Here is a 56,744-nt window from a genome sequence, read left to right on the forward strand (position 1 = left end):
CCGCGAAATTGATCACCATCAGGGCGATCAGCATCGCGGTGACCGCCCAGCCGCGCATGCTGCTCGCCATGGTCGGTGCTGTGTCACGCACGTCGGATCTTCCGACCAACTCCGGCGCCGTCATCGTCACTCGCCTCCCGGCCCTTCGAGGGATCCGCGCATACCGCTTGGTATGTCCCGGCGTGACGATGAAACCGTCCCTTTAGCGTTCCGTCAACGGTGGGCGAGGCACCTCTTTAGCGAAACGCTAAACCCGGACAGGCTTGCCACGGACGGATATTGGGTGGTTGACCTGCACAGACTCTCGCCGCAGGGTCGGCCGACTCAGCCCTTGGAGGAGTTGGCGGAGTTACCGTACGAGTCCCGCGAGGGACCGTCCACGGCGGTGCCGAGTCGTTCGGCGAGGGCCACGACCCGGTCGTCGAGCTCCCGCACGCCTACGCCGAACTCCTTGGCCAGACGTGAGCGGTTCAGGACGTAGCCGACCGTGAGGGACTGGAGTGTGGCGTGCAGGGCGACGAGGTCGACATCATCGTCGATCAAGCCCTCCTCGCGATCCCGCCGGAACAGCTCCTGGGTGCGTTCCAGATCGGGCATCAGCCTCAACTGCGTATCTCCGTCGAGGAGCAGAAGCATCGCGAGCCGGAACGCCGAGGCGTACCGGATGCTGCTCTTCAGTACGTGCCGGACCCGTTCGGCGAAGGGCGTGGGGCCGTCCTGGAGGCGGATGGCGGCGATGCGCTCCCGCACGTTGCGGCGCAGCGCCGAGCGCAAGAGGTCCCGGCGGGAGCCGAAGTAGTGATACACCAACCCGCGGTTGACCCCGGCGTGATCGGCCACTTCCCGGAGGTTCAACCCGCCGAGGACGCCGTCCCGTTCCAGCAGTTCGCGTGCGGCGCGTTCGAGTGTCTGGGCGGTGAGTTCGCTGTCCATCGACGGGCCGGAGGCCTTCTCGTTCTTGCCCATGACCTCACCCTACGACGCGGCGTCAGTACGACGTCCTCATCGTAGGGTGCCCATCAACCGTCGCACCGGGCTGTCAGCCGACCGCAGGAACCGCGAGCCCGGATCCGCCGCGGGCCAGGCGGGAGCGCCGCCGCGTCACGATCGCAATGGCCGTACCGATGCCCGCGATCAGCAGCCCGATCCCGCAGAAGATCAGCGGAATCAGCCACAGCGAGACAAACCCGTTGATCTTGGCGTCCTCGGGGTCGTCGGCGCGGTACAGGACCTCGACCCTCTCGCCCTCCTCGTACGCCGGGGGGTTGGAGCCCATGGAGCTCCGGAACGTCGTCGGCGCACCGCCCGACGGCGTGAACTCGACGACCGGATGTGCCGTGGGCCCGCTGCTCTGCCGCGACTTGCTGCTCGAACTGACGCTGCCGCCCTGCCACTCCAGGGACACCACGGTCCCCTCGGCGCGCTCCGCACCCGTCACGAACGAGATCGACACCCCTCCCACGATCGCCCCGATGACGAAGAACAGCGTCCCGAACGCGATGACCCCGAACGTGATCCACCAGCCGGCACTCCGCCGCCCACGTACCTGAACCTGCACAACGTTCCTCTCACTTGTCCGGAGTGAGAGGACGCTATCCCAAGTGCAAAGACCGCCGCGCACCCGCCCCCACGTCGTTCACGACGCGGGGAACGCCGGGGATTTGGTCCGGCCTGATCCGCACGCAAGGCCCCGAGCCAGCGACGACGTGACGAACTGACCGACGGATCCGCGCGCATGACCACCGGTGATGTCGACGGCTCCCCGGCCGCCGGCGCCGACATCCGCGCGGCCGGCGGTACGGGCATCGGCCGAGCGCACGCAGGGACGCCATGGTCGGGCGCGGTCAGCCGTTCCCGCCGTAAGCCGCCGCGATCTCCTGCGACTGCGCCCACCGACTGCCCGTCGGCTGCTGCGGCCAGCCCTCCGGCGAGTCCTGCCACTCCTCCTGGCGGCCGTACGGCAGCAGGTCGACCAGGCCGAACAGATAGCTCAACTGCTCGACGCCGCGGCCGTCGGTGTGCCAGGTCCGGTACACCTTGTCGCCGTCGCGCAGAAACACGTTGACCCCGAATCCGGCGTTGGGCGGGGCGCCTACGTCGCTGCCGAACGAGCTGTTCGCCGTCGAGTACCACGTCATCTCGTTCCCGACCTTGCGTTTGTAGGCGAGCGCCTCGCCGATCAGGCCCTGGGTGACGATCACGAACCTGGCGTCGAACTTCTCCAGGCCCATGAGCCGGGTGAACTGGGTCGTGAAGCCGGTGCAGCCGCTGCACTGCCACTGCGCGTCCTCGAACCACATGTGGTGGTAGACGATCAGCTGCGGGCGGTCTCCGAAGATCTCCGCGAGGCGGACCGGGCCGTTCTCTCCCTCCAGCACGTAGTCGGGCATCTCGACCATCGGCAGCCGACGGCGCTGGGCGGCGACGGCGTCGAGCTCCCGGGTGACGGCCTTCTCCCGGACACGCAGCGCCGCCAGCTCCTTGTGCCAGGTGGCCGCGTCGACGACGGACGGCAGGGCGTTTTCGGTGGTGGACATGGTGCCTCCGGACGGATCTGGTGCCTGTCGGGGAGTACTGACTCCCGGGGCGGCCGAAAGTCATCGGTCGCCCCTCAGCAAGATCGCACCGGCGACGGCCACCGGCATCCTCAGGAGTGATCGGCTTCAAGAGCCGCTTGGTCGGCATCGACGCCCGCATGATCAGCCGACTGGCCGGACCACTGCCCGGCCGTCACCTCCAGGACGTCGGCACCCTCTCATCGTTCGGGCTACTTGTTCGGACCCCGGAAGCGGCCGAACGCCTTCGTGAGGGCGGTCAGGGGAGAACCGTCCAGTCTGACCGAACCCGGATCGGCCGGCCGCGGCACACCCGCGCCGCCGGTCGCCTCCGCCAGCGCGGCCTGCGCCGCCTCGGCCGCCTCCCGGTACAGGTCACAGGACTTCGTCATGGCCTCCAGCGCCTCGGCGTACCTGGCGACCATGCCTTGGGCGTGGACCAGCTCCTCGTCCGGTGTGAGCAGGTGCCAGCCCTGGCGCAGCCGCGTCAGGGCCCGCTCGGCGTCGGCGGGCAGCGGCCTCGGCAGCGCGGCGAACTCCTTGATCCTGTCGAGGAGTTCGGTCGGCTCGGAACCGTCCAGGAAGACGCTGCGCACCGTGAGGCGCTCCGCCTCGTAACCCGGGACGGGCGGCACCGCGGGCAGGACGACGGCGCCACCGCGCGGCATCCGCACGCTCAGCTCCCGCTTCATCGCGAAGTCGGCGATCTGCGCCTGGTCCGGCGTGCCCCGGTGCTCGACCACCCGGTGCCGCAGACTCGGCGGAAGGAACGCCGAGACCGGCTTCTGCCCCATCGCGTCGGGCGTCATCGCCTCGTGCACCACGACATGGATGTACCAGCTGTTGCGGGTGCAGTCGCGCAGCCGGTGGCGCAGCTCGTCGTCGTCCTTGGGCAGATGGTTCGCCGCCCGCAGGCGCACGCCGGGCACCGTGTCGTGGTCCCAGTCGACCCGGTCGCTGTCGGGCCAGAACATGGTGGCGGGCGAGGGCCAGAGCGCGTCCCACGCCCGTTCCGCCTCGGCGGCGAGGACCCAGGTGACGCCCTCGCCCTCCTTGCGGCGGGCCTCGGGGTCGTACGTCGTCAGCTGTGCGCGCACGGTGACATCGTCGGCCACGTGCCAGCGGGCTTCGAAGAGGCGGCGGGCCGCGGGGCCGGGGTCGGCGGATCCGTCCCGAGGGTGCAGGGTGGTGGAGCGGGCCGCCTCGACGGGGTCGAGGTCCAGGAAGTCGTCGAGCACCCCGGCCGCCTTGAGGGCGATCAGGTTGCGCCGGACGTCCTGCTCGGGCTCGGGCCCGAGATGGCGCCCGCGCCCCAGCCACGCGGTATCGGGGGCGATGGTCGAGGAGCTGCTGTTCTTGGCCATGGAATCGTTCTGTGGGTGATCGGGGGCTCGACCAGTATGGTCCCTACATCTGTCGAGGGAAGGGGAACCCCGTCCTCGACTTGCGTGAATCATGGCGGAGCGGCCCGAACCCCGACGTCAGGCGCGAGGTGGCGGCCGCTGAGCGTGGCCCGTGGGCGCGTCGTCCGTCGGCGCCTGGAGCACCAGTACGGACAGGTCGTCCTCGACCGGGCCCGTTCCGAAGTCGTGTGCCGCTCGCCGTACATGCTCCGCGAGCGCCTTGGCGCCCAGGCCCATGCCCTGGCGGAGCACGTCCGCGAGGCCGTCGTTGTCGTCCAACTGCCAGTTGCCGCGGCGACGTTCGGTGACGCCGTCGGTCACACACAGCAGCGTTTCGCCGGGCGCGAGATCGAAGGCGGTCGCCCGGAATTCGGCGCCCTCGTCGATGCCGAGCAGCATCCGGGGTTCGCAGGCCGGCTCCACCCGGCCGTCGGTGAACAGGTGGAGGGGCAGGGGGTGGCCGGCGCTGGCGACCCGGCAGCGCGCTCCCGCCACGCCCGGTTCGACGGCCAGCTCCCCGTACAGCAGGCTGAGGAAGCGGGTGGCTGCCTGCTCCCCGTCGGCCGTGAGCGCTTCGGCGCTGTCCTCCGCCATGGCGGTGTTCAGCCGGTCGAGCACCGATTCGACGCCGTGGCCCTCGCGCGCCAGGAGCCGCACCAGGTGACGGGCCAGGCCCGTGACGGACATCGCCTCCGGGTCCTTCCCCTGCACGTCGCCGAGCAAGAAGCACCAGCGGCCCTCGCCCTTCGGGAAGATGTCGTAGAAGTCGCCGCCGACGGTCTGCCCCTCGCCGTGCGGCTCGTAGACGATCGCGCTGTCGATCCCCGCGATGCGGGCCAGGGTCGTCGGCAGCTGCCTGCGCTGGAGGGCGACGCTGATGGACGTCTGTCGCGCGTACTGGCGGGCGGTGTACACGGCCTGCGCGACGCGCCGGGCCACGTCGTCCACCATCCGCACCACCGCGTCGGTCATCTGCAGCTGGCCTGTCCGGCCCAGCAGGAGTACCCCCACGTCGGTGTCACGGACCGTGAGCGGGAAGGCGAACGCCGACCCGCCGGCGCGGTCGGCCCCGGCGCTCTCCGGCCAGGGCCAGGGCGTGCCCCCGGCACGGATTCCGGCGGACGGCGGCATCCGCTCCAGCTCGTCTCGCAGCGGCACGATGCGCCGTTCGTCGACGTGCCAGACCCGGGAGAGCTGCAGGCCCCGCCCCTGGGTCCGCAGCCAGATGCCGCACCAGTCCGCGAGCCGGGGCACGAGCAGCTGGGCCGCGAGCGCGGCGACCATGCCCTGGTCGAGCTGCCCGGCCAGGAGCTCACTGGTCTCGGCGAGGAACGACGGGCCGCTGCGGTCGACCCATTCGGCGGCGTAGCCATGACTGCGCGCCAGGGGTTCCCGCGGCCTCACGTCACTGTGTGCGGCCCGCACGGTCCCGGGTGCGGCGGTCTCGCCGGCAGGGGCGGGTGGGGCCTCGTCCTGGGGACCCGCCTCCGCCGACGAGGACTCCAGCCGGAACCACACCCGCTTCTCCGACCGACGGTAGGTCACGCCCCAGGCCTGGGAGAGCGCGCTCACCAGCTGGAGGCCGTAGCCGGGCTCACCGTGCCGGGCGTCCGCCGCGCCGCGAACGCCTCTGGAGGGGTGACGGTCCGCGACCTCCACGACGACGGCCACTGCGGCATTCGGGTGCCGCTCCAGGCGGCAGACGACGTCGATGTCGGTGCCGGCGTACACGACGGCGTTGGTGACCAGCTCGCTGACCAGCAGAACGGCGTTGTCCACGAGCCCCTGCGGGACCGTTCCGGGAGCGGGGATCGGGTCCTGGCCGGGAGGCGTCGCGGTGGCCGACATCCGGCCCGTGAGCACCGCACGCACGAATCTTCGCGCCTGTGCGGACGCGAGCTGGTTCGCCGGCAACTCCTTGCTGCACACGAAATCTGCCGAGTGTGCGGGCAACGGGATCACGACGCCCCCTGTGTGCGCCAACAGCGGCGGGAGAAGTATTTTCGCGCCCCTTATAATATGACAAACATGAGTAAACAGGCCGCTGGTGTGCATGACGAACTCCGGGCGGAGGGTGGTTCATGACCACGGACACAACCCGGCCCGACGCGGCCGGCCGTACCACGGCGGACTCCGGACAGTGGGTCCGTGCGAGTGAGCTGCGCCCGCTTCTGGCCGCGCTGAAGGACCTCCGCGACGGTGACTTCACGGCGTGCGCGGACGGTTCGCCGGATGATGGCGAGGCCGCCCCGCGAGACCCGGTCGTCGCGGAGATGAGCGCTGTCCTCAGTCAGATCACCGCGCGGAACGCGCACCTCGCCACGGAGCTCCAGCGCGTCCGGCACGAGATCATCCGGCGCGGCCGGCTGGACGAGCGCATCTCGGCGAGTCCGGGCTCGGGCACCTGGACGACGAACGTGGAGGCCGCCAACACGGCGATCGAGGCGCTGGTGGGGCCCGTCGCCAAGGCCACCCGCGTCCTCGACGCCGTCGCGGACGGCGATCTGACCCAGCACGTCGATCTGCACGACGGAAGCCGCCAGCTCCGCGGCGACCTGCGCCGCCTGGGCATCGGCGTGAACCGCATGGTGGACCAGCTCTCCCTGTTCACCGGAGAGGTGACCCGGGTCGCCCGCGAGGTCGGTACCGAGGGACGTCTGGGGGGTCGTGCGAAGGCGCAGGGGCTGTCCGGCGACTGGCTCCACGTGACCGAGGCGGTCAACACGATGGCGTCGCGACTGACGGCGCAGGTGCGGGACATCGCGGTGGTGACGACCGCCGTGGCCCGCGGCGACCTGACACAGCAGGTGACCGTCGAGGCCACCGGCGAGCTGCTGGAGCTGAAGCTCACCGTCAACACGATGGTGGACCAGCTGCGGGCGTTCGCCGACGAGGTCACCCGGGTGGCCCGCGAGGTCGGCACCGAAGGCCAGCTCGGCGGCCGCGCCCAGGTCAGGGGCGTGTCCGGGGTCTGGAAGGACCTCACCGACAGCGTCAACTTCATGGCCGACAACCTGACTTCCCAGGTCCGCAACATCGCCCAGGTCGCCACCGCCGTCGCCGAGGGCGACCTCGGGAAGACGATCACCGTGGAGGCCAAGGGAGAGATTCTCGAGCTGAAGTCGACGATCAACACGATGGTCGACCAGCTGTCCGCCTTCGCCGACGAGGTCACCCGGGTGGCCCGCGAGGTGGGCACCGAGGGCAACCTGGGTGGTCAGGCCCAGGTCAGGGGCGCGTCCGGGGTCTGGAAGGACCTCACCGACAACGTGAACTTCATGGCGCGCAACCTCACCTCCCAGGTCCGCAACATCGCCCTGGTCACCACCGCCGTCGCCAACGGAGACCTGTCGAAGAAGATCGACGTCGACGCCCGCGGCGAGATCCTGGAGCTGAAGGACACCGTCAACACGATGGTCCAGCAGCTGAGGGCGTTCGCGGACGAGGTGACCCGTGTGGCCCGTGAGGTCGGCACCGAGGGACGGCTCGGCGGCCGCGCCCAGGTCCACGGCGCCTCCGGGGTCTGGGAGAACCTCACGGACAACGTCAACTTCATGGCCGACAACCTGACCTCGCAGGTCCGCAACATCGCCCAGGTCGCCACCGCCGTCGCGCGCGGCGACCTGTCGAAGAAGATCGACGTCGACGCCCGCGGCGAGATCCTGGAGCTCAAGACCACGATCAACACCATGGTCGACACCCTGTCCGCGTTCGCCTCCGAGGTCACGCGTGTGGCCCGCGAGGTCGGCTCCGAGGGGCAGCTGGGCGGCCAGGCCCGTGTGGAAGGCGTCTACGGGACGTGGAAGCGCCTGACGACCAGCGTGAACGAGCTGGCTCTGAACCTCACCACCCAGGTGCGCGCGATCGCCGAGGTCGCCAGCGCGGTCACGCAGGGCGACATGTCGGGCTCCATCTCGGTGGAGGCCCAGGGCGAGGTCGCCACGCTGAAGGACAACATCAACCTCATGGTGGCGAACCTCCGTGAGACGACCCGCGCCAAGGACTGGCTGGAGTCCAACCTGGCCCGTATCGCCGGGCTCATGCAGGGGCACCGCGACCTGGTCGAGGTCGCCGACCTGATCCTCCGCGAGCTGACCCCGCTGGTGAACGCCCAGTACGGTGCGTTCTTCCTGGCCGAGGCCGCCGCGGAACCCGGAGAGAACCTCGAGCTCCTGGCCGGTTACGGCACCGGCCAGGAAGAAGGCCACAGGCCACGCCCCCGGCTCAGCCTCGGCGCGCCCGGCTGGGGTCTCATCTCCCAGGCCGTCGCCGAGAAGCGGCGGATCCTCGTCGACGCGGTCCCCGCGGACTACATCACCATCAGCTCCGGCCTCGGCGCCGCGCCGCCGGCCAGCGTCGTCATCCTGCCGATCCTTTTCGAGGACCGGGTGCTCGGCGTCATCGAGCTCGCCTCGTTCAGTCGCTTCAGCGAGGTCCACCTCGCCTTCGTCGACCAGTTCGTGAACACCATCGGCGTTTCCATCAACACCATCATCGCCAACTCCCGTACCGAGTCGCTCCTTTCCGAATCGCAGCGCCTCACCGCCGAACTGCGCCAGCGCTCCGACGAGTTGCAGACCACCAACGCCGAACTGGAGGAGAAGGCGGCGCTGCTGGCCACGTCCTCCCAGTACAAGTCCGAGTTCCTGGCGAACATGTCGCACGAGTTGCGCACGCCTCTCAACTCTCTCCTCGTGCTGTCCCGGCTTCTCGCCGACAATCCCTCCGGCCGGCTCTCCTCGGAGGAGGTGGAGTTCGCCGTCACCATCCACCAGGCGGGCTCCGACCTGCTGCAACTGATCAACGACATCCTCGACCTGTCGAAGATCGAGGCGGGCCGGATGGACGTTCACCCCAAGACGCTGCCGCTGGACAAACTGCTCGACTACGTACGGGCCACGTTCCAGCCGCTCTCCGGGGACCGCGGCCTGTCCTTCGACATCACCGTCGGCGAGAACGTCCCCCGCGAGCTCTACTCCGACGAGCAGCGCCTCCAGCAGATCCTGCGCAACCTCCTGTCGAACGCGGTGAAGTTCACCTCGTCCGGCGGGGTGGAACTGCGCGTCGAACGCGCGACGCCCGCGGACTTCGAGGAGGAGACACTGCGCGACGCGGACGAGATCATCGCCCTCGCCGTCAAGGACACCGGAATCGGCATCCAGCCGGAGATGCTCAACGGGATCTTCGAGGCGTTCCAGCAGTCCGACGGCGCCACCAACCGCAAGTACGGAGGCACCGGTCTCGGCCTCTCCATCAGCCGGGACATGGCGGCCCTGCTCGGCGGCAGGATCACGGCCGAGAGCGAGCCGGGCGTCGGTTCCACCTTCACCCTCTACGTCCCCGTGCACTACACATCCCGCGCGCTGGAACTCCTCCCCACAGACGGCTCGATGCCGGCCGTCACCGGACCGGACCGACCGGCCGTCCCGCTCAAGGCCCGCGCGACAACCCCCGCGGAACTCGACGTGTTCACCGACCCGGCGTCCGTGCCGCGCACGGGAACCCGGACCGCCGACGACCTCGCCGACATCATGGACGAACACACGAGCTGGCCGGAGACGACCCGGCTCAAGGACTGGCTGACCGGCGGCGCCGCTGGGGTGCTGGCCAACCGCCGCATCCTGATCGTCGACGACGACATCCGGAACGTCTTCGCGCTCACCCATGTGCTGGGGCGCGTCGGAATCACCGTCAAGTACGCCGAGAACGGCCGCGAGGGCCTGGAGGTCCTCGACCGGACACCTGATGTGTCCCTGGTCCTGATGGACATCATGATGCCCGAGATGGACGGTTACGAGATGATCGCGGCGATGCGGCGCACACCCCGTTTCGCGAATCTGCCGGTCATCGCGCTCACCGCCAAGGCCATGCCCGGCGACCGCGAAAAGGCCATCGAGAGCGGCGCGAACGACTACATCCCCAAGCCGGTGGACGTCGACCGGCTGCTGTCGGTGATCTGCCGGCTGCTCGAACCACAGACCTCTTCGCAACCGCCCCCGGACGCGTCCGGTGACGACAGCCAGGGGCGGGCGCCATGACGGCGCCGCAGGGAGCGGCGGCGGACACCTCCAGCATCCTCATCGTGGACGACATGGAGGAGAACCTGGTCGCACTCGAAGCCGTGCTCGGCTCACTCGCCCGCGTGGTCCGCGCGCACTCGGGCGAGGCGGCGCTCAAGGCGATGCTGCGGCAGGAGTTCGCCGTCGCGCTCATCGACGTACTGATGCCGGGCATGAACGGCTTCGAGACCGCCGCCAACATCAAGGGGCTCGACCAGACCAAGGACATCCCGATCATTCTGCTGACCGGGGCCGCGGTCGACCCGAACTACGCGTATCGCGGCTACACGGTCGGCGCGGCGGACTTCCTGATCAAGCCGTTCGACCCCTGGCTGTTGCGGACCAAGGTCAACGTCTTCCTCGAACTGCATCGAAAGAACCGCCAACTCGCCGATCAAGCGGAGCAGTTGACGCGCCTTCTGGCGGTCGACGTGCCCACGACGCCCCCCGAGGAACAGCACCGTCTTGCCGACGTGGAACGTCAGCTGGCCCAGTTGCAGATCACGCTGCGCGAAAGGGAGGGCACGGACGAGTCCGACGCGGCGGCCCTCGCCGACCGGATCTCCGTACTCGAAAGGGCTGTCGGACGGCTGGTGGAAGGCCAGGAACAGTAGGCGCGGGCCCGGCTCGCCCTGCCGGCCGGTGGCGAACCCGCCCGGCAGGGCCTCGTGTCGGCTCAGGGCGCGGCCGGCGCCTGCTCGGCGGCTTCCAGCTCTTCCTGCGGGTCCAGCATCCGGGACAGCACGTCCAGATCATCCGCGTCGTATCGGGACCTGACGTCCTCCCACCACCGCTCGGCGGCCACGCGCAGCAGGTCGACCGCTTCCGCGTGGCGCCCGGTCCGGTTGAGTACGAGGCCGTAGTAGCCGGCCGTCTCGGTGCCGAACACCTCGTCCCGGCCCTCTTCCCAGGCCTTGCGCAGGTACGGCTCGGCTTCCTCGTACCCGCCGCGCTGGGCGATGGCCTTGCCCGCCAGCAGCGCGCTCAGCGCGCTGTTGTCGGCGGCCGCGCGGACGTACCACCGCTCGGCCTCCTGGTAGTCCTTGTGGTGGTCGGAGAGCCGGGCCATGGCACCGCAGGCGTCGTGGTCCCCGGCCTCCGCCGCGATCCGCTTCCAGTGGTCGCGGCGCACGGGCTCGCCCAGGTCGTCGTAGAGCCACCTGAGGTCGGCCGCCGCCGCCATGTCGCCCGCCAGCGCCGCGGGTTCGTGCCAGGGGAGCATCCAGCGTGCCGCCGCCCCGCCCCACTCGTAGAGCATCTTCCCGTACGCGTACGAAGCCTGGACGTCCCCCGCTTCGGCCCGCTCACGCAGTTCCGGGAGCCGGCGCAGATCCTGCTCGGGCGATACCTCGCCCTCCGCGCGGAGCTGGGCGATCCTGGCGAGCCGGTCGGGGACGACCTCGTCGTCCGGATCGACCTCCCTCAGCCGGGCCTCCGCCTCGTCGAGGCGGCGCAGACGCCGGAACAGGTCGGAGAGCCTCACCCGCGCGGCGCGGTGCCCCGCGTCGGCGGCGAGGGCATACCAGCGCTCCGCCTGGGCGAGATCGCCGCGCTCCTCGTGGAACAGGCCCAGGACGAAGGCCGCGCCGTCGTACCCCTCGGCGTGCGAGCGCAGAAGGAGTTCACGGACCTCGGGCCACCGGTCGTCGGTGTGGTACCGCTCCAGGAAGATCGCGTGCTCCACGAGAGCCACCGGACTGAGGTGTCCGGCTCTGCGGAAGTGGTTTCCGGCCTCGTTGGTCAGCCCGGGAAAGTCCTTGAACTCGCCGCCCAGTTCCTCCAGCGGTTCCACCGCCTCGCCCGCGGCCTCGCCGTCCTCGGCGTCCTCCGCCGCATCGAGGGCATCGGCAACCCGGTCGAAGGTCTCGCGCAGGTGCTCGAAGAGCTGCACCCACCGGAAGACGGCGATGTCCCCGATGTCGACACCCTTCATCAGGAACTCGGCCGCCTCGTCGAGCTTTCCCTCGGCCGCGAGGAGCTTACCCAGTTCGATCTTGCAGTCGAGACGCCCCATGTCCCAGCCCGCCCGGAACCATGTGGCGGCCTCCGGATCGCCGTTCTCCTTGAGCAGCACGGCGAGACCGTACGCGCAGCCCGAGTGCCGGTCGGCGGCGAGACGGTAGAGCCTCTCGGCCTCCCGGCGGTCACCACGGATCTTCCGGTAGCGGGCGAGGGTGTACGCCGAGAAGGCGTCGCCCGCCTCGACCGCCCGCTCCCAGTAGGGAATTCCCTCGTCGACCCGGCGGCCGAGCACAAAGAAGTCGGTGTGACGACAGGCGGTGTCCTCGTCACGCGCGAGCGCGGCGTCGACGAGACCCTCACCTCGTTCCTCGATGGTCTGCGCTTCGTTCTGTAGTGCCATGCGAGAGATCGTTTCATCCTGCCGCGCGACCACCAACGGCGGTACACCGGTGCGGAGTTCGCGATCTCCGGGCCGCGGCGCCCTGGCTGCCTTCCCCTTACGTGTGGTCATTGTCATTCAGTAGCCGTCGGCGGACACCAGACAGCCGTCATGACGACCCGCGACGGGTCAACCGGGGTCGCCGAAGGGGTCCGGGCTGCGGGCAGGTCATGCCTGCCACGCCCCCGACGAGGCGGTCGGCCTTTCACCCGAGCGGCCGCCGGGCTCGTCGGTCGGCGCCTGTGTCACACTCCCCCGCATGGCACATGATCAGACCGGTGAGGCCCTGAGCGTCGGGCAGCGCGACTCCGAGCTCGACGAACGCTTGTCCCAAGGCTTGGACGAGGTCAACTTCCCCGCCACCGGAACCACTGCCGCAGATCAGAGTTCGCTGTCGGTGAAGGTGGTCGACGACACCGGTGAGCTGCTCGGGGGCCTTTCCGGCTGGACGTGGGGTGGGCTGCTCGGCATCGAGAGGCTCTGGATCCGTGAGAAGAGCCGCGGGGACGGGTGGGGATCGAAGATCCTCCTGGCAGCGGAGGAGGAAGCACGCCGGCGGGGCTGCGACCGTGCCTGCGTATCGTCCTTCACCTTCCAGGCACCGGAGTTCTACCAGCGCCACGGATACGCCGAGACCGGCCGGACCCTGGGAATCCCGGGCGGCGCCGAGGACGTCCACATGTTCAAGAAACTGGAATAGGCCCTCCGGCGAGGCACGTCCGTGCCTCACCGGTGCCATGGACGCTCAGGCAGGGAAGTCCATCAGGGCCACCGGCGCGGAGGTGGGCCTGGGAGATCCACCCGCCGGTTCGACGGTGATGCCCATGCCGGACGCCTGGTCGACGGGTCCGTCCAGGAGAACGGCCTGCGCCCGCGAGGCGGGGTCGAGCAGGCCGGCCGGACGCATCGTGTCACCGTCGGCGAACCACAGTTGGTAGACCTTGCCGGACGGCGGCGTGGCCAGCCCGGACGACACGAACGCCGCCTTGTCACGGCTCTTGGAGACGACCACCGTGGCGCTCGCGCCGTTTCCGAGACGCGCGGTGTCGGCCTTGGCGTCGGGCGCCCCCAGGACTGCCGCGAGCTCCGCCGACCGCCGTTGCTCCGCACCAGCCACGGCCCGCGCGTCCCGTGCCTCCTCGTGCTGCCACACCGCGACCCCGCCGAGACCGGCGGCGGCCACCAGGCACGCGGCGAGTGCCCAGCGCGACGCGCGGCGGCCCCACGCCGGGTTACCGCCGCCCCGCGAGGGGGGCTTCGGGAGCGGGGACTCCTGGCGGACATGGGGGATCCGTCCCATCACCCGGACCTTGAGCTGGGGCGGCGGACTCTCACTGGCGGCGAGGCCCAACCTGCCTGCCGTCGCCGTCAGTTCAGCGACTTCCTGAGGGCATGCCTCGCAGGCCCCGAGGTGGCGCTCGAACACAGCCCGCTCGTCCTCGGACAGCGCGTGGAGCACATAGGCACCGGTCAGCGTGTGGACATCGGCGTTCGTCATGCGTTCACCCCCAGGCAGTCACGCAGGCGGATCAGACCGTCCCGCAGGCGCGTCTTGACCGTGCCGAGAGGCAGCGCGAGCAGCTCGGCCACTTCCCGGTACGTGAGGCCGCGGTAGTAGGCCAGCGTCACGGACTGGCGCTGGAGCTCCGTGAGGCCGCCCAGACAGCGGCGTACCTGTTCGCGTTCGAGGCGGTGCTCCACCTGCTCGGTCACCTCGTCGAACTCGGGGGTGCGCTCCAGGAAGGCGGCCTGCCGCTCCCTGGCGGCGGAGGCCTCGACCGATCGGACCCGGTCGACGGCACGCCGGTGGGCGAGCGTGAGCACCCAGTTCATGGCCGTACCGCGGTCGGGACGGTAGCGGGCTGCGCTGCGCCACACCTCGATCAGGACCTCCTGGGCCACCTCCTCGGACTGCGCGTGGTCACGCAGCACGCTGCGCACCACTCCGAAGACCGGCCCGGCCACCCGGTCGTACACGGCGGCGAATGCCTCCTGGCTGCCCTTGGCGGTCCGGCCCATGAGCTCCTGGAGATCGGGCTCCGGCGCGGGCGACGCCCCAAGGGGCGCGGTTCGGTTCACGTGGCGATCTTCCGGCAGGGGACGGCGGGACATCGGTAATGCGTAGCCGGGACGCGGACGGATTGGTGCTGACGCGGACGAGTTTTCCCCGCGGCACGCGCTCCGCGGCCAGGTCCAGTGGCACCGGTGCCACGGCGAACATCCGGGCCAATCCGTCCGCGCCCCGGCTCCGGATTACCGATGAGGCCTTCGAAACGGCAGTCGATCGGAGGCGCGGAGCATGAGGAGTGGATCGTGACGCGTGCGGCACTGGGCATACGGACGGCTGTCGTGGGGAGCGGCGTGGCGGGTCTCACCGCCGCACACATCCTCGCGCGCCACCACGACGTGGTGATGTACGAGGCCGACGACAGAACCGGCGGTCACGCGCACACCCACGACGTGCCCTCGGCCGACGGCCGCCTGCACCGGATCGACTCGGGATTCATCGTCCACAACCGCCGCACCTACCCGCACCTGCTGCGGCTCTTCTCCGAACTCGGCGTCACCACACAGGAGTCGGAGATGAGCATGTCCGTACGGTGCGAAGGGTGCGGCCTCGAGTACGCCGGGGCCCGGGGGCCGTCGGGCCTGTTCGCCCAGCCGCGCAACGTGGCTCGCGGGCGCTATCTGCGCATGCTGGCCGAGGTGCCCGCCTTCCACCGTGCCGCTCGCCGGCTGCTGGCCGAGAGTGACGACGACACGCTCACTCTCGGCGAGTTCCTGACCCGGGGCCGCTTCTCCGCGTACTTCGTCGCCCACTTCATGACGCCGCTCGTCGCCGCCGTATGGTCCTGCGACGCCGCCACTGCCCGGCGCGCTCCGGCGCGATACCTGTTCCGGTTCCTCGCGCACCACGGATTGCTGTCGGTCACCGGATCGCCGGTGTGGCGCACGGTGACCGGCGGCTCACGCAGCTACGTCGACCGCGTCGTGAAGCAGCTGGGCACCGTCCACACCGCCACGCCCGTGCGGTCCGTACGCCGGCACCCCGACGGCGTCGAGCTCACGACCGAGGACGGGCTGACGACGACGTACGACTCCGTCGTCATCGCCACCCACCCCGACCAGGCGCTGCGACTCCTCGCCGACCCGACGCCCGAGGAGAGCCAGGTCCTCGGAGCCTTCCGGTACTCGCGCAACAGCACCGTCCTCCACACCGACACCGGCGTCCTGCCCAAGGCCGCGGGGGCGCGCGCCGCCTGGAACTACCTCATGCCGACCTGCCGCGTCGCGGCCGACCGGGTCCGCGTCAGCTACGACATGAACCGTCTGCAGCGCCTCACCGCACCCGAGACCTTCGTCGTCACCCTCGGCGGCGAGGACCGCGTCGACCCCGGACGGGTGCTGGCCCGCATGACGTACGAACACCCGGTCCTCACCCCGGAGTCGGTGGCCGCCCAACGGCGGCTCCCCGCCCTCGGCGGGCCACGCACCGCCTATGCGGGGGCTTATCACGGCTGGGGTTTCCACGAGGACGGCTGCCGCTCGGGCGCGGCGGCGGCCGCGGCGCTGGGGGTGCTCTGGTGATCCCCGCCCCCCGCTCATCCCCCGCCCCGGTACGTGATCTCCCGCCCGGCCACGTACCCGCGCTGTACCCGTGTCTGGTCACCCATGTGCGCACCACACCCAGGCGCCACCTGCTGCGGCACCGCACCTACCTGTGGCTGATCGACGTGGACCGCCCGCCCCGTCTCCCCGCCCCGCTGCGTCCCCTGGCCCGGTTCGAGGCGCGGGACCACTTCGGCGGAGCAGGACCCACGATCCGGGCCGGCCTGGAGAAGTTCCTGGCCGCGCGGGGTGTCCCGCCCCCGACCGGGCCCGTCGTCATGCTCGCGCAGGCCCGCGTCCTGGGTCACGTCTTCAACCCGCTCAGCCTCTACTGGTGCCACGACCGGGACGGGGAACTGCGCCACGTGGTCGCCGAGGTCCACAACACGTACGGCGAACGGCACTGCTACCTGCTGCGCCCGGACGAGGCGCCCCACGAAGGGCTCGGCGAGGAGTTCCGAGTGGACAAAGAGTTCTACGTCTCGCCGTTCTTCCCTGTCGACGGGCAGTACCGGATGCGTCTGCCCCTGCCCGGGGAGCGGCTCGATCTCGCCGTGCATCTGGAGCGGGCGGGTGGCAGACCGTTCACGGCGACCGTCCGGGGCCTTCGGCAACGGGCCACCTCGGGAGCGCTGGTCCGCGCCGCGCTGCGGCACCCGTGGCCCACGCTCGCCGTATCGGCCGCGATCCGCGCGCACGGCATCCGCCTGTATCTGAAGGGGCTCCCCCTGCGACCCCGCCCCCGACACCGAGTACAGAAGGGCATGGATTGACTCCTCCCCCAAATGAGGGGGATTCCTAGCTCACGTCGCCTGCCCCCCGGCGGGGGTGCAGGTCTTACACGATCAGCACTAGCCGGGTTGAAGACCAGCCCGGACCAGCATCACGCGGGCGGAGTTCTTGTCTCTCGGCGAGACGACTCCGCAGACGGTGCAGGCATACGTTCGTTCGGAAAGAGGTAGTGCGTGCTTGGTTCTCGCTCCGCACTGCGCGCAGTCCATCGTGGTGTGCGCGGGGTGTACCAGATGGATGGTCCGGCCGTGCTTCCTGGCCATCTCGACAAGCGCCGCCTTGGTGGCGCCGATCGCGGCATCTGCTGCTTTCCTGGCCATGGTCGACTTCGCGAGGAACTGCGGCTTGAAGTCCTCGACGGCCAAGGCGTCGTGGTCGCGGACGACCTTCTTGGCCCACTTGCGGCCGGTGTCCTGCCGCTGGGCCGCGACCTTGCGGTGCAGTTTCGCCCTCTGCCGCTTTGCCTCGCGGTATCCCTTCGATCCGGCCTGTCCCTTCGCAGGGCGGCGCCGGGCCATCATCCGCTCATAGCGGGCAAGTTTCTGCGCGGCTGTCCGCCCGTGCTGGGGATGGGGAAGGTCGTGGTCGTCGGATGTGGTGGTCGCGGTCTCCTTGACGCCCCAGTCGATGCCGATCACGCGACCGGTTGCAGGCAGCTTCTCGGTCTGTGCGGGGACGACGAAGGACGCCCACCAGTGCCCCACCGCATCTCGGTACACGCGCACCGACGAGGGCGGCTTGGGCAGCTCGCGCGACCACACCGGCCGCACCACGATGTGGCCGGCGAGATGCAGACGGCCGTCCTTGAGGCGGAACCCTCGCTTGGTGTATTCGAGGGTGGGCAGCGCTTCTCGCTTCTTCTTGTACTTCGGCATCCCGGCCCGCTGCCGCATCGGCAACCGCGCCTTGATGTCCTTGAGGGCCTTCGCGCGCGACTTGCCGAAGTCGCGTATCAGCTGCTGCTGAGGAACACAGGCACCATCGGCCAGCCACGGCGTGCGCGATCGGGCCTCGGTCAGCATTGCCGCGAGCTGGACCGGCCCACACGTCGTCTTCTCGCCGGTCGCCCGGTTGTACGCGTGGACGGCCTTGGACTTGGCGACGCACTCATTCCACACCCAACGCGCCCGGTCCCACTCCGCTTCGAGCGCAGTGCGGGCCGACGCCGACAGACGCACGCGGTAGGTGTACCGGCAATGGCCGGCCGCCTGTGGGGTCGCTTCTGTCGTCATGCATCGGAACCTACCTGGGAGGACTGACAGTTGAGCCCCCGTTTGCTCTTTGCGGTGCCCCTCGCCAGCGGTTTCGGTGTACGCCGATCCGCCCTGGCGGCGAACCTGCTTTCCCTGCCCCGCTCACGCGGGAGCTTCATTTCCACCCCCGGCTAAAGCCGGGCGTATCCACGAAGGAGAAACAATGAACGTCCCGGTGACCCACCGCAGCCACGCCGAGCAGCGGGCCGACACCACGGCCGTGGACGCGACCAGATGGCCGGACGTCGCGTCGCCGCCTCCGTCCTCGCGCGCGAGAACCGCCGTCTCCCAGGCCGTCGTACGCGGCGCGCTGGACCGCCTCCCGATGCATGTGCGACTCGCGGACGGCAGTCAACTGGGCAGGGGCGGGCCCCTGTTGAGGATCCACGACCCGGAGGCCTTCTACCGCCGCATCGGCGTGAACGGCCTCGTCGGCTTCGGGGAGTCCTACATGGCCGGGGAGTGGGACGCTCCCGACCTCGTGGCCGCCCTGACCGTGTTCGCCGACCACGCCGCCGAACTGATCCCCCGCCCCCTGCAGCGGCTGCGCGGGCTCTGGGCACCACGGCAGCCGGCCTCCCAGCGCAACACCCCGGTCGGTGCCCGCGACAACATCAGCCGCCACTACGACCTGTCCAACGACCTGTTCGCCCTGTTCCTGGACGGATCGCTCAGCTACTCGTCCGCCGTCTTCCGCGGTTTCCCCGCGACCTGGCGGCACCTCGAAACGGCACAGCACGCCAAGATCGACCGGCTGCTCGACCTCGCCGACGTCACCTCCGGCACCGACCTGTTGGAGATCGGTACCGGCTGGGGCGAACTGGCGATCAGAGCCGCCGGGCGTGGCGCCCGCGTCACCACGCTCACTCTCTCCGCGGAACAGCGCGACCTGGCGCGTGAGCGCATCCGCGCCGCGGGGGTGGCCGACCGGGTCAGCGTGGAGCTGTGCGACTACCGGGAGGCCCGGGGAACGTACGACGCCGTGGTGAGCGTCGAGATGATCGAGGCGGTGGGCGAGGAGTTCTGGCCCGTCTACTTCAGGACGCTCGACGAACGGCTCGCTCGCGGCGGCCGCGCCGCCCTCCAGGCCATCACCATGCCGCACGACCGGATGCTCGCGAGCCGGGGCACGTTCACCTGGATCCACAAGTACATCTTCCCCGGCGGTCAACTGCCCTCCGTCGATGCGATCGAGGATACGGTCCGCGATCGCACCGGGCTGCGCACCGCCCGCCGCGACGGCTTCGGCGCCCACTACGCCGAGACGCTGCGGCTGTGGCGCGAACGGTTCACGGAACGCGCCGACGAGGTCGAACGGCTGGGCTTCGACGACACGTTCCGCCGCATGTGGACCTTCTACCTCGCATACTCCGAGGCGGGGTTCCGTGCGGGTTACCTGGACGTCCAGCAGTACCTGTTCACCAAGGACGGCCCGCGCGGAGGTTCGGCGACCGTTCCGCGGCCGGGCGGGGCCGCGCGGTGAACGGGTTCGACTGGGCCGCCTTCGCCCGGAACCTCGCACCGGCCGCGGGCGCAGCGCTCCTCGTCATGGCGGTCACCTTCGCCGTCGCCCTGCGCACGGGTCTGCACCGGATCGTCGACGTGGCATGGGGCATCGGTTTCACGGCCGTCGCTCTCGTGTCCTACGTGATGTCGGCCGGCGACGGCGACCCGGGGCGGCGCCTGCTGGTCACCCTGCTCACCGCGGTGTGGGGCCTGCGGCTCGCGCTGCACATCGCACGGCGAGGGCGCGGCCACGGCGAGGACCCGCGCTACGAGGCGCTGCTCGCCAAAGCCCCCGGCAACCGAGACCTGTACGCCCTGCGCATGGTCTATGTGCTGCAGGGCGCCCTGGTCTGGCTGGTGTCGCTGCCGGTCCAGGCAGCGCAGTACGGCACACGATCCCTGTCCGGCTTCGCGGTGGCCGGAGCCGCGCTGTGGGCGGTGGGACTCTTCTTCGAGGCGGTCGGCGATCACCAGCTCGCCCGCTTCAAGTCCGACCCTGCCCACCGGGGACGGGTCATGGACCAGGGTCTGTGGAGCCTCACACGTCACCCCAACTACTTCGGTGACTTCTGCGTGTGGTGGGGCATCTTCCTCGTCGCCTGCGACGCGGGAGCGGTCGCGGCCGCCGTCGCCGTTGTCTCCCCGCTCACGATGAGCTACCTGCTGGTCAAGGGCAGCGGAAAACCGTTGCTCGAGCGGCACATGGCCGAGCGCCCGGGATACGCCGCGTACGCGGCCCGCACGAGCGGATTCTTCCCTCGCCCGCCGAAACGGGGCCCGTGACACGGACCTCGCATCGAGAGGGCTCAGTCCAGCCCGCGCGCCCGCCGGAACCGCTCGAGTCCTTCGGCGAGTTCGACGATCGGTTCCGGGTACGCGTACTTCGCGCGTTCGGGTCCGGGCTGCTTCCACGGCTCGTGCACGGCGGACCCGGCGAGACCTTCGAGTTCCGGCACCCAGCGGCGCACGTACGCGCCGTCCGGGTCGTATCGCTTCGCCTGCGTCACGGGGTTGAGGACGCGGTTGGGGCGCGAGTCGGTGCCGGTCCCCGCCATCCACTGCCAGTTGAGCTGGTTGTTCGCGATGTCGCCGTCGACCAGGAGGTCCAGGAAGTGACGGGCGCCGACCCGCCAGTCGACGTACAGCGTCTTCGTGAGGAAGCTCGCGGTCAGGAGGCGGCCGCGGTTGTGCATCCAGCCCTCGTGGCTCAGCTGCCGCATGGCCGCGTCGATCACCGGATAGCCCGTGCGTCCCTCGCGCCACGCCTCGATGTCCCGGGCGGCCTCTCGTCCGGAGCGCCAGTGGTCGTGGCGGGTGCGGTAGTCGTGCGCCGCCGCGGCCGGGCGCGCGGCGAGGACCTGGTGGTGGAAGTCGCGCCAGGCGAGCTGCCGTACGAAGGCGTCGGCGCCCGGACCACCGGCGCCGCGCGCCCGTTGGACGATCTCGACCGGGGAGAGGGTGCCGAAGTGCAGGTGGGGCGACAGGCGTGACGTCGCGTCACCGGGCAGGTCGTCGTGCCCGTCCTCGTAGCCTCCGACACCGCGCCGTAGCCACGCGGTCAGCTGTTTGCGGCCCGCCTTCTCCCCGCCTGCCGCGAGGCCCGGCGAGGTTCCGGAGACCCGCGCGCGTGACGGCGTCCCCTCCGTGGCCACACCGTCCGGGACCCGGATCGCGCGCGGCGCCGCGAGGACGTCGCGCAGACGCTGCTGCGACCAGTGCCGGAAGTACGGGGTGAACACGGCGAAGTGGTCCGACGACGCCGGGGTGACGGCGCCCGGCGCCACCGTGGTCACGACCGTGTCATGGACGATCAGCTGCCGCCCCTGCGCCTCCAGGACGTTCCTCAGCCGCTCCTCACGCCGCTGTGCGTACGCGCTGACGCCGCCCGCCATGTGCACCGCGTCGGCGCCGGTCTCGGCCGCGACGCCGGCCACGGCACCGGCCACGTCCCCCGATCGCACCACGAGGCGCCCGCCGCACGCGCGCAGCGCCGCGTCGAGATCACCGAGGCAGTCCGCGAGGAACGCTTCCCGGTTGGGCGACGCGTACCCGGCCGACGCGATCCCCGTGTCCCGTACGAACAGCGGCACCACCTCGCTCGACGCGCGGAGCGCCGCCCGTAGCGGCGGGTGGTCGTGCACGCGGAGGTCGGACGTGAACATCACGATCGAGGCGCTCACGAAGCGACTCCGGGCCGGACCGGACCGAAATCACCGTCGACTGTGCACCTCGACGCCGCCCGGGCGATGTGACGAACCATGGCCCCGGACTCTACGACGTGGAACGGCGGAACTCCTCGACGCGGAGGGTGTCGCCGCGGCGGCCCCCGTGATCGGCAATCGTCACCCTGTGAAATCAACGCAGGTGAGGGCGCTCTCGATGCCCACGCCACGCTCCGAGGGTGCACAGTGGATGACGTGGGCCTACGGCGGCGCTCGGGCGGTCTGTGGCAGCGGTGGCAGCCGAGTCACGCGCTGGTGATGCTTCCACTCGCGCTCATCGTGGTGATCACGGTCGTCGACTTCCTGGTTCCGGCCGACGTGCATCTGGGGCCGCTGCTGGTCGTGGCTCCCGCGCTCACCGCCTCCTTCGCCGGGCCTCGCCTGACAGCGTTCGTCGGGGCTCTGGCCATCGGGGCCCAGACGTTGATCGGCATCCATTTCGGCGTCCTGTACACACGCAATGTGATGGTGCAGATCTTCTCCCTCGCCGTCCTCACCGGCCTGATCGTGTTCTTCTGCCGCGTGCGCGAGCACCGGAGAAAGGAACTGGCCAAAGTGCGGTCCGTGGCCGAGGCAGCGCAGAAGGCCCTGCTGCGGCCGCTCCCCCACCGCATCGGCCCGTTGCGGATCTCCTCGCTGTACCTGGCGGCGGAGGACGAGGCGGAGATCGGCGGCGACCTCTACGCGGCGACCGGCACCGACGACGGCGTACGGATGATCATCGGTGACGTACGGGGACACGGGCTGTCCGCCGTCGGCGAGTCGGCACTGCTGCTCGGTGCGTTCCGCGTGGCGTCCGAACAGCACGCCACGCTGCCCGCGCTCGCCGGCGCCCTGGACCGGAGTGTGTCGCGCTACCTCGCCGATATCGTCGAGGCGGAGGACGCGATCGACGAGCACTTCATCACCGCCCTGCTGCTGGAAATCCCCCGTCACGGGCACACGACCCGCATGACCTGCTGCGGGCATCCCCCGCCGTTACTGCTGCACGGGCACCACGTCAGCACCCTCACCAGCCCTCACCCGGCCCCGCCCCTCGGTGTGGCCGGGCTGCCGGGCACACCGTTCCCCGTCGACGAGTTCGCCTTCGAAGCCGGTGACACCCTGGTCCTCTACACGGACGGGGTGACCGAGGCCCGCGATGACGGCGGGGCCTTCTATCCGTTCGCGCAGCGAGTCGAGCAATGGACCACGAGCGGCCCGGAAGCACTCCTGGATCACATCCGCCGGGACCTCCTCGCCCACTGCCGAGGACACCTCGGCGACGACGCCGCCATCATCGCCATCCAGCGCAATCCGGCCCCTCGACCGGGCGGCTCCGACCGCTAGGCCCTAGAGTCGGCCGGTCCGTGGCAGTACGGCCGGGCGCCGCGCGCACAGGGCCTCCAACGCCGGCAGGGCTTCGCGCAGGGCGTGCTGGTGGTCGGCGGTGAGCTGGTCGATCCGCTCGGCGAGACGCGCGGCTGCCTGGCGGCGCGTGGAGTCGAGAAGCGCCTGGCCGGTGTCGTTGAGGGCGATCAGGGTGGCCCGCTGGTCCTTCGGGTCCGCCTCACGTTCGATCCATCCGCAGCCGTCGAGCAGGTCCACCATGCGGGAGACGGTCGACAGGGCGATGCCCATGCGTGTGGCGAGGTCGCTGATGCGCAGTGGTCCGTGCGCGGAGAGCGCCGCGAGCGCGGCCAGCCGACTGGGGGTGAGCCGGCTCTGCATGCCTTGGGCGCGCAGTTCGGGGAGGAGCTGCTGAATCGCGGCACGGAGCCGTTCGGCGAGCTCCGCCGACTGCTCGGCGTCGAAGGCATCAGATGCGGCGGCATCGAAGTCGACGGCATCGGAGTACGAGGAGGAAGTCATCACGGCTCCTCGGGTCGGGGCGTCGACGGGGGCGCCGGGGGCGAGGGCGCCTGTACGGGTGGGGCCGTCTGGGCAGGCGAGGCCGTTTGTACGGGCGGGGCCGTCTGCGGGACCGGTGCCGGCGCGAGAAGCGGGGCGGACTGGGGCAGGACCCGGTCGTCGTGGATGTAGCGGCCGCCGCGCAGCATGGATGCGATGGCGGCGACGACGCACGCGGCGATCGCGAAGTCGAAGGCCACGGACAGGCCGTCGGCGAACGGCTGGGAGATCAGCGCGGGGAAGAAGCCGCGCCCGGTGAGGTAGTGGGCGTGGCCCGGGGGCAGTTGAGCGAGGACGTGCGGGCCGAGCAGGGTCTGGATCGGGTTGTAGCCGAGGAGCGAGGCGAACAGCACGCCGACCGGCGGGAGGGCGGCGACCTTGGCGGCGTCGGCGGCGGGGACCCCTTGCGCGGTCAGGCCGTGGTTGAGGGCGGCGGGTAGGGCGACGGACAGGCCCGCGATCATCAGGGAGAAGAAGATGCCGATGGAGAGCACCGTGGCCGAGTTCTGGAACGTGGTGCTGATCCCGGCGCCCACCCCACGCTGGTCGGGCGGCAGGCTGTTCATGATGGCCGCCCGGTTGGGTGCCGCGAAGAGGCCCATGCCGAGGCCGTTCAACAGCAGGACGAGGGCGAACGCCGGGTAGCTGAAGTCGACCGGCAGCGCCTGAAGGGCCAGGAACGTGGCGGCGGCCAGCAGCATTCCTCCGGTGGCGAAGGCCCTGGCCCCGAACCGGTCCGAGGCCCAGCCGGAGAAGGGCCCCGCGACCAGGAACCCGACCGTCAGCGGAAGCATGTAGATGCCGGCCCACAGCGGGGTCTGCTCGAAGCCGTAGCCGTGGCGGGGCAGCCAGATGCCCTGGAGCCAGATGATCAGGATGAACATCAGGCCGCCGCGCCCGAGCGCCGCCAGCAGACTGGCCACGTTCCCGGCGGTGAACGCGCGGATCCTGAACAGCGACAGGTGGAACATCGGCTCGGGGACCCTGGTCTCCACCACGCAGAAGACGGCCAGCATCGCCATGCCGCCGACGATCGCGGCGATCACCCATGGGTCGGCCCAGCCCATGATGTCGCCGCCGTAGGGCTGGATGCCGTAGGTGATGCCGGCCAGTACGGCGATCAGGCCCACGGCGAAGGTGAGATTGCCCCACCAGTCCAGCCGGGCTCCCGCGCGTACGCCCGTGTCGTGCAGCTTCAGATAGGCCCACACGGTGCCGAACAGGCCGAACGGCACGGACACCAGGAAGACCAGATGCCAGTTGAGGGGACCGAGCAGTCCGCCGAGGACGAGGCCGATGAAGGATCCGGTGATGCCGGCCACCTGGTTCAGACCCAGTGCGAGTCCGCGCTGACGGGCGGGGAAGGCGTCGGTGAGGATGGCGTTGGAGTTCGCCATCAGCATCGCCCCGCCGACGCCTTGCAGGACCCGCATGCCGATCAGCCACAGGGCGCCCGCCGTGCCGTGCATCCAGGTCACCGACAGCAGCACCGAGAACACGGTGAACACCGCGAACCCCATGTTGTACATCCGGACCCTGCCGTACATGTCACCGAGGCGGCCGAAGCTGACCACCAGCACGGCGGTGACCACCATGTAGCTCATGATCAGCCACAGCAGCAGGCTCGTGTTGCCGGGCTGCAGCGGGTCCACACCGATCCCCCGGAAGATGTCCGGCAACGCGATGAGCATGATCGACATGTTGATCGTCGCGATCAGCACACCCAGCGTGGTGTTGGAGAGCGCGATCCACTTGTAGCGCGGTCCTGGCTCGCGGCGACCGCCCCGACGTGTGGCGGTCGACTCAGCGGTTGTCCTTGCCACAGAGCATCACTCCCGCCGGAGTCAGTTGCTTGACATCAACCAATCTACTCCCGGCACCCTGGTGCGGCCACGGCACCTGACCTGCGCAAACAGAACCCTGTCGAGGGTGCGCCATCGCTGCGGCTCGCCGCCCGGACAGCGTGCCCCCGACGCCGTCGACCGCTCGTTCCCGGATGCGGTGCCGTCCTCGCGGCAGACGATGCGGGTGATGCCCGCCGCGGCGACGGCCCCGAAGGAGCAGCCGAAGACCCGAACAGCTCTGCGCCGATGCGGAGTTGATCGCGAGGTGCCTGACCCTCACGCCACTAGAACGCCCGCTCGGCTGACGGATCCGTACGGAGATGGGCCGCGCCCGAGCGCACCGCCCACACGAAGACCGCGAGGGCCAGGACGGCGACCACGACAGTGTCGTACGGGGCCGGCAGACGTCCGGAGCCACCGAACGTGCCGAGCCACGACAGCACGGTCAGCGCCGCCAGGTGGAAGACGATCCAGGCCCCCTGACGCAGTTCCTCGCGTACGGGCCGTCCCGCCGTCCGGCCCTGTTGGAGCAGGTACAGCGGCACACCCGCCAGGACCAGGGGCAGGGCGAGCCGCAGGTGTTCCCAGCCGGACCAGTAGATGAACTCGGTGGCCACGGCGAAGCTGACCGGCGCGATCCAGCGCACGCCCGGCACCTGACCGTCCGCGAGGGGCACTCCGCGCTCGCGGTCGTGCGCCCGGAAGGACGCGACGGCGACCGCCGAGGCGGCGTAGATCAGGAGGTACATGTCCCCCATCACGCTCACGATGTCCTGCCAGCCGCCGAACGGCAGCATGAACAGGATGATGACGACGAGGTTGAGGACCAGCGCGCGGCGCGCGATGCCGGAGCGGGGGTCGATGCGCATGAAGAACCGGGGCACCAGGCCGTTCTTCGCGAGGGCGTACGTGTGGCGGGCGTCGATGGCGACGCCCACGTAGGCCGAACCGCCCGGGGAGATCACCGCGTCGGCGTAGAGCAGCGTGGCCAGCCAGTGGAGGTTGAGCACGAGGGCGAGCTGGCCGAACGGCGAATCGAAGTTCACGCCCTGCCAGCCGTGCGTGAGGAGCGAGTCGGGCACGGTGTACAGGAACGCGAGTTGGAGCCCGAGGTAGACCAGCACCGCGAGGCCGATGCCGGTGAGCACGGACGCGGGCACGTTGCGGCGGGGGTTGCGGGCTTCACCGGAGAAGTCCAGGGGTGCCTGGAAACCGTTCACGGAGTACACGATGCCGCCGCCCGCGAGCGCGGTCAGGCAGGCGGCGTAGCCGTAGGGGGCGAAGCCGCCGGGCTCGGTGAGGCGGCCCGAGTGGGTGCCGGACAGGAAGAGCGCGACGATGGTGACCACGGGGACGACGACCTTGAACACCGACACCAGGTTGTTCAGGCGGGCGAACATCCGTACCGCGAACCAGTTCAGCGCGGTGAGCAGCACGCTGAGGGCGGAGGCGACGCCCAGGCCCGACGCGGTGAGCTTGCCACCTTCGTAGAGCCCGGGCACGTAGTGGGCTGCGTACTGCATGATCGCGCTGATCTCGGCGGCGGTGCCGCCCACGGAGAGCAGTACGGACCAGCCGACGACCGTGCCGACCAGCCGGCCGCTCGCGTACAGCGGCCAACGGACGGTGCCGCCGCCCTCCGGCCTGGTGGCGCCGAGTTCGACCATGACCAGGGCCACGAGTGCGCAGAGCGCGCCGGCCGCGATCCAGGACAGCAGGGCGGCGGGGCCAGCGGTCTGGGCGGCGTACAGGGCCGCGAACAACCAGCCCGAGCCGAGGATGTTGGAGAAGCCGATCGCGGTCAGGCCCCAGAAACCGAGGTCCTTGCGGAGCCGGTTCTCCTCGGCGCGGGCGTCCACGTCACCCGCGGTCTCCGCCGGCCGATGCTGCGCCACGTGGCAAAACCTCCCTGACGATCACAGACCCAGGGGGCTCAGCGTGCCATGCGGCGCGTCACCTTCGAAGAAGCGCTGCCGTGGTCAGCCGCCGCTCTTGCGGCGGAACGACTTCTGGCTCGAGGCCGGACCGTGCGCACCGCGGATCTTCGAACCGGTCTTCGCGGCGCCGCCCGCGGCGTCCGCCTGCATGCCGCGCTTGCGGTCCAGTGCCTCGCGGAACTTGCGCTTCAGGTCGTACTGGCCGTCGGCGTCGGGTGCCAGGCCCTCGTTCGCGGCCTCGGTCGGCTCCGAACCTTCCTGCGATGCAGACTCTGCAGCCATGGTGACCTCCTGGGTTCGGGCAATGGGGAAGGACAGCTTGTCATGCCTGTCGGCACTTGTGCGCCTGCGTCCGGTGGCGCGGGCCGTCACCGGTGGACGGTCGTGTCCGTGCGGCGACTGCTTCGAGGGCTGTGACACAGGCGGTCCAGCCGCGAGACGACCTGCTCGGCTGTCGTCGCGGCCCCCGTGACGACGAATCAGGACGCTGTCCGTAGCAGAGTTGCCTCTCCGGCCGGGTGGGCGCGGATCCCCGGCGGGGTCAGGTCCAGATCGTGCATCGCGTCGAGCGCGGCGGTCAGCAGGTGTGCGACCAGCCCGTGTGCGTTGCCGGGCGTGGCGGTGCGGGGTCGGTGCGGCGTGCCCGGCCCGTACGGCGTCGGCAGGCTCCGGGGTGAACAGGGCGTCGAGGCGCCGTCACTCGACCGTCACGTGTCGGGCGAGCCGACCGGAAAGGCGCTCGTACTCCTCAGGCGTCGCGTCGAACCGCTCCTGCATCACGGCCGGTTCGGCCGGTTCCACGCCGTCCGCCATGAACAGGATGCAGGTGGTCGCCACTGACGTTCGGTCGCTGAGGTCCGGGCAGCCCGCCGTGGCAAAGGTCGGGTCACCCGGCTCCGCCGACGCCGGGCCGGTCCCGGCCTCCGTCCGGCGGTCGGCCGGCACCTTCGGGTGTTGGCGTTTCTCCGCCGGCTGACGGCGTGTTCGAGCGTGACCAGGAAGTGGTGCCGCTCGTGCTGTCTGTGGGCGCGTGCGACCGCGAGCGGCCCGCACCTGCGCACGCTCAGGTAGCCCATCGATCACGGCGGTGCCTGCGTCCGGGACGTTGCGTGGCGCACGCTCTGGATGATGGCGCGTCAACTCCCCTCGGCAGACGCCTTGTTCGATATGTCGACCGTGACCGACCGGGAATCGGCGTGACGGATTCCAGTCGTCTCCCGTTCCCCGAACGTCAAGCATCCGTCCCCGCTTGCGTCGTGTGCCGTCCCTAAGGTCCTCGGAGGTTTCCAAGGAAGGCACTCATGGACGAACGCCTGGCAATACGGGCTCGCGGGATCACCAAGTGTTTCGGCGACGTCGTCGCGCTCGACGGCATCGATCTGGATGTGGCGCGGGGGCAGATCCACGGCCTGGTCGGACCGAACGGCGCCGGGAAGACGACACTGCTCGGCCTGCTGCTCGGTCTGGCCGTCGCCGACGAAGGCCACCTGGACATCCTGGGTGCGCCCATCGGGCGGGCGCTCGCCGCTCCCGAGGGTGTCGCCGGCTTCGTGGACGGTCCCGGCCTCTACCCCTCGCTCACCGCCAGGCAGAACCTGGCCGCGCTGGCCGCGCTGCGCGGCCTCGACGCACGGGCGTCGGGGATCGACGACGTGCTCGGACAGGTCGGGCTCACCGACGTCGCCGACGACCGGACCCGCGGCTTCTCCCTCGGCATGCGTCAGCGGCTCGGTCTCGCCGCCGCCCTGCTCACCAAACCCCGGCTGCTCGTGCTCGACGAGCCGTCCAACGGCCTCGACCCGGCCGGAAAGAAGCACGTGCACGGCGTCCTGGCGAGGCTCGCGACGGAGGGAACCGGCGTCGTGCTGTCGAGCCACCGCATGGACGACGTCGAGGCGCTGTGCTCGGAGGTGACCATCCTCTCCACCGGACGGATCGTCTTCTCCGGCCCGCTGAGCAAGCTGGCCGCCGAGAACAGTGAGCTCGACTACCGGCTGCTGACCTCCGACCCGCAGGCCGCCCGCCGCCTCGCGGCCGAAACCTCCGGGATCCGCGTGGTCGACGGCGCCGTGGGACGCCACGACACCGAGGCGCTCGTCGTGCGCACGGCGGTGCCCGCCCTCGACGAACTGGTGGCGCGCCTCGTACGCGCGGACATCGCGCTGCGCGAACTCTCGCCCGTGGTGTCGCCGCTCGAAGCGGCGTTTCTCGCCCTCACCGAGCAGCAGGAGAACAGCAGATGACCGCAACCGTCGCCGCCGGCCCCGCCGCCCCGGCCGTCCCGCGTGTCTCGGTGGCGCGCGGCTACCGTTTCGAGCTGGTCAAGCTGGTCTCGCAATGGCGGATCCGGCTGCTGCTCCTCGCCTGCTGGATCGCGCCGGCGCTCTTCGTCGCCGCCGTGAGTCAGCAGAGTTCGCTCCCCGTCGACACGCTCTTCGGTCGCTGGATGCACGCCACGGGATGGGCCGGGTCGCTGGTGGTGCTGGGGTTCTCGGGCACCTGGGCGCTCCCGCTGCTGACTTCGGTGGTCGCCGGTGACGTGTTCGCGTCCGAGGACCGGCTCGGCACCTGGCGCCATCTGCTCGTCGCGGTCCGCTCTCCCCGGCGGATCTTCGCGGCGAAGGCGCTGGCCAGCCTCACCGTCATCCTGCTGCTCGTGGCCGGGCTCGCCTGTTCCGGCGCGGCGGGCGGCGTCGTGACGGTCGGCAACCAGCCGCTGGTCGGGCTCGACGGCCACTTGCTGTCGCCGGCAGACGCGGCCCTTCAGGTCCTGCTCGCCTGGGTCTGCGTACTCGCCCCGACCCTGGCCTTCGCCGCGATCGGCCTGCTCGGGTCCGTCGCGCTCGGCCGCTCCCCGATGGGGCTCCTGCTGCCCGTGCTCGTCGCGCTCACCACGCAGCTCGCCCAGATGCTGCCGCTCCCCGTCGCCGTGCGCCTCGCGCTGCCCAGCTACGCCTTCATCGCCTGGAACGGTCTGTTCACCGGCCCTGCACAGCTCGGTCCGCTCTTCGTCGGCATCGTTGTCAGCCTGGTGTGGGCGGTGACCGCGACGGCGCTGGCCCATGTCCTGTTCCTGAGGCGGGACTTCACCGACCTGACGCACGACGGCTCGGGGCGCCGCGCCGTCACCGTCGGAGCTCTGCCGCTCGTCGGGCTCCTCGTTCTGACGGCCCTCGCCGTCGCCCCGGCGACCTCGGCCACGGGGTCCGGGATCGAGCAGGACAAGGTGCAGCGCTCGGTCGCCACGGCATTCGCTCACCTCTACCGCCTGCAGACCGAGCAGCTCAACCGACCCGACGTCACCGAAGCGCAGCTCAGGGCGAGCGCGGCGTGCACCAAGGGCAGCGTCGGCGTCGCGGCCGAAGGGCCGGGCAACGACTGGCGCTGCGTCGTCTCCTGGCATCTCCCCGACGTCGAGGCCACCGGGTCGGCCATCTACCAGCTCGACGTCACCGCTGACGGGCGGTTCATGGCCGATGGCGATGGACCGAAGGAAGTGAACGGCTACTTCCTGGTACGCACCCCGACCGGGGACGGACCGAACCCGCTCTGGCAGTTCGACGGCAACGTCGAGTTGCTCTCCACCTCGAAGGGATAAGTCCATGCAGGTCACACGCCGTCGCAGGCGTGCCGCGAAGGCTCGTTCCGGCCTTCTCGGCAGACGCATCGGCCGCCGGGTGCCCCTGGCCACGGTCGGCATCACGGCACTCGCCCTCGCCGCCGCGGGCACCGCTTTCGCCCAGACACACCAGTTCGGCACCGACCAGGTCGGCCAGACGACGCGTCAGGGCCAGGTCATCTCCAGCGACCAGTACATCGCCCCGTACGGCGACCGTCTCGTCGTCGACAACGGCAAGATCATGTCGTCGTCGGTCAGCCCGGACGGCACCCACCTCGCGGCGTCCGTCACCGACGGCGGAATGGCGCTGTCCATCGTGGATCTCAAGAGCTGGAAGGTGCAGCAGCTCGTCGGCAACTCCGCGTCGGCCGACCTTCGGATCAGTGGCAACGACGTGGGCCAGGAAGGCCCCACCTACTCGCCCGACGGTTCGCAGCTGTGGCTGGGCCAGATCGACGGATACACCAGGTTCACCGTGCACCCGGACGGCAGCGTCGCCGATCCGACGTCCGTCAAGATCCCGGCGGACGGGCCCAAGCACGCGCTGGTGGGCGAGCCGGTGTTCTCTTCCGACGGCTCCACCGTGTACTCGGCGGTCAATGGCCAGAACCGCGTCGTCGCGATCGACGCGGCGACCGGCGCCATCCGGCAGAGCTGGCCCGTGGGCAATGCCCCGCGTGACATGGCCGAGGTCGGCGGCAAGCTCTACGTCAGCAACGAGGGTGGGCGTCCGGCGAAGCCCGGCGACACCACGATCAACTCCTACAACACCCAGGTGCCCGCCGACCCGGTGACCGCCTCCACCACCACCGGCACGGTCAGCGTCATCGACCTGGCGCACCCGGATGCCGCCGTGTCGAGCATCAACGTCGGTCTCCACCCGACCGCGCTGTACGCCAAGAAGAACGCGCTGTTCGTCACCAACACGGCCACGAACGACGTGTCGGTCATCGACACGGCCAAGAACAAGGTCGTGCAGACCGTCGCCACGCAGCCGTGGCCCGAGTCGTCGGTCGGTTACGAGCCCGACGCGGTGACGCTCACCGACGACGGTCATCTGCTGGTGACCCTCGGCCGCGCCAACGCGGTCGCCGTGTATCGGTACACGACCCCGCAGGAGCCGGTCAGTTACGTCGGCCTGCTCCCGACGGACTACTTCCCCGCCGAGATCGCCACCGTAGGCAAGCAGGTGGTCGTCTCCAACACCCGTGGAATCGACGCCCGCCGCTCCACCGCCGGGGCGGGGCACGCCACCCACGACACGACATCGAGCGTGCAGCGGTTCACCCTGCCGAACGATCGCGTCATCAAGTCCGAGACGGCCAAGGTCTTTCAGCAGAACGGCTGGACCCGCGGCTCGGTCACGCTGACGCACGGCAAGGACAAGAAGAAGCCGAAGCCGGTACCGGTCCCGGAGCGGCTCGGCGACCCGTCGACGATCAAGCACGTGTTCCTGATCGTCAAGGAGAACCGGACCTACGACCAGGTCCTCGGCGACGTCCCGGAGGGCAACGGCGACCCGTCGCTGGCACAGTTCGGCGAGAACGTCACGCCGAACCAGCACGCCCTGGCCAAGCAGTTCGGGCTCTACGACAACACGTACGACATCGGCACGAACTCCGCCGAGGGTCACAACTGGCTGATGCAGGCGGACGACCCGGAGTACACCGAGTCCTCGGCCGGTGAATACGCGCGCAGTTACGACACCGAGGACGACGCACTCGGCCACCAGCGCACCGGCTTCATCTGGACCGGCGCCCAGGCGGCCGGGAGGTCGGTACGGGACTTCGGCGAGTTCCAGCAGTTCCTGACGAAGCCGGCGGACGCGAGCTGGCAGAACCTGTACTGCGACTCCAAGAACATGGCGGCGACGGGTCAGGACACCGCCTATCCCCTGGTGTCGTCCTCGCCCATCCCGTCACTCAACTCAGTGTCGGTGCACGGGTTCCCGAAGTTCGACACGAGCGTCCCGGACATCTACCGGTCCGAGATCTGGAAGCGTGACTTCGAGAAGAACGGTCCGGCCGACCTGAACATGTTCTGGCTGTCCAGCGACCACACCGGCGGTCCGGCGAACGCCGCCGCCCAGGTCGCGGACAACGACCTCGCGGTCGGCAGGATGGTCGACGAGATCTCGCACAGCAAGTACTGGAAGGACTCGGCCATCTTCGTGGTCGAGGACGACTCCCAGGCCGGCCTCGACCACGTCGACGGCCACCGCGCCCCGATCCAGATCATCAGCCCCTGGGCCAGGCATGGTGTGGTCGACAGCCACTACTACTCGCAGATCACGATGATCCGCACCATCGAGCAGATCCTCGGGGTCCACCCGATGAACCAGAAGGACAGCGCGGCCAGCCCGATGCGCGGGGCGTTCAGCCAGAAGCCGGACGTCACGCCGTTCAAGGCGCTGCCCAACCGGACCTCGCTCACCGCGGGTCTCAAGACCCCGCCCTCCTGCGGCCTGGACACCCCGGCCCCGCAGAACCCCGATGCCGCCGCGGCGCCCTCGGCGAAGGTACCGGCGGACATGCAGAAGCTCGCCGCGCAGTGGGACGCCTGGAAGTCGCAGCAGCGGCTGACCGGGCGCGACGCCAAGCCCGACTTCGCGAACCCCGCGCAGATGAACCACTTCACGTGGTACCAGACGCACGAGTGGTCGAAGCCGTACCCCGGCGAGAGCAAGATCTTCGCCCCGAAGGACGTGCCGGGCGCCTACATCCCGTCACCGGAATCCGACGGATGACCCAGCCGCAGCGAGACTGAATCAAGGGCCCCTGACCGGCGTCACCGCCGGCCGGGGGCCTTTTCTTCCCCGTCCGCGCCCGTTTCGTCCGCCCAGCGTCGGCTCCAGGCCTGCAGGGGGGTGAGCGCCTCGACGAGATGCTCACCGAGCGGGGTGAGGTGGTACGCGTCGTCGTGGAGAACGAGCAGGCGGGCGCCGGTCAACTCGTGGAGCCGGGTGCTGAGCACGCTGGAGGACATGCGCTCGCACCGCCGCTGCAGTTCACGGAATCCTGCCGGGGCGTGGCTCAGCTCCCACAGGATGCGCAGGGTCCAGCGCCGCCCGAGCAGATCGAGTGCGGCCATGACCGGACGACCCGAATCGGACCCTCGTACGGGTACGCCTGGCCGAGGCGTTCCGGCTTCCCTGCCCGCTTCTCGCTCCCTGGCCACTCCCTGTTCCTCCTCGCCCACTTCTTGCGCTTCGCTTTCAGAAGCATCATAGTGATTCTAAAAGCGAAGCACGAGGGATGCAGGAGGCACGCAGGAATGTCGCGCATCGAACCGCTCACGCCGCCGTACCCCGACTCCGTCGACCGGGCGCTCCGCCGATGGATGCCGCCCGGCGTGCCGCACGAACCGCTGACCCTCTTCCGGGTCCTGCACCGCAACCCGGACCTCGCCTCACGCATGTTCGCCCTGGGGGCCGGGCTGTTGGGGCACGGGCTCCTCCCCGCCATCGATCGCGAGATCGTCATCGCGCGGGTGACCGCTCGCTCCGGCTGTGCGTACGAGTGGGGTGTGCATGCCGCGAGCCTCGCCCAGCAGGCCGGACTCAGCCTGGAACAACTCCGGGCTACCACCGACATGGACACCACCACCGGAGGTGCGTGGTCGCCGCGCCATACGGCACTGATCGACGCGGTCGACGAACTGCACGACACGGCGCAACTCTCGGAGCCCGCCTGGAGCTCCCTGTGCGAACACTACGAGGACGCCCAGCTCCTGGAGTTCCTCGTACTCGCCGGCTGGTACCGGACCATCAGCTGTCTGGCCAACGGGCTGCTCCTGGAGGAGGAGAACTGGGCCGTCCCGTTCCCGGCACGGTGACCACGAGCCGCCGTGATCGACAGGGCCGGACGAGGCGTGGCCGCGCGAGTCTGCAAGCCGACCTGCCATGTTGCGCCTCGCCAGGTCGAGACGCGCCCCGCGGAGGCCGTCGGCAGGCAGGCGGTTCCACGACCGGTCCGCCATCGAAGCGGTCGGTCTCTTCAGATGCCGGGCCGGCCGGCCGTCGCCCGCCGCTGACGGAGCATCAATCCCGCGTAGACCAGCGCACCCAGGGACATCCCGACGACTGCGGACAGGTCGGCACCGCCGAGGGCGGCTGCGACCGGGCCGGTGTAGATGCTCGTGTTGGCGCACAGGAGCGCCGCCCCGACACCGACGGCCATCGCGGCGGCCCCTGCGGGATGCACGCCGTGCCAGTACCAGAAGCGGCTTTTCGGGGTCTGGTCCTGCAACGCGACTCCGTCGTAGCGGTTGCGGCGCAGGAAGATGTCCACGGCGTAGATCGTGAACCCCGGGCCGAGGAAGGCGACGGAGAGTTCCAGACCGCTGTTCATGGTGTCGAGGAAGTCGGACACGAACAGGGAGTAGAAGGTGAGGCCGAGCGCGATGGAGGCGTCGAAGACGACGGTGAACGCGCGGCTCCAGGGGATCCCGCCGGACTGAAGCGCGAGGCCGCCGCTGTATGCGGTGAGTACGTTGTTCGTGATCGAGCCGAAGATGACGACCAGCAGAAAGACCGGATAGAACCAGCCGGGTACGACCGTCTTCAGTGACGTCTGTGCGTCGGTCATGTCCACCGCCGTCCCGGCCAGGACACCGAGTCCGCTGAGCAGGACGGCCGGCACGAATCCACCGGCGGCCGTCCACCAGCACACCGCCCTGCGTGAGGTGTCGGCGGGCAGATAGCGGGCGTAGTCCGCGCCGCTGCTCCATGACAGGGGCCCACCCACCATGATCGTGAATCCCGAGGCGAGGGTCACCCACAGCTCGTGGCCGTGGACCGCGGTGGCGGCGGGTGTCCGGTAGCCCCAGTCCGTGTGGCGCAGCACGTAGTACGCCAGGACCAGGACGCAGACGGTCAGCGCCCAGGTGAACCAGATACTGCACCGAATGATGGTGGCGTGCCCGTACACGCTGATGGAGAACGTCACGACCGCGGTGACCAGCACGATCGCCACCTTGACCGGGGTGTTCGCGGGGATGCCCAACTGCTCGACCAGTGCGAACCCGGCGAGGGATCCCAGGGCCAGGCCGATCGCCTCGTAGGCGACCGCGACGGTCCACCCGAATGTCACGTTGAGGAATCTGTTGCCGCGGACGCCGAACATCGCCCGCGTCACCACCCAGCTCGGCGTTCCGGAGCTGGGGCCGCTGATCGCGAGGTACCCCACGCCCGCCCAGAACAGGTTGGCGGCCACGATCACCGCGAAGGACTGCCAGATGTCGAGGCCGAGCAGCACCATCGCGCCGCCGAGCACGATGTAGAGGTAGCTCATGTTGGAGGCCGCCCACACCGTGAACAGGGAACGTGGCCGACCGTGGCGATCGGAGTCCGGGATGTGGTCGACGCCGTGGGTCTCCACATGTCCGGCGCGGTCGGTGACCGGCTCGCCTGGCTCCGGCACCGCACCGGTGCCGCCAGTCGCCCTCGACGCCATCCTGACCTCCGGAAACCCGCTATTGGGATGCGCACCAGTTGCTTGTCGGGGTGGGCGTCAACAGCATCCCAGGTCATGACGTCCACCTCACGGACCGAATGACGCCGCCTGCCCGCCGGCGAGCGGCGCGCGGAGATGGTGCGGGCCGCGAGCGTGATCGCCGTGAGTGAGGGCCTGGACGAGCTGACGGCGAAACGGGTCGCTCAGACCGTGGGCGTCGTACCGGGTCTGGTGGACCAGCACTTCAAGTCCGCCGACGAACTCGTCGCCGCGGCCGTCGGCCACACCGCGACCGCCGACGACGACACCCTCTTCACGCACGCGGAGCGAGCGGACCATCCGGTGGACCGGATACGGCAGTCGATGCAGGCGTGGCTGCACCAGGACCGTGACCCCGTCCGCCCACTGTGGCTGGACGCCTGGACGACCACGTCGCCCCGGTCAGGCGAGAAGGGACAGGAGCAGGGCCATCCCGAGACCCATCACACTGACCAGCGTCTGCACGACGGTCTGTGTCTTGGCGGCCTGGGTGAGGTCCATGCCGAAGGACTCCTTGACCAGCCAGAACCCGGCGTGGTTGACGTAGTTGAGGCCCAGGGAGCCGGCTCCGATCGCGACCACCAGGAGGGATGCCTCGAGCCCGCCACCCGTGCCGATCAGGGGGGCGACGATGCCGGTGGCCGAGACGATGCCGACGGTGGCCGAACCGGTGGTCAGGGACAGGAGCAGGGCGATCAGCCAGCCCAGCACGATCACGTTGAGGTGGGCTCCCTCGGCCGCGGAGGCGATGGCGTCACCGATACCGGAGTCCTGAAGCACCTGCTTGAACGCGCCGCCGCCGCCGATGATGAGCAGGATCGCGGCGATGGACTTGAGGCTGTCCGTCAGGGAGGAGCGGGTCGCCTCGCCGGAGCGGCCACCGCGTACGAGAGTCACGCCGAGCGCGAACAGGAAACCGGCGAGCATCGCCACCAGCGGTTCACCGGCGAACGTGAGCGCCGCACGCACGGTGCTGGACTCGTCGAGCACGGTTTCGGCGAGGGTGCGCAGCAACATCAGGGCGACGGGTATGAGAACCGAGGTGACGGCCAGTCCCGTGGACACACCGGCTCGCTGCGGAGTGCCGGTGTCCGTCCCCTCGGCCTGGCCGATGGAGGAAGCGCCGGTGGTGGTGCCGGCTGCCTCGGCGTGGTCGGCTCCGGTGAACTGGGCCACGAGCACGGGGTCGGGTCGTACGTCGGCAAGACGGGGCGCGATCCAGCGGGCGTACACGGGGCCGGCCAGGACGACGGTCGGGATCGAGCAGATGATGCCGACGCCGAGGGTCAGGCCGAGGTCGGCGTGCAGGCCCGTCATGGCCGTCAGCGGTCCGGGGTGGGGCGGCACCATGCCGTGCAGGGTGGACAGCGCGGCGATGGCGGGCACGCCGAGCAGCACGTACGGAGAACCCTTCGTGGCGCCGTCGTCCTCCAGTCGGCGGGCGACGCTGAAGATCAGTGGCAGCAGCACGATGAGGCCGACCTCGAAGAACATCGGAATGCCGATGACGAACGCCGCGGCCGCCACGAGCCAGGGGAGCCTGCGGTTGCTGGAGCGGTCGACGATGGCGTGGGCGATGGCGTCGGTGGCGCCGGAGTCGGACAGCAGGCGGCCGAGCATGGCTCCGAGTGCGAGTGTGAGGCCGATGTCACCGAGTGTGCCGCCCGCTCCCTCCTCGATGGACCCGGTCAGTTTCGCCACGGGTTCGCCGGCGGCGAGCCCGGTGCCGATGGTCACCACGATGAGGGCGATGAACGGGTGGATGCGGAGCCGGGAGTTGATCAAGTAGATCAGCAGCCCGATCGCCACGGTGAGGACGAGCAACAGGTACCAGGTGTGTGAGGTCATGCGGGAAGGGGTGCCTTTCGGGGTCTGGCCGCGGTCCGGCCGGGGGAAACGGGCATGGCTCGGCGAGCCCGCGCGCACGAGGGCTGGACCGTCCCGGTCATGGGTGGGTGGGATGACGTCGGGCAGCTGCCCGTGGTGAAGGTCTTCGGTATCGAAGCGAGGTGTCGGTGGACGACCGCCTGGTCACTCCCGTCCGAGGGAGGCGGCGAGATCGGCGACGAGCTTGTCCTGCTGGGTGAGGTAGGCCGCGAAGGTGTCGCCGGTGGCGAACGCGTCCGTCCAGCCGTGCCGGTCGAGCTCGGCCTGCCACCGCCCGGAGCGATGCAACTCGGTCAACGCATCGACCCAGCGCTGCCTGTCGGCGCCGCTGATGCCGGGCGGGGCGACGATGCCCCGCCAGTTGCTGAAGACCAGGTCGATGCCCGACGACTTGAGCGTCGGGACCCCGGCCAGAGGCTCGACCGGATGCTCGCCGGTGACGGCGAGGACACGCAGCTGGCCGCTGTCGACCTGGTCGAGGAACTCGCCCAGGCCGCTGGTGGCGAAGTCCACCTCGCCGTCCAGCAGGGCCGGCAGCAAGTCGCCGCCCCCACCGCCGTAGCCGACGTAGTCGACCTTCTTGGGGTCGATGCCGACTGTCTTCGCCAGCTCCATGGGCAGCAGGTAGTCCGGTCCGCCGGGGGACGATCCGCCACCGACGGCGAGACGTTCAGGAGCCCTTCGCCACGCGGTGATGAGCTCGCCCACCGTTCTGTACGGTGAGTCCTTGCGGACGACGACCGCGCCTGCCTCCTCGATGAGCCGGGCGATCGGCGTGGTCCGGGCGACCGTCACCTTCGCCTTCGCCTCATGCGACGCGCCCACGACGCCGAGGCCCATCTGGAGCGCGAGCTGTCCGTTGCCGCGTTCGTCGACGATGCGCTGCAGTCCGACCGTGCCGCCCGCGCCGGGAAGGTTGAACACCTGCACGTCCGGCGCGATGTGTGTCTCGTCCATGACCCGGGCCGCGGTCCGGGCCGTGGTGTCGTAGCCGCCACCGGGTGTGTTGGGCACCATGATCCGCAGATCGCGGTCCGACCGCGCCTGCCCGCCCGGGAACACCCCACATGCGCTGACAGTGAGGAGTGTCAGTACGGCGACGGTGCCGAGAAGGGCACGTGCGGGACCTCTCATGGCACCTCGCTTTCGATTTCAACTGCCGGGCGTCATGATTGTCCGACATGGCACGCGAGCCGCCCACGTTGTGTCAGTAGCAAAGATTGAGTTAATTGTGGTCACGACGTTCCGCCGCCATACCCTCGCGGGCCAGATGCTGGTGCTCCAGCTCGCCATCGTCGTGGTGGTGTTGCTGGCGGTCGCGGGTGTCTCGCTCGCCCAGTCCGAGGCCACCTTCCAGCGGGTCGAAGGCCGCAAGGTCGACGCGCTGGCCGAGCAACTGGGCGCCAACCCCCTGGTCCGCAGCCAGCTCGTGAGGCCTGTCCCCGGGGAGGCACTGGCCCCGCTCGTGCACTCCACGCTGGCGCAGTCCGGCGTCACATCGGTGACCGTGGCCGACGCACAGGGACGCATCGTCTCGTCCACCAACCCCACGGTGGTGGGTGAACGGCTGAGCCTGGGAGCGGGGGTTGCCCGGGGTCGCAGCTGGTCCGGCGACCTGACGCTGGACGGAAGCCGGGAGCTGGTGGCACAGGTGCCGGTTCTGAGCGCCGCGCGGCAGACGCTCGGGCGACAGCTCGGCACCGTGATGATCGGAGAGGCCTCCCCCACCGTGTGGCAGCGGCTCAGCGGCGCCTCGTCGTACCTGCTCGCCTACCTGGGCATCGCGAGCGGGCTCGGTGTGATGGGTTCCTGGCTCCTTGCCCGACGGGTCAAACGCCAGACCTACGGCCTGGAGCCGCGCGAGATCGCCGGCCTCGCCGAGCATCGCGAGGCGATGCTGCACGGGATCGCGGAGGGCGTCGTCGCACTGGACCCGCAACTGCGTCTCACGCTGGTCAACGACGTGGGCCGGCGTCTCCTCGACCTGCCCGAGGACTGCGTGGGGCGGAGCATTGACGACCTGGGTTTCGAGGGACGGCTGCGGGACGTACTCGTAGGGGACCGGCACGGCGCGGCCGACCGGCACGACCAGGTGGTGATCCGCCGTGGGCGCCTGCTGGTGATGAACCGGATGACCGTCATGAAGGACGGCCGCCTGCTCGGTTCGGTCACGACGCTGCGCGATCGCACCGAACTGGCCGAGCTGGAGCGGGAGATCGGCTCCTTCCGCAGCTCCTCCGAGCTGCTGCGCGCGCAGGCCCACGAGTTCGCGAACCAGCTCCACACCATCTCCGGTCTGATCCAGATCGGAGAACAGGACGAAGTGGTCCGCTACATCCGCGCGCTCAACCAGCGCCGCCACTCGCTCGATGTGACACTCGCCCGGCGCGTGCGCGACACCGCGATCGCCGCGTTGCTGATGGCGAAGTCCTCGCTCGCTGCCGAACGCAAGGTCAGCCTGCGGATCTCCGCCGGGACCGCACTCGGCAGGCTGGCGCCGGAGGACGCGGCCGACCTGGCCACCGTGATCGGCAACCTCGTCGACAACGCGGTGGACGCCGCTGCTTCCGATGACGACACCGGCGACGCGTGGGTCGAGGTGGAGCTGCGGCAGGACGCGTCCAGCGTGGAGGTCGTGGTCCGGGACTCCGGCCCCGGCCTGCCGCCCGAAGTCGCTCGGGAGGTCTTCGCGCACGGCTTCACCACCAAAGCCGCCCAGGAGGGCGAGCGCGGGATCGGCCTGGCCCTCACCAAGCTCGTCTGCGAGCGCCACAGCGGCGAGATTTCGGTGGCCAACACCGCCGACGGCGCTGTGTTCACCGCCCACATGCCTCTCGGTCACCTCGCCGATGTGGCGCCCGAAGGAGTTCCCGGATGACCGCCCCGCACGACACGTCCGCAGGAGACGACGCGATCGACGTACTCGTCGTGGACGACGACTTCATGGTGGCCCGGGTGCACCGCACGTTCGTCGAACGCGTCGAGCCGTTCCGCGTCATCGGCACGGCTCACACCGGGCAGCAGGCGATCGACGCCGTCGAGGAACTGCGCCCCGACGTCATCCTGCTCGACCTGTACCTGCCCGACGTCTTCGGCCTCGATCTCATCCCCCGGCTGCGCTCCGCGGGCCACGACTGCGACATCATGGTCATCAGTGCCGCCCAGGAAGCTGAGACGGTGCGCCGCGCGGTCCGCCGCGGCGTGGTCGACTACCTGCTCAAGCCGTTCGACTTCGAGGACCTGCTCCCCCGGCTCGAGCGGTACGCCGTCCGACGCCGCCGGCTGCTCTCCGCGGTCGTACGGGGCCAGGCCGACGTGGACCGCGTGCTGGGCGGAACGGCTCTGGCCGCTGCGGGCGGTGGCCTGCCGAAGGGCATGAGCGTCGAGACCGCCGCGATGGTCGAACGCGCCCTGCGCGAGGCCGACAGCACTCTGTCCGCGACCGAATGCGCAGCCCTGACCGGTATCTCCCGCGTCAGCGCCCGCCGTTATCTCGAATACTTCCACGGCACCGGCAGCGCCGGTGTGTCATTGCGCTACGGCGTGGCCGGCCGACCGGAGCGCCGCTACGACTGGCACGGGTGACGCCGGGGCAACGGCCGTGCTGTCGGCGGCAGTCGAAAGGGGGCGTCCCGCAGACCGTGCTGCGGAACGCCCCCTCCTGAGGCGGTCATCGCTGCCCGCGGGCTGGGAGTCCCGCGGGCAGGTTCAGGTCAGCGGTGGCCGCCCCCGTGTCCGCGGTCGCCGCCGTGTCCGCGGTCGTCGCGGTGGCCGCCCCAGGAGAGGGTGTCGACCCGACGGTTGCGGTCATCGCGCAGGGTGGCGGTGTCGGAACGGTTGTCCCACACGTACCTGCGACGGTCCTGGTACACGTCACGGCTGCTGTCGCGTCCGACACCGGTGTGGACGCGGACCGTCGAGCGGGCCGCCAGGCGGTAGTGACGGAAGGTGTAGGTGCGGCCGTCCCTGGCCGACAGCGTCCACCCGCTGAGGTTCACCGCGTGGCGCGACGTGTTGGTGACATCGACCCACTCCTTGTTGAGGGAGCGGTTGGTGCCGTTGTCCCAGCCCGGGGAGTCGTACTGCGCGCCGGAGATCTCGACGCTGTCGCGGTGCGGGCGGCCGGCGGCGTCGGCCGATGCCGACGCGGCGAACGTTCCGACCAGCGCGCCGGCCGCGAGAGCGGCGGCAGCCGTACGACGGGCGGCAACTGACATGAAAGCGGACATGAATGCCCCTTCATTTCGTACTGCAGACCCGTGTACCGGCGTGGTACGCCGCGGGCCTGCTATCTGCGGGTCCCGGCCCGGTGGCCGAGAACGCACAACTTGCCAACAGATCGTCCTGAATGTGCGGATGACGTGAAGGCGGTTACATGTCGTCCATATTCCTGTTGCTCTCGTGTGCATCGTCCATTTATGTACTGAAGGCACCAAGTTGACGCCCCGACCGTTACGGCGCAAGGCTCCGGGCCCGGCTTCGGCCGCGCCCGGCCGCGTTCCGTCACCCACAAGCGCGTAACAGCCGAACCGTTCCCCACCCGATCGGCCCCAATTCCGAGCGCCCGGACATCACCGGGGGGCTGCGGGCGGGAAGAGTCTCGTGACGACCTGCCGATCACCCACCCATTCCAGTAAGGGAACGAGACGTGCACCTGGATCTTTCGGGCCGGACCGCTCTGGTGACGGGCTCCACGCAAGGCATCGGAGCCGCGATCGCGACCGGACTCGCACGCGCCGGCGCGCGGGTCGGAGTCAACGGACGCGACCAGGGCAGGGTGGAGGCGGCCGTCGACCAGCTCAAAGCCTCGGTGCCGGACGGCGACTTCGTTCCGGTCGCCGCCGACGTCGGTTCCGAGCAGGGCGCTCGGCACGCCTGGGAAACGCTGCCTGACGTGGACATCCTCATCAACAATCTCGGCATCTTCGACGCGAAGAACCCCTTGGACATCACGGACGACGAATGGCGCCGCTACTTCGAGGTGAACGTGCTGGCCGCCGTCCGGCTCACGCGGATGTACCTGCCGGGGATGACCGAACGCGGCCGGGGGCGTGTCCAGTACATCGCGAGCGACTCCGCAGTGGTGATCCCCGCCGAGATGATCCACTACGGCATGTCGAAGACCGCTCTGCTCGCGGTCAGCCGCGGCTTCGCCAAGCATGCCGCGGGGACCGGCGTCACCGTGAACTGCGTCGTCGCGGGCCCTACCCACACCGGCGGCGTCGAAGACTTCGTGTACCAACTCGTCGACCGCGACCTGCCGTGGGACGAGGCGCAGCGAGTCTTCATGCGCGAGTACCGCCCGCAGTCACTGTTGCAGCGCCTGATCGAACCCGAGGAGATCGCCAACATGGTGGTGTACCTGAGCTCCGACCTGGCGTCCGCGACCACGGGCGGCGCGCTGCGGGTCGACGGCGGATACATCGACGCCATCCTCCCGTAGGGCGGTGCCCAACGATCGTGCGCGTCGGGCCGGACGATTCATGGGGGTGCCTCTGCGCACCTCACCCACGAGGAGGCTTCGTTGCGCGAGATCGAGCGGCCGTGCAGCGGCCTGAACGTCGGCCGCTCGGTCTCCGTCGCCCGGCGCGCGGCGAGGATCCGGTCGGCGACGTCGTGCCCGGCCACTGCGACGGTGTCGCTCTCGAGCCGGAAGACGTCCCGGCCCACGTGGTCGTCGAGGAGGGCAGTCAGTCGCGGGGCGAACACCGTACGGCGCGTGCGCGGCGCGGAGGTGAGCGACACGGGTCTTCTCCGGTGGCGGTGGGGGCCGGAACCCCCGCTGTACGCCAGCCCGCATCGGGCGCAGATGCTCGCTGCCACCGCACCGCGGGGGCGGATGGAGGTGTGCCGGTGACATGGTGAACCTGCCCTGCCGTGATCAACGGCCAATCCGTCAATTCACCGAACGGCGTTTCGCATATCCGCTTTCAGACGATGCGTTTTCCTGCACACGCAGTGCTCCGCGTGAACTGTGTGCGGCTCGGGAAGGTCGCCGGGTTCACCTCGTGCCCTGGTCGCGGCGCTGCGGGTGTGTGCGGGAAAGGGAGTGGTGGAACGCGCCGGATCGCGGAAGGCGTCGTTCCTACCGCGGCCAGTTCGGCCGGATGGGCAGCCCTCGCCGCCGAGCGGGCAGCCCACTGATCCGCGTGCGAAAATGGCCGGGAGGCTCTCCATGAGCGAACGACTCCACACATGGCCGGCGCTGGTCTACGAGGATCTGGCGCCCATGGTCGACTACGTGAACCGGCTGGTGCAGGTCGGAGGCAAGTACGCCCTGGACGAACCCTTCGAGGCCGGCTGGGGGAACATCGTTCTCGACGTCACCCCCCGCGGACTCCGGACGCCGACCTATCGGCGCCGGGGAGTCACCTTCGAGGTGCACTACCGGCTGCTCGACGGTGACGTGGTCGTCGAGTCCGATCGGGGCTCGGTGACCGTGCCCGTGTCCGACGGATCCCTCGCCGCCTTCTACGCGTCGTTCTGCGACGCGGTGGCCGAGCTCGGTGTGCACCCGCCGCGCACCTCACTGATCTGCGAAATCCCTGGCGCCCCAAGGAAGTTCGAGGACGATCAGGTCGAACGCACCTGGGACGGCGATGCCGCTCGGCTGATGTGGACGGCGTTCAACCTCGCGGCCGGCGGGCTCGAAACGTGGCAGGCACCGTTCCAGGGCCATCGCCCCCGGGTCGGTGTGATGTGGGGCGGTTTCGATCTGTCCGCCACCCGTCACCGGGCGCAGCGTGCCGCCCCGGTGGCCGACCGTCCGGCGTTCATGCAGAACGCCGGACGCGATGAGTACGTATCGGTCGGGTTCACGTTCGGCGACGCCACGTCGCCGAACGCAGCTGTGTACGCCTACATCTGGCCCGCGCCGGACGGTCTCGAAGGCCGGTCCTGGGGTGTCGACGGCGCGGCCTGGAATCCCGAAGCAGGTCTGGCCCTGCTGCCTTGGTCCACGCTCAGAGAGACGGCCGACCCTTGCCAGGCCATCGTGGCGTTCGGCAACGCCGTCTATGAGGCGGCCGTGGAAAGGGCGGGCTGGCCGGCCGACCTGATCGGACCCCGCTGCGACGGCTGGCGCATGAGCACGACACCACCGGCGGCGGTCCAGGGCCAGGATCAATGAACGGACGGTCGCCGGACGGCGCCCGCCCTGTCTCCCCTCCCGGTGGAGACATCACCTAACCGGAGACAAGCCCGGCCAAGTGGCGCAGCGAGTCGCTGAGATGCTCCGGGCCGAACGGCGGGAACCGGATGTACTCCCGGATGCGCTGCGGCACCGCCGACCAGTCGTAAGCGTGACCTCGGTCTCGGACGGACCGAGAGGCACAAGGTCGTAACGCCAGATCCAGCCGCCGAAGTCCAGCTCTCCGTCGCCCTTCCGGTACCCCGTCAGCCAGGCAATGGTGCGCGGCGGGCCGATCACCTGGACCTTGTTGACCGTCTGGTAGTCACCGTCGGGATGGTGGGGGTGGTACATGTCCATCCGGAAGATCTGCCCCACCTCGGTCAGCGACGCCCGGTCGACGGACTCCTGAACCCAGCCGGTGCCGTCGATCGCGGAATGGGCCGTCGGGTCCGCCGGCACGGCGAACACCCTCTCGGCGGGCGCGGCCACAGTCAGGGTGGCGCTCACGTTGTCCTCGGCCATGATGCGCGCGCTCCTTGTCAGCTCATCCCGGGTCTCCCGCAGGCGCGGAAGTGAGGGTTCCCCCTATGCAGACGAGGCGGCGGGACGGAACTCATCGGTCGTGCGGGCGGGACCCGCCCCCGGGCCACCACTGGCGACAGGAGGGGCCGATCCCTCAGCGCCGCGCGTGGCGGATCTTCAATCGGCCGAACCCCATGGTCCCGGAGATCCGAATCCTCGGCCCGCCCGTGCCGGAGCGCCGCGGGGCCTTGTAGCGCAGGTCCTTCCATCCCGTGTGCAGACCCTCGGCGTCGACGGTCGCGTCGCGAGGAACCGTGATCTTGGCCCTGCCGGTGCCGACCTGGAGTTCGATGTCGACCGCCGGGTGCTCGAAGACCGCCCGGGACAGGTCAAGGCTCACGCTTCCGAAGGCCGACTCGACCTTGAGGTTCCGAGGGACCTTCCATGCCCCGCGCCGCTTGATCCGTCCGCCCAGGGCGCCGATCGTGGACGAGGTCCCCGCGTCCTCCTCCGGGAGCGAGGCGAGAGCCGGCGCGAGCTCGCGGTGTGTCCTGGCGGTGAGCACCTGCTGCAGACGGCCGTCCATGTCCTCGTGCGAGATGTGCCCCTCGGCGTACGCCTCCTGCACACGTCGCACGGCTGAGTTGCGGTCGTCGTCGCTGATCGGGCGTGCCGGGTTTTCCTGCGGGAGAGTCACCGTTTCACTCTAGTGTCGAGAATTCCGCTTCCGCCGGGGAATGCACGCGACCAAGGCCCGGCCCCGGGAAAACGGTCTGCGCCTATCCCCACTGAGCAGGCGAGACGCGACTAGTGTGCACCCCTGACAAAGCGTCACGAAAGGAATCGATCATGGTCTCTCGACTCAATCCGTACATCAGCTTCGCCGGTGACGCCAAGCAAGCCATGGAGTTCTACAAGAGTGTCTTCGGCGGCGACCTGTCGGTGAACACGTACGGAGCGTTCGGTTCCGAGACGCCCCCCGGGTACGCCGACAAGGTCATGCACGGCATGCTGGAGGCCCCGAACGGCTTCGTGCTCATGGGCGCCGACAACCCGCCGGGCATGGAGCTCAAGCAGGGCAACAACTTCTCGGTGAGCCTGAGCGGCGACGACGCCGACCAGCTGCGCGGCTACTGGGAGAAGCTGTCCGCCGGCGGCAATGTGGCGGTCCCGCTGGAGAAGCAGATGTGGGGTGATGTGTTCGGCATGTGCACCGACAAGTTCGGCATCACCTGGATGGTCAACATCGGCGAGGCCGGCGCCTGACCCACGTCGTCCAGGAGCGGAACCCTCACGAGTGCCTCGGCGAGGTTGCCGGAGCCGCACGCCGCGTGGAATGCCTCCTCGGAGGTTCACACCCAGCCCCGGTCACGCGGTGTGCGGTTGATGTCCCGGTGGGGAATCCGCCCTCCTCCAGGTCCCGCCCTCCCTCAGGGTGCGGGCCGGCGGTGTCGCGTCAGCTGACCCGACGCATCACCAGGCGCCCTTGGCGGAACCGCTCGCCCTCCCCCGGCTCACGCAGCATCCGCCCCACCTCGGTGAAGCCGGCCTCGGCGGCCATCTTCGCCAAGCTGTCGATCGGCCACCGGTAGGCCGTCACCACTTTGTGGTCGAAATCCGTGACCGGATCGTCCCCGGACTCGAAGAAGCCGAGAAGCAGGTGGCCGCCCGGCATGAGTACACGGCGGAACTCGTCGAAGTACGAGGGCACGTCCCGCGGTGGGGTGTGGATGACCGAGTACCAGGACATGATGCCGCTCAGCGAGCCGTCGGCCAGGCTCAGCGCGTCCATGGAGCCCACGTCGAACCGCAGGTCCGGGTAGGTCTCACGGGCCAGATCGATCATCGCCGGCGACAGGTCGATGCCGAAGACATCGAGGCCGAGGTCCCGCAGGTGCGCGGTCACACGTCCCGGACCGCAGCCCAGTTCGGCCACGGGCCCGCCCGCGTTCGTCCGCGCGAGTTCGGCGAACGCGGCGATCACGGCGCGGTCCAGCGGCTGTGCGTCCAGCGCATCGCGGGTGACTTCGGCGTAGAGGGCGGACACGGCGTCGTAGGCGTCCGCTGTCGCACGGTGGTGGGAGGGAGTTTGTGTCACGAGCGACGAGACTAGAGCCACGCCCTGTCGCGCCGACAAGTGCCCCGTCGAACAGCCTCCCTCCCCGAGCGCCCCCACAGTGGGGCAACTACCTTGGCATGTCGGCCGCTTGACACTTACCGGCCCGGGAGGCTGCCGCCGCACACCCGTCGGTCACCGGCCCCCACCCTGTTGTGTTCGATGCGCGCCCCGCGTCAGAGGGTGGTCGATCGCTTCGACCAGCCAGCCCAGCTCCGCCTGGTCTCCACGTACGGGATTCGAGAGTGTCCCGACGCCGTCGATGGTGATCTCGACGACGTCCCCGTCCCGCAGAGTGAAGTCGAGTCCCGGCACGATGCCGGTGCCGGTGGACAGCACCGCGCCGTCGGGGAACGGCTGGGAGTGCCAGAGATGGTCCACCAGTCCCTGCGGAGGGCGGTGGAAGGAGGCCGTGGTGGTCGTCGCCTCAAAGGCGACGGCGCCGTCTCGCCGCACCTCGAGGGCGATCTTCAGCGCGGTCGCGTCCTCGACCTCCCATACGGGCGCGATGCCCGAGGACACCGCGGCGCTCCCGGCATAGATCTTGGCCTGCGGCAGATAGAGGGGGTTCTCGCCCTCGATCGATCGGGAGCTGACGTCGTCCACGATCACGTAACCGACCGTCTCTCCGTGGCGGTTGAGCACCAGGCCGAGTTCGGGCTCGGGGACATCGAGGTCCGAGTCGTCCCGTACGGCGATCGGCTCGTCGTCGGTCACGACGCGCCAGGGCTGGGACTTGAAGAACAGCTCAGGGCGCGCGGCGTCGTAGATCCGCTCGTACACCGACTGCTCGGTGCTCTCCGCGACCCGGGCGTCCCGGGAGCGCTCGTACGTGACACCGGCGGCCCACAGTTCCATCAGGCCGTCGAGCGGCGGGAGCAGCAGCACGTCACGTACGGGCAGGCCGGGGTCGGTGGAGGCCGCGGTGGTCTCCACCAGTGTGCGCAGGTCGGCTGCCGTCAGTTGCAGCAGGTCGGCGATGCGTGGCGCGCCCTCGAAGGTGCGGACGGTTCCGTTCTCGTCGGCGACTCCGGCGTGTACGGCCCCGGTGTCGTCAGCGAAGCGCACGATCCGCGTCATCTTCGTTCCTCTCTGCGGGAGTTCGGGCGGCCTGAGCCACCCAGTGGAAGCCGGTGACCACGACGGCCCCGGCGGCGGCGATCGCCGCGATGACATAGAGGCCGCCGGCCCCCGAACCGGTACCCGACTCGACGGCACCCATCACGTACGAGCCGACGAAACCGCCGAGGTTTCCGAAGCCGGAGATCAGCGGGATGGTGGCGGCGATCTGGACGCCGGCGAGGATCGTCGGCGGGACCGTCCAGAACACGGGCTGCGCGCCCAGGAAGCCGAAAGCGGCGACGCACAGGGCGGCGACCGCGGGCACCGGCGGCAGGAGTACGCCGCCGAGCAGTCCGGCGACGGTCAGGACGAGGGCGATCCGCAGAGGCCCGCGCCGGTCGCCGGTGCGGTCCGAGTACCAGGGCAGGATCACCACGCCGAGCAGGGCGAACACCCAGGGCAGCGCGGAGACGAAGCCGATGCCGACGTCGCCGAGCCCGTCGATGCGCCCGACCAGTGAGGGCAGCCAGAACGTGACGCCGTACACGCTGATCTGGATCGCGAAGTAGACGAACATCAGGCGGAGCACGCGACTGTCGCTGATGACGGCGCGGGCGCGCCGCGGTGAGCGCATGCTCGGGTCCGGACGGTCCGCGGCAATGCGCTCGGTGAGGAGCACCTTCTCCTCGCCCGTCAGCCAACTCGCCTGCTCCGGACGGTCGGTGAGGAGCCAGGGGACGGCGAGCGCCAGCAGGACGGTGGGCGCTCCCTCCAGGAGGAACATCCACTTCCATCCGTCGAGCCCGGCCAGCCCGTGGAGTCCGATGAGGTAGCCGCCGAGGGGGTTGCCGATGATGCTGGAGACGGCGACGGCGGACTGGAACATGCCGGTTGCCTTGCCGCGGTCGGCGGCCGGGAACCAGTACGTGATGTAGAGGATCACGCCGGGGAAGAAGCCGGCCTCGGCGGCGCCGAGCAGAAAGCGCAGCGCGTAGAAGCTGGTGGGGCTGTTGACGAGCGCCATCGCGCAGGACAGCAGGCCCCATACGAACATGAGGCCGGCCAGCCAGCGGCGGGCGCCGATCCGGTGCAGAGCGAGGTTGGACGGGACGCCCAGCACGGCGTAGCCGACGAAGAAGACGCCGGCGCCGAGGCCGTAGGCGGCGGCGTCGATTCCCACGTCCGCCTCGAGGTGGGGTTTCACCAGCGCGACGTTCGTGCGGTCCAGGAAGCTCAGTACGAACATCAAGAAGAGTGGGGGGAGCAAGCGCCGGGACACTTTCCGGCGCACGCTCTCCAGGGTGGGCACCGTGTTCATCGGACCTCCTGCGGTCCACGCCGATACGCGTGGAGGGCTGCGGCTGCCTGTCAGATGTCTGGCCTGGGGGCGCCGGAGACATCTGACCACTGGACCGTAGCCATGACAGAACTGACGGGCAATACCTGGGTAGCAACCAGATGATCTGAGCGAAACATCTGGCGAGCGCGGCAGACATCTGACATCTTGGCCATCAATCCGCCGGAAGCCCGGAAACACGGGTCCACCGCGTCTCGTCACCTCGTCAACCCGTCGCACACAGGAGTGACCGCCGATGACTGCTCGTATCGTCGATGTGGAAACGATCGACGTCCGCTTCCCCACCTCCAAGGACCTCGACGGCTCCGACGCGATGAACGACTCGCCGGACTACTCGGCGGCGTACGTGGTGCTGCGCGTCGGCGGCGGTGACAAGCTCACGGACGTGTCCGAAGGGCACGGCTTCACCTTCACCATCGGCCGCGGCAACGACCTTGCGGTCCAGGCCGCACGAGCGATCGGCGAGCGGGCCATAGGCCTGTCCGTCGCCGAAGTCGTCAGCGACCTGGGCGGCTTCTCCCGCCATCTGCTCGGCGACAGTCAGCTGCGCTGGCTGGGCCCCGACAAGGGCGCGATCCATCTCGGCACGGCCGCGGTCGTCAACGCCGCCTGGGATCTGGCCGCCAAGCTGGCGGGCAAGCCGGTGTGGAAGCTGCTCGCCGACTTCTCACCGCAGCAGTTGGTGGACCTGGTGGACTGGCGCTACCTCAAGGACGCGCTGACCCCGCAGGCCGCGCTCGCCCTGCTCGAGTCCCGGGTGCCGGGCCGCGCCGAACGGGAGGCGTACGTGCGCCGGCACGGCTACCCCGCGTACACCACCAGCGCGGGCTGGCTCGGTTACGACGACGCCAAGTTGGCCCGGCTGTGCAAGGAGGCCGTCGCGCAGGGCTGGGACGCGGTCAAGCTCAAGGTCGGCGCCGACCTCGAGGACGACATCCGCCGCTGCCGCATCGCCCGCGAGATCATCGGCCCCGACCGCAGGCTGATGATCGATGCCAACCAGACCCTCGGCGTCGAGGAAGCGATCGCCTGGGCGGACGCGCTCGCCGAGTTCGACATCTGGTGGTTCGAGGAGCCGACCAGCCCGGACGACATCCTGGGCCACGCGGCCATCGCGCGGCGCATCGCGCCGATCCACGTGGCCACCGGCGAGCACGCCCACAACGCCGTGATGTTCAAGCAGTTCCTGCAGAGCGATGCGATCGGCATCTGCCAGATCGACGCCTGCCGGCTCGGCGGCGTGAACGAGGCGGTCGCCGCCCTGCTGCTCGCCGCCGCGCACGACGTACCGGTCTGCCCGCACGCGGGCGGAGTCGGCCTGTGCGAGCTGGTGCAGCACCTGTCGATCTTCGACTACGTGGCCGTCAGCGGCTCGATGGAAGACCGCGTCGTGGAGTACGTGGATCACCTGCACGAGCACTTCCACGATCCGGTCCGCATCCGCGGCTCGCGCTACCTGGTGCCCGAGGCTCCGGGCTACAGCGCACAGATCCACCGCGAGACTCTGGACAGCTACCGCTATCCCACCGGTCCGGTCTGGGGCGGGTCCGACCGGATGGGATCCTGACCCCATGTCAACCAAGAGAGATGCGGACGGCTCCGGCGAGAGCGGACTCAGCGTCGTCGACGTGGCGATCAGCCGCCTCAAGAAGCGCATCGAATCGGGCGAGTTCGCGCCGGGGCAGCGGCTTCCCCCGGAGACCGCGCTCGCGCACGAGCTGGAGCTGTCCCGCCCCTCTCTCCGCGAGGCCGTACGCGCCCTCGCCATGGCCGGCGTTCTCGACGTGCGCCGGGGTGACGGCACGTTCGTCACCGATCTGCGGCCGGACCGGCTGGTGCGCGCCATCGGCAGCTTCCTGGACCTCGCCAACGACACCGGCCTCGACGAGATGCTGGAGTGCCGCAAGGTCATCGAGCCGGGCGCCACGGCGCTCGCGGCGACCCGGATCGACGCGGCCACCCTCGACGCCCTCCACGAGCGCATCGAGCGTATGCGAACGCTGCACGACCCGGAGGAGCTGGTTCGCGAAGACCTCGCGTTCCACGCCGACATCGTCGCCGCGACGGGCAACCGCACCCTTGAGTCGCTGCTCTCCTCCGTCACCCAGCAGACGGCCAGGGCCCGCATCTGGCGAGCGCTGATCAAGTCCGACGTGCTCGCCTGGACCCACGAGCAGCACATGGACATCTACCGCGCCCTGCGCGCCCACGACAGCCTGGCCGCCTTCACGGCGGCCAACCGGCACGTCAACGACGTGGACGCCTGGGTGCGTGACCGCCTGGACGCGGTGCGGGACCGCGCCTGAGGGAGCGGGGCGCCACCACCGGTCGTGTCACGCGCGCCCCAGGACGACGAGCCCGACCAGCAGCACCGTGACGGCGGCGCTCATGCCGTGGGCGACGACCGCGGTGAGCGGGAAGTTCCGTTCGGCGGTGGCATGCCCCTGCGAATGTCTCCCCCGACTGGGCAGCCAGCGGAAGAGCATCATGAAGCCGAAGGCGGCCACGATCAGAACGACGGCGCAAGCGGCCCAGGCGGAGCCGCGCGCGTTGCCGATGAGGTACGCGGTCCAGGAGGCAAGTCCGGCGACAGCGAGCGCGATGTGGCCGAGAACGAGCCACAGCGGCAGCCGCGTCACGCCCGGCGTGCGCTGTTGCAGCCCGCCGTGGCGGATCCACACCGTGGCCAGATATCCGCCCAGGCTCGCGGTGACCAGCCAGACACACAGCACGGCGACACGCATACGCTCCCCCTCGGCATCCGTTGCCCTTTGACCCAGCACAGCGCACCGCGGGGACGACCGTTCAGACGTCCATTCATGAATTCACTCGTAGGGATGAATACCGGCGTTAACTCCTCCGGACTGACCGACCCGGCCCATGACGGCGTCAGGCACCAGCCATCGGCGTCGGCGCACTCGTTCAGTGTGGTTGGCTGCGGCGCATGGGTCTCAGACGATCGTTCCGCAGTCCGATCGGTGACGGCGTCCCGGCGCCGAAGGCGGCGCCTCCGTTCGACCCCGAACTGGGCGCCGTACTGGCGGACATGGGCAAGGGTCCGAGGGAGCCGATCACCCCGGACAACCTGGCGGCCAGGCAGCAGCTGGATGCCGCGGCCCGGCCCAGGCCGACCACCGAGGACCTGCGCGCGAACGGCCGTTTCGAAGTGACGGAGTTGCGCGTACCGGGACCGCCCGGCGGGCCGGAGGTCACGCTCGTGAGCGCCCGGCCCTCCGGGCTCGTCGGACCGCTGCCGCTGCTCTACTACATGCACGGCGGCGCGATGGTCATGGGCAACGCGTGGTCCGTGCTCCCGCGGATTCTGCGCGAGTGGGCCCTTCCGCTGGGCATGGCCGTGATCTCGGTCGAGTACCGGTTGGCGCCGGGGGCGCGGTACCCGGACCCGCTGGAGGACTGCTACGCGGGGCTCCTCTGGGCCACCGGGCACGCGGCCGAACTGGACATCGACCCGGACCGCGTCATCATCGGCGGGAAGAGCGCCGGCGGCGGGCTCTCCGCTGCCCTCGCCCTGCTGGCCCGCGACCGCGGTGGTCCCGAGCCGTTGGGGCAACTGCTGCTGTGCCCCATGCTCGACGACCGCGGCAGCACCTTCTCCAGTCGACAGATGTCGGGCCTCGGGCTGTGGGACCTCACCTCGAACGCCACCGCGTGGCAGGCGCTGCTGGGCGACCGTTACGGTGCCGAGGACCTGCCCCCGTACGCGGCCCCCGCACGCGCCACGGATCTCTCACGGCTCCCCCCGGCGTATGTCGACGTCGGGTCGGCGGAGATGTTCCGGGACGAGGGAGTCGCCTACGCGGGCGCCATCTGGCGGGCGGGCGGACAGGCTGAACTGCACGTATGGCCCGGCGCCTACCACGGCTTCGACAGCGTGGCGCCCGAGGCGGTCTTGAGCCGGGACGCGCGCAACGCCCGCACCCGCTGGCTCCAACGCCAGTTCGCCGACCGCCGTACCTGAGCCCCGTTCCCGGACGCTCACGCCGCGGCACCGGCTCGGGGGGAACAAGTCAGCGAGCTCGGAGAGTTGGTGTGCCACGGCTCGACCACTATCCAGCGAATGGAACAGAATGTTCTGTTCGAGACGATATCTTGACGGCATGTCAATGTACGGCTTTGTCCGGACCTCAGCTGGATCGACCACGCGGCGACCGGCCCGAGGCGGCCCACCGCTGGACCTGGTGCACGGAACGGGGGTTGAGACCTCGTGTCGCTGACGCACCCGGCGCTCGCCGTCCCCCACACCCGCACCCGATCCCCTCTCGTGTCCCGCCACGAGTGGGAGGGCTACCGCTGCGAGTCGCGCCTGGTGCGTGCACCCGCGCCGCGTATCGCGCCCTCGGTGCTGGTCGGCGGTGCGTTCCAGACCAAGGAGAGTTGGGGGCGTCTGGAACGTGAACTGCTGGCGCACGGCGACGTGTTCACCGTAGACCTCCCGGGCTGGGGTGCCGGGAACGTCCTCCCCGACCGCCATGGCGCGGACTTCCTCGCGGACGCTCTGGGACACATGCTCGACGAGTCGGGGCTGACCTCCGTCAATCTCGTGGGCGGTTCGTACGGCACAGCCATCGTCTACCGCCTCGCGCAGCGGCGCCCCGAACTGGTCGAGAGGATGGTGCTGGTGGGGACGATGACGTCCATTCCCCGGCACGCCCGGGTCGCCATGCGCCGGACTCTGGACCTGCTCGCGGACCGGCGTATGGAGGAGTTCGCCGAGGAGACCGTCGCGTTCATGGTCAACGCCGACCGGATCGACTCCGTCACCGCAGGCTCACGGGTTCGCCGCTTCCTGATGCGCCGGATGCTCAACCTGAGCGAGGAGGACGTCGCCAAACACCTCGCCAACACGATGCGTCTGCTCAGGCACGAGATGCTCGACACCAGCCGGCCGCCGGCCATGCCGGTACTGGTCGCCACCGGGGAGTACGACACCTTCACCACTCCTGAACTGTGCCGAGACCTCGCCGCCACGTGCTCCGACAGCTGGTTCACACAGGTGGCCGACGCGGACCACATGCTTCCGCTGGAGCGGCCGGTCGAACTCGCCGACCTGATCACCCACTTCCTGGCGGACGAGCCGCTGGCACAGCTCCCGTACTGCCGCGGGGTGGAGCGGACCTCCCAGCCCTGCCCAGCCCGCTGAGCACGCCCGAAGGCTCCCCCGGTAGTACGCGATCACGTGACTCCCGGTCGACGTGCTCGTTGGTGGCGTAGGCAAAAGCGTGAGTCGCGGCAGCCCAACGGCTCGCCGGGAAACCCGGGTTGTGCGATTCCGGTCGAAAGGGGACCCGCACTCGATGCGCATCCAAGTCGTCACGGTGGGTTCGACCGGCTCGGTCGCCCCCTACACCGGCCTCGCACACCGCCTGTTGGCCGAGGGACACACCGTCGAGATCGTCACCCACGCCAAGTTCGCCCCGATGGTCGCCTGTTGCGGACTTCGTATGGAGCCGCTGGAAGCCGATCCCTTTGAATCGCTGATCGACGCCCACAGCAGCCTCAGGAGCGCAGGGCATCCATCGAACGCCCGTCGTTCGCCCCGGCGCCCGGCACTCGCGTCGCTACGGTCACTCGTCCGGACGACCGAACAGGCCATGCTCTCGTTGGTGGACGCCATCCTCACAGCGGTGGACCCGAAGGCCGACCTCGTCCTGCTGTCGACCATGGCGGCCCCGATCGGCGCGGCCATCGCACGCCACCACCGCATTCCCACCATGGGTGTCTTCCTCCAACCCGATGTGCCGACCGCCGAGTTCGCCCCGTGCACGACGGCCTGGCGGAGATCGGGCCGCGCCAACCTCCTTCGGGGCCACGCCGCCAACGCTCTCTTCGACACCCTGTATCGCTCGGCCCATCGCGCCGTCCACGCCCGCCTGGGTGTCGACCACCGCAGCGCCCATCGCCTGCGCGGAGTCCGTGAGCGCGAGCAGTGGCCGATCTGGCACGGCTACAGCCCTTGGGTGGTTCCCCGTCCGGCGGACTGGCGGCCCGGACTGCACGTGGCCGGGTACTGGTGGCCGCACGAGTGCCCGAACTGGCAACCACCCACCCTGGTGGAGGACTTCCTG

50 protein-coding genes and 1 pseudogene (2 of these 51 cut by a window edge) are annotated in these 56,744 nt (G+C 69.9%); 22 read left to right on the top strand and 29 right to left on the bottom strand.

What is annotated here, in order from left to right; genetic code table 11:
- From ACFC96_RS34470 to ACFC96_RS34495, 6 genes are all read right to left on the bottom strand, one after another.
- Positions 1-91, bottom strand: partial view of an MFS transporter gene (locus tag ACFC96_RS34470; protein ID WP_376615896.1) — the 5' end (the start) only. 1,196 nt of this gene lie to the left of the window's left edge; the window shows 91 of its 1,287 coding nt (coding positions 1-91); its start codon is at positions 89-91; its stop codon lies beyond the left edge, outside the window.
- A gap of 233 nt (positions 92-324) precedes the next feature.
- A complete protein-coding gene (locus ACFC96_RS34475) occupies positions 325-966 on the bottom strand; it encodes a TetR/AcrR family transcriptional regulator (protein WP_376615898.1) in 642 nt (213 codons plus the stop codon).
- 73 nt (positions 967-1,039) lie between these two features.
- Positions 1,040-1,558 carry a DUF3592 domain-containing protein gene (locus ACFC96_RS34480; RefSeq protein ID WP_376261154.1) on the bottom strand — a complete coding sequence of 173 codons (519 nt, stop codon included), beginning with the start codon at positions 1,556-1,558 and terminating at the stop codon, positions 1,040-1,042.
- Between the two features lie 286 nt (positions 1,559-1,844).
- On the bottom strand, positions 1,845-2,537 hold the full coding sequence (locus ACFC96_RS34485; RefSeq protein WP_376615900.1) for a DUF899 family protein: 693 nt from the start codon (positions 2,535-2,537) through the stop codon (positions 1,845-1,847).
- Positions 2,538-2,767: 230 nt separating this feature from the next.
- Positions 2,768-3,919 carry a hypothetical protein gene (locus tag ACFC96_RS34490; protein WP_376615902.1) on the bottom strand — a complete coding sequence of 384 codons (1,152 nt, stop codon included), beginning with the start codon at positions 3,917-3,919 and terminating at the stop codon, positions 2,768-2,770.
- A gap of 117 nt (positions 3,920-4,036) precedes the next feature.
- Entirely contained in the window at positions 4,037-5,920 is a 1,884-nt protein-coding gene (locus ACFC96_RS34495; protein WP_376261148.1) for a SpoIIE family protein phosphatase, read from the bottom strand.
- Positions 5,921-6,039: 119 nt separating this feature from the next.
- Between ACFC96_RS34495 and ACFC96_RS34500 the strand changes: the two genes are divergently transcribed.
- Complete coding sequence (locus ACFC96_RS34500) at positions 6,040-9,996, top strand: HAMP domain-containing protein (RefSeq protein ID WP_376615904.1); 3,957 nt, start codon at positions 6,040-6,042, stop codon at positions 9,994-9,996.
- A complete protein-coding gene (locus ACFC96_RS34505; RefSeq protein WP_340456963.1) occupies positions 9,993-10,631 on the top strand; it encodes a response regulator in 639 nt (212 codons plus the stop codon). The genes ACFC96_RS34500 and ACFC96_RS34505 overlap by 4 nt, the downstream gene beginning before the upstream one ends.
- A gap of 62 nt (positions 10,632-10,693) precedes the next feature.
- On the opposite strand, the gene ACFC96_RS34510 is transcribed toward ACFC96_RS34505, so the two are convergent.
- Positions 10,694-12,379 carry a sel1 repeat family protein gene (locus ACFC96_RS34510; RefSeq protein ID WP_376615906.1) on the bottom strand — a complete coding sequence of 562 codons (1,686 nt, stop codon included), beginning with the start codon at positions 12,377-12,379 and terminating at the stop codon, positions 10,694-10,696.
- Between the two features lie 298 nt (positions 12,380-12,677).
- On the opposite strand from ACFC96_RS34510, the gene ACFC96_RS34515 reads away from it, so the two are divergent.
- Positions 12,678-13,118, top strand: coding sequence for a GNAT family N-acetyltransferase (locus ACFC96_RS34515; protein WP_376615908.1), 441 nt, complete (start codon positions 12,678-12,680; stop codon positions 13,116-13,118).
- Between the two features lie 45 nt (positions 13,119-13,163).
- On the opposite strand, the gene ACFC96_RS34520 is transcribed toward ACFC96_RS34515, so the two are convergent.
- Both ACFC96_RS34520 and ACFC96_RS34525 read right to left on the bottom strand, forming a co-directional pair.
- On the bottom strand, positions 13,164-13,916 hold the full coding sequence (locus ACFC96_RS34520; RefSeq protein WP_376615910.1) for an anti-sigma factor domain-containing protein: 753 nt from the start codon (positions 13,914-13,916) through the stop codon (positions 13,164-13,166).
- Positions 13,913-14,530, bottom strand: a complete 618-nt coding sequence (locus tag ACFC96_RS34525) for a sigma-70 family RNA polymerase sigma factor (RefSeq protein WP_376615912.1) — start codon at positions 14,528-14,530, stop codon at positions 13,913-13,915. The genes ACFC96_RS34520 and ACFC96_RS34525 overlap by 4 nt, the downstream gene beginning before the upstream one ends.
- A 201-nt stretch (positions 14,531-14,731) precedes the next feature.
- On the opposite strand from ACFC96_RS34525, the gene ACFC96_RS34530 reads away from it, so the two are divergent.
- Both ACFC96_RS34530 and ACFC96_RS34535 read left to right on the top strand, forming a co-directional pair.
- Entirely contained in the window at positions 14,732-16,006 is a 1,275-nt protein-coding gene (locus tag ACFC96_RS34530) for an NAD(P)/FAD-dependent oxidoreductase (protein ID WP_376615914.1), read from the top strand.
- Complete coding sequence (locus ACFC96_RS34535) at positions 16,006-16,800, top strand: DUF1365 domain-containing protein (RefSeq protein WP_376616023.1); 795 nt, start codon at positions 16,006-16,008, stop codon at positions 16,798-16,800. The genes ACFC96_RS34530 and ACFC96_RS34535 overlap by 1 nt, the downstream gene beginning before the upstream one ends.
- 47 nt (positions 16,801-16,847) lie before the next feature.
- On the opposite strand, the pseudogene ACFC96_RS34540 reads toward ACFC96_RS34535, so the two are convergent.
- Positions 16,848-18,051: pseudogene (locus ACFC96_RS34540) on the bottom strand (RNA-guided endonuclease InsQ/TnpB family protein); the annotation flags it as partial.
- A 184-nt stretch (positions 18,052-18,235) separates the two neighbouring features.
- Here ACFC96_RS34540 and ACFC96_RS34545 point away from each other — a divergent pair.
- Both ACFC96_RS34545 and ACFC96_RS34550 read left to right on the top strand, forming a co-directional pair.
- Positions 18,236-19,555, top strand: coding sequence for a class I SAM-dependent methyltransferase (locus ACFC96_RS34545; RefSeq protein ID WP_376615916.1), 1,320 nt, complete (start codon positions 18,236-18,238; stop codon positions 19,553-19,555).
- Complete coding sequence (locus ACFC96_RS34550) at positions 19,552-20,361, top strand: DUF1295 domain-containing protein (protein ID WP_376615918.1); 810 nt, start codon at positions 19,552-19,554, stop codon at positions 20,359-20,361. The genes ACFC96_RS34545 and ACFC96_RS34550 overlap by 4 nt, the downstream gene beginning before the upstream one ends.
- Positions 20,362-20,384: 23 nt before the next feature.
- Here the strand turns inward: ACFC96_RS34550 and ACFC96_RS34555 are convergent, their stop codons facing one another.
- The gene (locus ACFC96_RS34555; RefSeq protein WP_376616024.1) at positions 20,385-21,740 is read right to left on the bottom strand and encodes a cryptochrome/photolyase family protein; all 1,356 of its coding nucleotides are present in this window, start codon (positions 21,738-21,740) and stop codon (positions 20,385-20,387) included.
- Between the two features lie 255 nt (positions 21,741-21,995).
- Between ACFC96_RS34555 and ACFC96_RS34560 the strand changes: the two genes are divergently transcribed.
- Positions 21,996-23,129, top strand: coding sequence for a PP2C family protein-serine/threonine phosphatase (locus ACFC96_RS34560; protein ID WP_376261129.1), 1,134 nt, complete (start codon positions 21,996-21,998; stop codon positions 23,127-23,129).
- Between the two features lie 3 nt (positions 23,130-23,132).
- Here ACFC96_RS34560 and ACFC96_RS34565 read toward each other — a convergent pair whose 3' ends face one another.
- From ACFC96_RS34565 to ACFC96_RS34585, 5 genes are all read right to left on the bottom strand, one after another.
- Positions 23,133-23,651, bottom strand: coding sequence for a MarR family winged helix-turn-helix transcriptional regulator (locus ACFC96_RS34565; RefSeq protein WP_376615920.1), 519 nt, complete (start codon positions 23,649-23,651; stop codon positions 23,133-23,135).
- The gene (locus tag ACFC96_RS34570) at positions 23,651-25,513 is read right to left on the bottom strand and encodes an MFS transporter (protein WP_376261125.1); all 1,863 of its coding nucleotides are present in this window, start codon (positions 25,511-25,513) and stop codon (positions 23,651-23,653) included. Before ACFC96_RS34570 ends, ACFC96_RS34565 begins: the two co-directional genes overlap by 1 nt.
- 305 nt (positions 25,514-25,818) lie before the next feature.
- On the bottom strand, positions 25,819-27,429 hold the full coding sequence (locus ACFC96_RS34575) for an APC family permease (protein ID WP_376615922.1): 1,611 nt from the start codon (positions 27,427-27,429) through the stop codon (positions 25,819-25,821).
- Between the two features lie 84 nt (positions 27,430-27,513).
- Positions 27,514-27,753, bottom strand: coding sequence for a DUF5302 domain-containing protein (locus ACFC96_RS34580; protein WP_266570264.1), 240 nt, complete (start codon positions 27,751-27,753; stop codon positions 27,514-27,516).
- Between the two features lie 414 nt (positions 27,754-28,167).
- Positions 28,168-28,308: a hypothetical protein gene (locus ACFC96_RS34585; RefSeq protein WP_376615924.1), complete on the bottom strand. Its 141-nt coding sequence runs from the start codon at positions 28,306-28,308 to the stop codon at positions 28,168-28,170.
- 464 nt (positions 28,309-28,772) lie between these two features.
- Here ACFC96_RS34585 and ACFC96_RS34590 point away from each other — a divergent pair, with 464 nt between their 5' ends.
- Genes ACFC96_RS34590 through ACFC96_RS34600 form a run of 3 tightly spaced genes read left to right on the top strand, consistent with a single transcriptional unit; the run spans position 28,773 to position 33,836 of the window.
- Positions 28,773-29,714, top strand: a complete 942-nt coding sequence (locus tag ACFC96_RS34590) for an ABC transporter ATP-binding protein (protein ID WP_376261119.1) — start codon at positions 28,773-28,775, stop codon at positions 29,712-29,714.
- The gene (locus ACFC96_RS34595; RefSeq protein WP_376261117.1) at positions 29,711-31,069 is read left to right on the top strand and encodes an ABC transporter permease; all 1,359 of its coding nucleotides are present in this window, start codon (positions 29,711-29,713) and stop codon (positions 31,067-31,069) included. The genes ACFC96_RS34590 and ACFC96_RS34595 overlap by 4 nt, the downstream gene beginning before the upstream one ends.
- Before the next feature lie 4 nt (positions 31,070-31,073).
- Entirely contained in the window at positions 31,074-33,836 is a 2,763-nt protein-coding gene (locus ACFC96_RS34600) for an alkaline phosphatase family protein (protein WP_376261115.1), read from the top strand.
- Positions 33,837-33,877: 41 nt separating this feature from the next.
- On the opposite strand, the gene ACFC96_RS34605 is transcribed toward ACFC96_RS34600, so the two are convergent.
- The gene (locus tag ACFC96_RS34605; RefSeq protein ID WP_376615926.1) at positions 33,878-34,180 is read right to left on the bottom strand and encodes a winged helix-turn-helix transcriptional regulator; all 303 of its coding nucleotides are present in this window, start codon (positions 34,178-34,180) and stop codon (positions 33,878-33,880) included.
- A gap of 183 nt (positions 34,181-34,363) precedes the next feature.
- On the opposite strand from ACFC96_RS34605, the gene ACFC96_RS34610 reads away from it, so the two are divergent.
- Positions 34,364-34,924 (top strand): carboxymuconolactone decarboxylase family protein, encoded by a 561-nt coding sequence (locus ACFC96_RS34610; RefSeq protein ID WP_376615928.1) that lies wholly within the window; start codon positions 34,364-34,366, stop codon positions 34,922-34,924.
- Between the two features lie 161 nt (positions 34,925-35,085).
- Here ACFC96_RS34610 and ACFC96_RS34615 read toward each other — a convergent pair whose 3' ends face one another.
- The 4 genes from ACFC96_RS34615 to ACFC96_RS34630 form a co-directional block, all read right to left on the bottom strand.
- Positions 35,086-36,543, bottom strand: coding sequence for a purine-cytosine permease family protein (locus tag ACFC96_RS34615; RefSeq protein ID WP_376615930.1), 1,458 nt, complete (start codon positions 36,541-36,543; stop codon positions 35,086-35,088).
- Positions 36,544-36,630: 87 nt separating this feature from the next.
- Positions 36,631-36,882, bottom strand: a complete 252-nt coding sequence (locus ACFC96_RS34620; protein ID WP_376615932.1) for a hypothetical protein — start codon at positions 36,880-36,882, stop codon at positions 36,631-36,633.
- Positions 36,883-36,984: 102 nt separating this feature from the next.
- On the bottom strand, positions 36,985-38,430 hold the full coding sequence (locus tag ACFC96_RS34625; RefSeq protein WP_376261109.1) for a GntP family permease: 1,446 nt from the start codon (positions 38,428-38,430) through the stop codon (positions 36,985-36,987).
- A gap of 183 nt (positions 38,431-38,613) precedes the next feature.
- The gene (locus ACFC96_RS34630; protein ID WP_376615934.1) at positions 38,614-39,603 is read right to left on the bottom strand and encodes a Bug family tripartite tricarboxylate transporter substrate binding protein; all 990 of its coding nucleotides are present in this window, start codon (positions 39,601-39,603) and stop codon (positions 38,614-38,616) included.
- Positions 39,604-39,700: 97 nt separating this feature from the next.
- On the opposite strand from ACFC96_RS34630, the gene ACFC96_RS34635 reads away from it, so the two are divergent.
- The gene (locus ACFC96_RS34635; RefSeq protein ID WP_376615935.1) at positions 39,701-41,347 is read left to right on the top strand and encodes an ATP-binding protein; all 1,647 of its coding nucleotides are present in this window, start codon (positions 39,701-39,703) and stop codon (positions 41,345-41,347) included.
- Positions 41,344-42,054: a response regulator gene (locus ACFC96_RS34640; protein ID WP_376615937.1), complete on the top strand. Its 711-nt coding sequence runs from the start codon at positions 41,344-41,346 to the stop codon at positions 42,052-42,054. The genes ACFC96_RS34635 and ACFC96_RS34640 overlap by 4 nt, the downstream gene beginning before the upstream one ends.
- Positions 42,055-42,182: 128 nt before the next feature.
- On the opposite strand, the gene ACFC96_RS34645 is transcribed toward ACFC96_RS34640, so the two are convergent.
- Positions 42,183-42,698 carry a lamin tail domain-containing protein gene (locus ACFC96_RS34645; protein WP_376261103.1) on the bottom strand — a complete coding sequence of 172 codons (516 nt, stop codon included), beginning with the start codon at positions 42,696-42,698 and terminating at the stop codon, positions 42,183-42,185.
- 419 nt (positions 42,699-43,117) lie between these two features.
- Between ACFC96_RS34645 and ACFC96_RS34650 the strand changes: the two genes are divergently transcribed.
- The gene (locus ACFC96_RS34650; RefSeq protein ID WP_376615939.1) at positions 43,118-43,912 is read left to right on the top strand and encodes an SDR family NAD(P)-dependent oxidoreductase; all 795 of its coding nucleotides are present in this window, start codon (positions 43,118-43,120) and stop codon (positions 43,910-43,912) included.
- A gap of 38 nt (positions 43,913-43,950) precedes the next feature.
- Here ACFC96_RS34650 and ACFC96_RS34655 read toward each other — a convergent pair whose 3' ends face one another.
- Complete coding sequence (locus ACFC96_RS34655; RefSeq protein WP_376228315.1) at positions 43,951-44,214, bottom strand: hypothetical protein; 264 nt, start codon at positions 44,212-44,214, stop codon at positions 43,951-43,953.
- Between the two features lie 430 nt (positions 44,215-44,644).
- Here ACFC96_RS34655 and ACFC96_RS34660 point away from each other — a divergent pair, with 430 nt between their 5' ends.
- The gene (locus ACFC96_RS34660) at positions 44,645-45,598 is read left to right on the top strand and encodes a DUF5996 family protein (RefSeq protein WP_376615941.1); all 954 of its coding nucleotides are present in this window, start codon (positions 44,645-44,647) and stop codon (positions 45,596-45,598) included.
- A gap of 51 nt (positions 45,599-45,649) precedes the next feature.
- Here ACFC96_RS34660 and ACFC96_RS34665 read toward each other — a convergent pair whose 3' ends face one another.
- Positions 45,650-46,123 (bottom strand): polyketide cyclase, encoded by a 474-nt coding sequence (locus ACFC96_RS34665; protein WP_376615943.1) that lies wholly within the window; start codon positions 46,121-46,123, stop codon positions 45,650-45,652.
- A gap of 154 nt (positions 46,124-46,277) precedes the next feature.
- Complete coding sequence (locus ACFC96_RS34670; protein ID WP_340458279.1) at positions 46,278-46,820, bottom strand: DUF1707 domain-containing protein; 543 nt, start codon at positions 46,818-46,820, stop codon at positions 46,278-46,280.
- 152 nt (positions 46,821-46,972) lie between these two features.
- Between ACFC96_RS34670 and ACFC96_RS34675 the strand changes: the two genes are divergently transcribed.
- A complete protein-coding gene (locus ACFC96_RS34675) occupies positions 46,973-47,389 on the top strand; it encodes a VOC family protein (protein WP_340458280.1) in 417 nt (138 codons plus the stop codon).
- A gap of 190 nt (positions 47,390-47,579) precedes the next feature.
- Here the strand turns inward: ACFC96_RS34675 and ACFC96_RS34680 are convergent, their stop codons facing one another.
- The 3 genes from ACFC96_RS34680 to ACFC96_RS34690 form a co-directional block, all read right to left on the bottom strand.
- Positions 47,580-48,221 (bottom strand): class I SAM-dependent methyltransferase, encoded by a 642-nt coding sequence (locus ACFC96_RS34680; RefSeq protein WP_376615945.1) that lies wholly within the window; start codon positions 48,219-48,221, stop codon positions 47,580-47,582.
- 153 nt (positions 48,222-48,374) lie between these two features.
- Positions 48,375-49,319 (bottom strand): fumarylacetoacetate hydrolase family protein, encoded by a 945-nt coding sequence (locus ACFC96_RS34685; protein ID WP_376615947.1) that lies wholly within the window; start codon positions 49,317-49,319, stop codon positions 48,375-48,377.
- Positions 49,294-50,547 (bottom strand): MFS transporter, encoded by a 1,254-nt coding sequence (locus tag ACFC96_RS34690; protein WP_376615949.1) that lies wholly within the window; start codon positions 50,545-50,547, stop codon positions 49,294-49,296. Before ACFC96_RS34690 ends, ACFC96_RS34685 begins: the two co-directional genes overlap by 26 nt.
- A gap of 346 nt (positions 50,548-50,893) precedes the next feature.
- On the opposite strand from ACFC96_RS34690, the gene ACFC96_RS34695 reads away from it, so the two are divergent.
- Both ACFC96_RS34695 and ACFC96_RS34700 read left to right on the top strand, forming a co-directional pair.
- Positions 50,894-52,225 (top strand): enolase C-terminal domain-like protein, encoded by a 1,332-nt coding sequence (locus ACFC96_RS34695; protein WP_376615950.1) that lies wholly within the window; start codon positions 50,894-50,896, stop codon positions 52,223-52,225.
- A 4-nt stretch (positions 52,226-52,229) separates the two neighbouring features.
- Positions 52,230-52,964, top strand: a complete 735-nt coding sequence (locus ACFC96_RS34700; RefSeq protein WP_376261083.1) for a FadR/GntR family transcriptional regulator — start codon at positions 52,230-52,232, stop codon at positions 52,962-52,964.
- Positions 52,965-52,991: 27 nt separating this feature from the next.
- Here ACFC96_RS34700 and ACFC96_RS34705 read toward each other — a convergent pair whose 3' ends face one another.
- Positions 52,992-53,402 (bottom strand): hypothetical protein, encoded by a 411-nt coding sequence (locus ACFC96_RS34705; RefSeq protein ID WP_340458286.1) that lies wholly within the window; start codon positions 53,400-53,402, stop codon positions 52,992-52,994.
- A gap of 200 nt (positions 53,403-53,602) precedes the next feature.
- On the opposite strand from ACFC96_RS34705, the gene ACFC96_RS34710 reads away from it, so the two are divergent.
- The 3 genes from ACFC96_RS34710 to ACFC96_RS34720 all read left to right on the top strand — a co-directional run.
- Positions 53,603-54,637, top strand: coding sequence for an alpha/beta hydrolase (locus ACFC96_RS34710; RefSeq protein WP_376615952.1), 1,035 nt, complete (start codon positions 53,603-53,605; stop codon positions 54,635-54,637).
- A gap of 246 nt (positions 54,638-54,883) precedes the next feature.
- Positions 54,884-55,819: an alpha/beta fold hydrolase gene (locus ACFC96_RS34715; protein ID WP_340458288.1), complete on the top strand. Its 936-nt coding sequence runs from the start codon at positions 54,884-54,886 to the stop codon at positions 55,817-55,819.
- A 154-nt stretch (positions 55,820-55,973) separates the two neighbouring features.
- Positions 55,974-56,744, top strand: the 5' portion of a protein-coding gene (locus tag ACFC96_RS34720; protein WP_376615954.1) for a glycosyltransferase. It continues 504 nt past the right edge of the window; 771 of the gene's 1,275 nt are visible here — the first part of the coding sequence; its start codon is at positions 55,974-55,976; the stop codon falls past the right edge of the window.

Source organism: Streptomyces sp. NPDC055955 (assembly GCF_042270245.1).
Classification (GTDB): Bacteria; Actinomycetota; Actinomycetes; order Streptomycetales; family Streptomycetaceae; genus Streptomyces.

Excerpts from the sequence above, each read along its gene's own strand:
- ACFC96_RS34615 (WP_376615930.1), bottom strand. The coding sequence starts at position 36,543 with ATGGCGTCGAGGGCGACTGGCGGCACCGGTGCGGTGCCGGAGCCAGGC.
- ACFC96_RS34690 (WP_376615949.1), bottom strand. The coding sequence starts at position 50,547 with ATGTTCGTACTGAGCTTCCTGGACCGCACGAACGTCGCGCTGGTGAAA.
- ACFC96_RS34485 (WP_376615900.1), bottom strand. The coding sequence starts at position 2,537 with ATGTCCACCACCGAAAACGCCCTGCCGTCCGTCGTCGACGCGGCCACC.
- ACFC96_RS34630 (WP_376615934.1), bottom strand. The coding sequence starts at position 39,603 with ATGAGAGGTCCCGCACGTGCCCTTCTCGGCACCGTCGCCGTACTGACA.
- ACFC96_RS34580 (WP_266570264.1), bottom strand. The coding sequence starts at position 27,753 with ATGGCTGCAGAGTCTGCATCGCAGGAAGGTTCGGAGCCGACCGAGGCC.
- ACFC96_RS34475 (WP_376615898.1), bottom strand. The coding sequence starts at position 966 with ATGGGCAAGAACGAGAAGGCCTCCGGCCCGTCGATGGACAGCGAACTC.
- ACFC96_RS34520 (WP_376615910.1), bottom strand. The coding sequence starts at position 13,916 with ATGACGAACGCCGATGTCCACACGCTGACCGGTGCCTATGTGCTCCAC.
- ACFC96_RS34695 (WP_376615950.1), top strand. The coding sequence starts at position 50,894 with ATGACTGCTCGTATCGTCGATGTGGAAACGATCGACGTCCGCTTCCCC.
- ACFC96_RS34545 (WP_376615916.1), top strand. The coding sequence starts at position 18,236 with ATGAACGTCCCGGTGACCCACCGCAGCCACGCCGAGCAGCGGGCCGAC.
- ACFC96_RS34620 (WP_376615932.1), bottom strand. The coding sequence starts at position 36,882 with ATGGTCCGCTCGCTCCGCGTGCGTGAAGAGGGTGTCGTCGTCGGCGGT.
- ACFC96_RS34510 (WP_376615906.1), bottom strand. The coding sequence starts at position 12,379 with ATGGCACTACAGAACGAAGCGCAGACCATCGAGGAACGAGGTGAGGGT.
- ACFC96_RS34605 (WP_376615926.1), bottom strand. The coding sequence starts at position 34,180 with ATGGCCGCACTCGATCTGCTCGGGCGGCGCTGGACCCTGCGCATCCTG.
- ACFC96_RS34525 (WP_376615912.1), bottom strand. The coding sequence starts at position 14,530 with ATGTCCCGCCGTCCCCTGCCGGAAGATCGCCACGTGAACCGAACCGCG.
- ACFC96_RS34565 (WP_376615920.1), bottom strand. The coding sequence starts at position 23,651 with ATGACTTCCTCCTCGTACTCCGATGCCGTCGACTTCGATGCCGCCGCA.
- ACFC96_RS34640 (WP_376615937.1), top strand. The coding sequence starts at position 41,344 with ATGACCGCCCCGCACGACACGTCCGCAGGAGACGACGCGATCGACGTA.
- ACFC96_RS34660 (WP_376615941.1), top strand. The coding sequence starts at position 44,645 with ATGAGCGAACGACTCCACACATGGCCGGCGCTGGTCTACGAGGATCTG.
- ACFC96_RS34625 (WP_376261109.1), bottom strand. The coding sequence starts at position 38,430 with ATGACCTCACACACCTGGTACCTGTTGCTCGTCCTCACCGTGGCGATC.
- ACFC96_RS34595 (WP_376261117.1), top strand. The coding sequence starts at position 29,711 with ATGACCGCAACCGTCGCCGCCGGCCCCGCCGCCCCGGCCGTCCCGCGT.
- ACFC96_RS34705 (WP_340458286.1), bottom strand. The coding sequence starts at position 53,402 with ATGCGTGTCGCCGTGCTGTGTGTCTGGCTGGTCACCGCGAGCCTGGGC.
- ACFC96_RS34505 (WP_340456963.1), top strand. The coding sequence starts at position 9,993 with ATGACGGCGCCGCAGGGAGCGGCGGCGGACACCTCCAGCATCCTCATC.
- ACFC96_RS34675 (WP_340458280.1), top strand. The coding sequence starts at position 46,973 with ATGGTCTCTCGACTCAATCCGTACATCAGCTTCGCCGGTGACGCCAAG.
- ACFC96_RS34665 (WP_376615943.1), bottom strand. The coding sequence starts at position 46,123 with ATGGCCGAGGACAACGTGAGCGCCACCCTGACTGTGGCCGCGCCCGCC.
- ACFC96_RS34555 (WP_376616024.1), bottom strand. The coding sequence starts at position 21,740 with ATGTTCACGTCCGACCTCCGCGTGCACGACCACCCGCCGCTACGGGCG.
- ACFC96_RS34710 (WP_376615952.1), top strand. The coding sequence starts at position 53,603 with ATGGGTCTCAGACGATCGTTCCGCAGTCCGATCGGTGACGGCGTCCCG.
- ACFC96_RS34645 (WP_376261103.1), bottom strand. The coding sequence starts at position 42,698 with ATGTCCGCTTTCATGTCAGTTGCCGCCCGTCGTACGGCTGCCGCCGCT.
- ACFC96_RS34515 (WP_376615908.1), top strand. The coding sequence starts at position 12,678 with ATGGCACATGATCAGACCGGTGAGGCCCTGAGCGTCGGGCAGCGCGAC.
- ACFC96_RS34600 (WP_376261115.1), top strand. The coding sequence starts at position 31,074 with ATGCAGGTCACACGCCGTCGCAGGCGTGCCGCGAAGGCTCGTTCCGGC.
- ACFC96_RS34590 (WP_376261119.1), top strand. The coding sequence starts at position 28,773 with ATGGACGAACGCCTGGCAATACGGGCTCGCGGGATCACCAAGTGTTTC.
- ACFC96_RS34500 (WP_376615904.1), top strand. The coding sequence starts at position 6,040 with ATGACCACGGACACAACCCGGCCCGACGCGGCCGGCCGTACCACGGCG.
- ACFC96_RS34490 (WP_376615902.1), bottom strand. The coding sequence starts at position 3,919 with ATGGCCAAGAACAGCAGCTCCTCGACCATCGCCCCCGATACCGCGTGG.
- ACFC96_RS34610 (WP_376615928.1), top strand. The coding sequence starts at position 34,364 with ATGTCGCGCATCGAACCGCTCACGCCGCCGTACCCCGACTCCGTCGAC.
- ACFC96_RS34700 (WP_376261083.1), top strand. The coding sequence starts at position 52,230 with ATGTCAACCAAGAGAGATGCGGACGGCTCCGGCGAGAGCGGACTCAGC.
- ACFC96_RS34685 (WP_376615947.1), bottom strand. The coding sequence starts at position 49,319 with ATGACGCGGATCGTGCGCTTCGCTGACGACACCGGGGCCGTACACGCC.